The organism is Pseudomonas sp. IPO3749 (assembly GCF_013386605.1).
Lineage (GTDB): Bacteria > Pseudomonadota > Gammaproteobacteria > Pseudomonadales > Pseudomonadaceae > Aquipseudomonas > Aquipseudomonas azotoformans_A.
The window spans coordinates 1-55,385 of the sequence record NZ_JACARN010000043.1 but is presented as its reverse complement, the minus strand read 5'-3'; the positions used below and the strand labels follow the sequence as shown (position 1 = coordinate 55,385).

Below are 55,385 nucleotides of genomic sequence, written 5' to 3'. Positions count from 1 at the left end.
GCCAGGCGCAGGTTCAGCGAGTTGAGCCACTGGGCCAATTGCTGGCGATTAGCCAATGCTGCGACAGCATCTGGAGCTGGGAGCAGCAGTGTCCATTGCCCGGCCCGCCCCAGTACCGGCAAACCGGCCGAGAGTTGACGCAATCGACGGCTGATACCGTCATGTTGGCGGGCCAACTGCACCTCCACAGAAGCCGCATCACCCTGGGCAAACAGCAACTCACTGCCTTCCAGTTGCAGTTGAACCACCTGCCAATGCTCAGCTAAAGGCATGCCCAACTGCGTGGCCCGGTGCAACAAAAGATCCAGGGATTGGTAATCGCCGGTCAGCAAGCGCTCCAGTACATCATGCCGCGAGCGTCCCAACTGCTCGGACTGGATCAGCGCCGAGCCAATGGCCTGTGTCACCAGCACCATTTTCAACGAATAGGGCTGTTCGATCAGCGGCATGCCGGCGGTTTCGGCGGCGTCGAGCAAACGCTGGGGAATCGCCTGGATATACGCGGGCCCCGTCAGAATCACCAGTCCGGCCACCTGACGTTCGCAGGCTTCCTCCAGCAGTTGCAGCAGGTTGGTTTCGTCGCGTGGGTGATTGATCCCGGTGACGAACACCAACTCACCCCCCAACACCCACTCGGCGATCCCGCTGTTTTCCGCCACATACGGCCAACGCACGCGATTATCCAGGCCAGCGGCGCCGGCACGCAGGCGCATGGACTCCAGGCCCGGCAAGGCCAGCACATCGGCGAGGGTCAGGCTCATGCCTGGGCGTCAGCCAAGGGCGCACGCACGCGAAGTACGGCGGTGAGCACGATGTAGGTCAACGACGCGGCCACGATACCTACCAACGGTGCGACCCAAGGTGAGTTGAACGCCAGCACCGTGCCCACCCCATAGGCCACCAACCCTGGCCAGTTGAACGCCGGCAGGCGCGCATCCGCCAGGCGCGGGTAGTGGCCGCGATAGCGATAGAAGAAGTCCGCCATGATCACCCCGCCAATCGGTGGAATCACCGTGCCCAGCAGAATCAAATACGGCACCAGCATGTCGTACATGCCGAGCAACGCCAGCAGCGTGCCGATCACCGCGCCGGCCAGGGTCACGGTCTTGCGCCGCTTGGTGCGCAGCAGGTTGCAGCCGGCCACCGCGAAGTTGTAGATGGTGTTGTCCTGGGTGCTCCAGATATTAAGCAGCAACATGGCCATTGCGGCCATGGCAAAACCTTGCAGCAGCAACACTTCGACCACGTCCGGTTGCTGATAGACGATGGCACCGTAGGCGCCGATCAGCACCATCAAGCCGTTGCCGATAAAAAAACCGATCAGGCTGGCCAGCACCGCCACCTTGGCCGAGCGCGAAAAACGCGTCCAGTTGGTGGCCTGGGTCGCACCGCTGACAAAGGTGCCAAACACCAGGGTGATCGCCGTGGACAAGTCCAGTTCGCCAGTCGGCACCACCGCCAGGAGCCCATCCAGCCCGCCGACTTTGACCGTGGCCACCCACATCGACAGAAACAGCAGGATACCCATCGCCGGCACCGCGATGTAGGACAGGATCTCCAGCCCGCGATAGCCAATGTAGGCCGTGGCGCAGAACACCAGGCCGAACAGCACCATCAACGCAAGGACGCTGCCCTGGCCCAACTCGAAATACTTGCCCAGCACCACGGCGGCCGTGGCGGTGCCCCAGGCGTACCAGCCGATCTGGGTGAAACCGAGGATCAAGTCACTGAGCTTGCTGCCCATTTCGCCAAAGCAGAAGCGCCCCATCAACACCGAATTCAGCCCGCTCTTGAAGGCAATGTAACCCAGGCCTGCGGCGTAGATACCCAGCAGCAGGTTACCCAAGGCTACGACGCCAAGCATGTCGGTGAAGCTGAACGCCACACCCAGTTTGCCGCCGGCAAACATGGTCGCGGTAAAAAAGGTAAAGCCCAGCAGCACCATGGCGGTAGACGCCAGGCCTTTGCGCGCATGCATCGGGACTTCGCTGAGGGGGTAATCGTTGCCCGGTTCTTGCTGCGTCATGTGCTTGCTCCCTGAATGAGTGACGCAGGCCTATTGCACCGCGCGTGCCAAACCGGCGGCAGTGATGTGCGCACGGCGGGCGCTGTGCACCGTGCACATTATTTATAGCCAAACAGGGGAGAAACGCTGGACGGAGTGTTCGCCGTGCCCAGTCGGGCACGAAAGCGGTGCAGCAGTGATACAAATTGGATCAGTCGAACAGCGTCTGTGTGGTCTCGCCACGATGGAAGGCGAATGCGGCTTCCAGGTCACTTTCGATGGTGCGCCCGCGGGACAGTGGTGGCAGCTCATCCAGGCGGAAAAAGCCCACCTCGGTGGTCTCGAACCCCGCCATCGGCGCCGACTGGTCTACGGGTTCACAGAGGAAGTACAGCTTGTAGAAATCGCGCACGTCCGGCCGATACAAGCCCTTGGCCTTGTGCGTCACGCTGTACAGGGCCCGCGCGGTCACCGTCAGCCCGGCTTCTTCGCGAATCTCCTTGACGATGTTTTCCGCCGCCGACAAGCCGATATCAGCGTAACCACCCGGCAGCGCCCAGCAGCCGTCGGTCAACTCCCGAACCAACAGAATCCGATCGCCTTGGATGACCGCACCGCGCACATCGATCATTGGCGTCGAGTAGCGTTTGGCGAAGTCCGTAACCAACCCGGTGATGCGCTCCAAGGGCACATTGCCCAATTGCGCGAGCATGGTGTGGGCAATCTCGGCAATTTCTTCCAAGCGCTCGCGCTCGAAATCATCGGTGCAAAAGTGCAGCCCCGTGGACGCCAGCGCCTGCAAGCGTTTGGCCTGGGCCAGCCAAGTGTTTTCCATGGGTTACTCCGCGAGTTGTTTGAGCATGTACACCCGGCGCAGGCCGTGTTCTTCGGCCCGGTGGGTCTCGACATAGCCTCGACGGGTGTACAGCGTAATGTTCTCGGTAATGGCTTCGTTGGTGTACAGCCGAATGGCCATGAAGCCGGCATCGAGCGCCTGGTGCTCGGCAAAGTCCATCAGCAATCGCCCAAAGCCCAGCCCTTGGGCTTCTGGGGCGACCGCCAGGTTATCCAGCAACAGCGCGTTGCCATCATCCAGCAGGATAATAAAACCCTGAACGCTCCCAGCATTTTCCAGCACATGTACGCCACCGGCCTGCACCCACTGGCGGTAATCCTCCAGCATCGGGCCGGGCTTGCGGCCGATCCGTTCGATGTACGGCGAGTAGGCGGCCTGGGCGATAGCCTCAATGGCAGCAACATCATCAGCAGTGGCGGGGCGCATCATTGCAGTGGGCTCCTTGCGGGCAGGAAGCCACGACTGTAAGGGAGGCAGGTACAAAAAAACCACCGCGCAGGGTGGTTTTTTCACATCGCACGTTTACTCGCCGCGATAGATGCAACCGCTGGTGCAGGTTTCGTGGATACGAATCGCACTGAGCTCAGGCAGCAGGGGCTTCAACTCGTTCCAGATCCACTTGGCCAGCACTTCGCTGGTGGGGTTTTCCAGGCCTGGGATGTCATTGAGGTAGTTGTGGTCGAGGCGTTCATAGAGCGGCTTGAAAATCGCCTTGATCTCCGAGAAGTCGCGAATCCAGCCGGTATGGGGATCCAGGTCGCCGCTCAGGTGGATCGCCACCTTGAACGAATGCCCATGCAGGCGCCCGCATTTGTGGCCTTCCGGTACGTGGGGCAGGCGGTGGGCGGACTCGAAGGTAAATTCTTTGAAGATTTCCACAGTGTTTTCAGCTCGGTCAGGTATCTGGCAGGCGGCGAGTTTAACAGCTTGAGCCCTTGCCGCGCATACCGTCCCTCTGTAGGCATCGGCTTGCTGGCGAATTATAGGTTGCATGTGGCCAGCGGCTACAGGGCCAGTAGCCGCTCGCCCAATCGGCCGTTATCCGCCAGTTGCAGAAACTCATCGCCCAGCCGCTGGCTCTCGCTCATCGCGGTCTGCCAGTACTTGTTACGGCTTGGGTCGTCGCCCATGAAGCGCTTGAAGTCGCTGCGGTCCGGGAGTTTGCCGTGGGGCAGGCGGGCGAGGTAGTCCTTGGAAGGCGCCAGCAGCAATACATCCTGCAAACCCTGTGGGCTGCTGCGCCGCCATGGCAGGCCCTTGTCGAACCAGCCGGGGATGACCCGGTCCGTGAAGTGCGGGTACAGCACGATGTCGTCGCCGTGGTAGGGCAGGTCGAGGTGATAGTCCAATAGGCCGCCGTCGCGGTAGGTGCCGGCGCCTGCACCCGGCAGGTCGCGCACGCCTTGCATCACCATGGGGATGGAGCCCGAGGCCAGCAGGGCCTGGCGCAGGTTGCCCAGTTCCAGGGGCAGGAAGCGCGATGGAAAATCCTTTAGGGGATGCACCGGTGGCGCCTGTCGTGGGTCATGGATGATCAGCCGTTCAAAGTGCCGCGACAGCCGCGCGCGGCCGCGCAGGTTATCGGCGATCACCGACGACAGGCCGAGTCCCAGGCGCCCACGGTGGTCATCAGCGAGCAGGCCGTGGCTCTTGACCACCATGATGTTCAGGCGATAGCTAGGGTTGTCCAGCACCCGCGCATCGCGACCGGCCAGCAGGTCGTCGAGCATGCGCTGGCAGCTCTGGCTGACCTCGGCCATGGTCACGCCCTTGGCAAAGCTTTGTTCGTTGTACAGGCGACCGAGGTCCAGCAGGCCTTGCACCGGGTCGGGCAGGCATGCGCTGGCAAACCGCCAGGAGCCGATGGACGCGCCGACCAGCGCCCGTTCCCGTGGCGCGCGGGGTAGCCATTCACCGAACAGCGCCAGGTCCAGGCCCTGGATACCCAATGCCTTGGGGCCGCCGGCCGCGCCGGGCAGGATGCCGACGTCGGCCGGCGTGAGGCCTTGCTCGCGAATGCGGGCAAAGGCGCGTTTGCCGGCCTTGAGGGTCAGGGCGGGAAACTTGATGTGGATGGCTGTCATTCCGGTCTCTCATGCAACGAGCGGGGCAGTATAGGAAATCTCTCACGGCGATGGGTGAAGAGGCTTGTGGGAAATTGCCATGGTGGCAATTCAGTTTCAGTTAAGTTGCAGACGGTACGGTGGCGGACGTAGGAAAAATCTTGAAACGGAGACTCTCCATGAAGCGCCTCACAGTGCTGGTCGCCGCCGGTATCATCGCTCTCACGGCGACCCAGGCCCGAGCCGTGGACCCCGACAAGCCACTGAAAGTGCCTGCCACTGTTACTATTGTCGCCTTTGATCAATTGGAAGCCACGGCCTTGGCCCTGCATCCAGGCTCGACGCTGCTGGATACCGACCTGGACGAAGAGTACGGCAAGTACCTTTACCAAGTTGAACTGGAAGACACCAACGGCATCGAGTGGGAGATTGAATTGGACGCGCTCACTGGGCAGGTTCTCAAGAATCATCAGGAAACGTAATGAAGGTAAATTTAAACACCGGCAGTCGAGTGGCGTTGGTGCTCCTGGTTTTTTGCTCAAGTCTGGCTGCCCGCAATCTTGATCAGGACGAGGCCTTGGCACTGCGCCAGCAGGGGATCATCTTGCCGTTGGAGCAGTTGCTGGAGCAGGCCATGGGGCGTCACCCTGGCTCGCGTCTGCTGGAGGCCGAGCTTGAAAAAAAGCACGGTAAATATGCCTATGAAGTGGAACTGGTCACCGCCGACGGCGTGGTGCGCGAGATCAAGCTGGACGCATCCACGGGTGTGCTGATCAAAGACGAGGAAGACTGATGCGCCTGCTTTTGGTGGAAGACAACGTTCCCCTGGCCGATGAACTGCTGGCCGGGCTGCAACGCCAGGGTTATGCCGTCGATTGGCTCGCCGATGGTCGCGACGCCGCGTACCAGGGGCGTAGCGAACCCTATGACCTGATCATTCTTGACCTGGGCCTGCCGGGTTTGCCTGGGCTTGAGGTACTGGCGCAATGGCGTGCCGCCGCGCTGGCCATCCCGGTGCTGGTCCTCACGGCTCGCGATTCCTGGGCCGAGCGCATCGAAGGGCTTAAGGCTGGCGCCGATGATTACCTGAGTAAACCCTTTCACCCCGAGGAACTGCACCTGCGCATCCAGGCGCTGTTGCGCCGCTCCCACGGTCATGCGAATCAACCGACCCTGCAGGCCGCCGGCCTGCATCTGGATGAAGGCCGTCAGTGCGTGCTGCGCGATGGCGCGGAGATCCAACTGACCGCCGCCGAATTCCGCCTGCTGCGTTATTTCATGTTGCACCCCGAACAGATCCTGTCGAAAAGCCACCTGGCCGAGCATCTGTATGACGGCGAAACCGAGCGCGACTCCAATGTGCTGGAAGTCCACGTCAACCACCTGCGTCGCAAGCTGGGCCGCAGTGTGATCGAGACCCGGCGCGGCCAGGGTTACCGGTTTGGCGCCAGCGGCGCATGAGGTCAATCCAGCGGCGCCTGAGCCTGGGCCTGGTCAGCGTGATGGTGGTCGTCGGCGTAGCGCTGGCGCAAACCAGCCTGTGGTTGTTCGAAACAGGGTTGCAGCGCTATCTGGAAGCCGGCTTGCGCAACGACAGCGAGAGCTTGTTGGTGGCGTTGGTACGTGGCCCTGAAGGTTTGCAATTGCACGAGAAACGCCTGTCGCCGGCCTATCAACGGCCGTTTTCGGGGCACTATTTCCGTATCGATTTTGCCGATAAGCACTGGCGCTCCCGCTCGTTGTGGGACCAGGACCTGCCGCATCTTCCCGAGGCGGGACTCAAGGGCAACCTGCAACTGGGGCCGGAAGGCCAGCAACTGTTGGTGTTGCGCGAGGATTACAAACGCTTCGGCCAGTCAATCTCCATCAGCGTGGCGCAGGACTACACGCCGGTGCGGGAAAGCTTTCGCCTGATGCGTCAGATCGGTCTGGTGTTGGGGTTGGCGGCGTTGCTGCTGGTGCTGATCCTGCAACGGATCACCGTGCGCCGCGCCTTGCGCCCGCTGGAAACCGCGCGTAACCAGATCGCCCAGCTGCAACAGGGCCAGCGCTCACAGCTCGACACCCAGGTGCCACTGGAACTGGAGCCGCTGGTGGCGCAGATCAACCACCTGCTGGCTCACACCGAAGACAGCCTCAAGCGTTCACGCAATGCCCTGGGCAACCTCGGCCACGCCCTCAAGACCCCGCTGGCGGTGCTGTTGAGCGCCGCTTCGAGCGACGCGCTGAAGGATCATCCCGAGCTGGGCAAGCTGTTGCGCGATCACCTTGAGCAGGTGCAGCACCGCCTCAACCGCGAGCTCAACCGTGCGCGCCTGGCCGGGGAAACCCTGCCGGGCGCGCTGTTCGACTGCGAAAAAGAACTGCCCGGCCTACTCGCTACCCTCAACATGATCCACGGCGAACACCTGGAACTGAGCTCCCACGCCGCGCCCGGCTTGCAGCTGCCCTGGGACCGAGAAGACCTGTTGGAGTTGCTTGGCAATCTATTGGATAACGCCTGCAAATGGGCAGATGCCGAGGTACGCTTGACCGTTACCGAGGCCGAGCACAGCTACTTGTTGGCGGTAGAAGATGATGGCCCCGGCATTCCGGAAACCCAGCGTGACCAGGTGTTCAGCCGTGGCACGCGCCTGGATGAACAGATCCATGGTCATGGCCTGGGGTTGGGGATCGTGCGGGATATCGTCGAGGTGTGGGGCGGGGTGCTGCAGTTGCAGGAAAGCGAGTTGGGCGGGCTCAAAGTGCTGATCGAATTGCCGAAGCGCCAGGGATAAGCCTGTCGCTTCGACAAGCGGCTGATCACACCCTGAACTGATCCATCAACCCCTGCTGCTGATTCGCCAGGCTGTTCAACGCCTGGCTCACCCTTGCCGATTCATTCGCCTGCTCCGACAGCGACTCGGTCACATCGCGAATGGTTGCCACGTTGCTGTTAATCTCCTCGGCCACGGCGCTTTGTTCTTCGGCGGCGCTGGCGATCTGCAGGTTCATGTCACTGATCACTGTCACCGCATCGCCAATCTGGCGCAGCGCCGTCACGGCTTGCCCCACCTGTTCGACACTGCCCTGGGCCTGGCGATAGCTGTTGCCCATGGAACCGACCACCTCTTCGGTGCCGCTTTGCAGGTGTTCGATGACCAGGCGGGTTTCTTCTACTGACTCCTGGGTTCGCCGTGCCAGGTTGCGCACTTCGTCGGCCACCACCGCAAAGCCACGGCCGGCCTCACCGGCGCGGGCGGCTTCGATGGCGGCATTGAGGGCCAGCAGGTTGGTCTGCTCGGCAATGCCGCGAATCACTTCGAGCACCGAACCGATTTTTTCGCTGTTGGCGGCCAGGCCTTCGACCTGGGTCATGGCCGTGCTCATGTCGGCCGCCAACTCGCCGATATTGCGCGTAGTGCGGTCGATCACCTTCAGGCCATCACGGGTGGCCTGGTCGGCGTCGCGGGCGGCTTGTGCGGCCTGGGCAGCGCTGCGCGCCACATCCTGGGCAGTGGCGCTCATTTCATGGGACGCGGTGGCCACCTGGTCGACCTGGCGATATTGCTGCTCCATGCCGGCGCTGGTTTCAGTGGCAATCGCAGCGGATTGATCGGCTGTGCCACGGGCGTCCTGCACCGAGCGTTTCACCTCGGCAATGATCGGTTGCAGTTTGTCGAGGAAGCGGTTGAACCAGCCAGCCAGTTGGCCCAGCTCGTCCTGCTTGTCGTAGGCCAGGCGTCGGGTCAGGTCGCCTTCGCCGCTGGCGATGTCTTCGAGCATGTGGGCCACGCCGAGGATCGGGCGGGTCACGCTGCGGGCCATCAACCACACCAGGATCAAGCCGACCACCGCAGCCAGCAGGCCAAGGCCCAGTTCCAGCAGGGTGCCACTGGTGTTATCGGCGTCCATCTGAGCCTTCAGCGCTTCAGCCGGGCCGACCAGGACTTTCTCCGGCACATCCAGCAACACGCCCCACGGCTTGCCGTCCGGGATTGGCGCAAACGGTGCCAGTACCTTCAGTTGGTGGTCGGTGCGCAGGCTACGGATTTGCGTGCTGCTGGCCAGGGCGCTGATCAATTGCGTGCCGTTGGCTGTATCAACTTGGTCCAGGCGCTGGCTGAGCTTGCTCGCGTCCGGGCTGTAGCCGGCGAGCAAACCGGTGGGGCTGAGGATGCTGACCTGGGTCTGGCCGTCGTACAGCTTCTGGCTGGCCTGTTGGCTCACGGCCTGCAGGCTGTTGAGGTTGATGTCCACTGACAGCGAGGCGATGACTTTGCCGTTGACCATCAACGGGAAGACGATGCTGGTCATCAGCACATTTTGCCCGTTGATCCTATAGAAATACGGTTCGATCACGCACGGCTTGAGCGTGCTGCGTGGGCAGGTGAACCAGGCGTTGGCCTTTTCACCGCTGGGGCCGACGCGGGTGTCGGACATGTCGCTTTCCGGCAACGCCATCGACTCCAGCTTGCCGGGTGTCGGCTGCGACCAGTACAAGGCGAAGCGACCTTTGTCGTTACTGCCCAGCTCGGCCTGGCCGGCGAACAGCTCATCCTTGCCGTCCAGGGCATTGGCTTCGAACACCAGGGACAGGCCGAGCAAATCCGGGTTGGCCTGCAACGCGGCCTTGACCTGGCGGGTCAGGTCTTCGCGGGTGTCGAAGGCATCGAGAAAGCGCTTCTCGGCCTGCTCACGCAAGAACAGCACCTGGCGGGAAAAACCGTGACCGTATTGATAGGCGTCCATGAACTGGCGGCGAATGCCCAATGCCTGCACTTCGCCTTGGGCCTCGATGCGCGCCTGGGCGGCTTCATCCAGCATCTGCATGCTGGACGCCTTGACCTGCTGCGAACTCTGCTCCATGCGATACAACGACAGACCCACCAGCAGGGTCACGATTCCCAGCAGGCAGAGGCCGGCGAGCAGGGTGATTTTCCATTGAATGGAGAGCTGTCTAAGCGACATAGGTACATCCTTACCTGAAAACACATAGAGGCTCTATATCGGCGGTTTTGGAGTTTTCTTTATTCAAACAATCAATTTAAACCTGCTTTTGTGGAGAGGGCGTTTCTGTGGTGAGCGAGCTTGCTCGCGCTGGAGTGCGTAGCGCTCCCGCCCTTTTTGGGGCCGCTGCGCAGCCCAGCGCGAGCAAGCTCGCTCACCACAGAAAGCTGCTCACTACAAAGGTCCGTTTTTTGACATGTGAACCTGCGTCCGGCAAAGTGCGCGCCCTCTAATAAGACCTCCTTCAAGCCTGCACGCTGGCTGCCACCCCATGGCCGCCTGGGCGCGGGCATGCCTGTTTTTTTGTTTTTCTGCTTGAGGTAACCATGATTAACGCAGTCATTGCCGCGGTCGGCACCATGCTGGTGCTCAGTTTGTCCCGCGTGCATGTGGTCATCGCCATCATCGTAGGCGCCCTGGTGGGTGGCTTGACCGGTGGCCTGGGCATCGACGCCACGCTCAAAGCCTTCAACGGCGGCTTGGGCGGTGGTGCAACCGTGGCATTGTCCTACGCCTTGCTCGGCGCTTTCGCCGTGGCGATTGCCAAATCCGGCCTGGCCCATGCCTTGGCTGACAAGGCGCTGCTGCTGGTGGACCGTCAGGAAGCCAGCGGCGGCAATCACGTCAAATGGCTGTTGATCGGCCTGTTGTGGGTGGTGGCGATTGCCTCGCAGAACATCCTGCCGATCCATATCGCGTTCATTCCGTTGCTGGTGCCGCCGCTGCTGTACGTACTGACCAAGCTGCAACTGGACCGCCGTCTGATCGCCTGCGTGATGACCTTCGGCCTGATCACGCCCTACATGTTCCTGCCGGTGGGCTTTGGCAATATCTTCCTCAACCAGATCCTGCTGGCCAACGTGGCCAAGAGCGGCGTGGACATCAGCCAGGTCAACGTCACCCACGCCATGAGCCTGCCGGCGCTGGGCATGGTGGTGGGCCTGCTGGTGGCAGTGTTTATCAGCTACCGCAAGAAACGTGTGTACGACCTGGAGAAAATCGAGCGCGTCGAGCAAGTGGCGGTGCACTACAACCCACTGACCCTGCTGGTGGCCGGCCTGGCGATTGCCTCGGCGTTCATCATTCAGCTGTGGCTGGACTCGATGATCATCGGCGCCCTGGCCGGCTTCCTGATCTTCTCGGTGTCGGGCATCGTGCGCTGGCGCGACACCGACGACCTGTTCACCGAAGGCATGAAGATGATGGCGATGATCGGCTTCATCATGATCGCCTCGTCAGGCTTTGCCGAAGTGCTCAAGGCCACGGGCGACGTGCGCTCGCTGGTGGAAACCTCGGCGGCGTTCATCGGCCATAACCGTGGCGTGGGCGCGTTGTTGATGTTGCTGGTGGGCCTGTTGGTGACCATGGGCATCGGTTCGTCGTTCTCCACCGTGCCGATCCTGGCCGCGATCTTTGTGCCGCTGTGCGTGCAACTGGGCTTCAGCCCGGTGGCCATCGTGTGCATCGTCGGCACGGCCGGTGCGCTGGGTGATGCCGGTTCGCCCGCTTCGGACTCCACCCTCGGCCCGACCTCCGGGTTGAATGTCGACGGTCAGCATCACCATATATGGGACACGGTGGTGCCGACGTTCCTGCATTACAACATTCCGTTGCTGGCCTTTGGCTGGCTGGCGGCGATGACCCTCTGATCTACAGGTTCAGCGTAACCGGCCGATAACCTCTCCAGTCGCCACTAATAAGAGAGAGAAAAGCCATGCGTCTGAGCCTCAAGGCCAAAGTACTGTCCCTCGCCGTAGTGCCGGTGTTGCTGTTCGCCGTGGTCATCAGCCTGACCACCGTGTGGATCCTGCAGGGGCAGGCGCGCAACGAGGTGGATGAAACCCGCCAGCGCCTGCTCAATGACGCCAAGGCCACGCTGCAAAGTTATGTCGAAGTGGCCATGACCACCATCAAGCCGCTCTACGACGCGGCCGCACCCGGCGACACCGCCGCGCGTGGCCAGGTGGTCAAGCTCTTGTCGAACACCAGTTACGGCAAGGACGGCTACTTCTTCGGCTACGACTCCGAGACCATCCGCCTGTTCAAGGGCAACAGCCCCGACGGCGTGGGCAAGAGCTTCAAGGACAACCGCGACCCCAATGGCGTGTACGTCAATCGCGACCTGGTCAAGGTCGGCAAGGACGGCACCCACTACCTGCAATACAGCTCGACCCAGCCGGGCCAGACCGAACTGGTGCCCAAGCTTGGCTACACCGAATACCTGCCGAAATGGGACATGGTCATTGGCACGTCGGTGAACCTGGACGGCATTGAAGCCCAGGTGGCGGTGGTCGAAGCCAAGGTGCAGAAACGCATGGAGGGCGTGCTGCTGAGCATTCTCGGCGTGGCGGTAGTGGTGCTGTTGGTGATCGCGGCCGTGGGCATGCTGCTGGCCAATACCATCCTGCGTCCGCTGCACTTGATGAAAGCCAACCTCGACGACATCGCCGCCGGCGAAGGTGACTTGACCCGCCGCCTGGCCATCACCAGTCAGGACGAGCTGGGCGACTTGGCAGGCGCGTTCAACCGGTTTGTCGACAAGATCCACGGGCTGGTGCGCCAGATCACCGAGATGACCAGCCAACTCACCGGGCTGGTCAGCCAGGTCTCCGACCAGGCCCAGCGTTCCGAACAAGCCATGGAACGCCAGCGCCACGAGACCGATCAGGTCGCCACCGCGATCAATGAGATGTCATCGGCTGCGCAAGAAGTGGCGCGCAGTGCCCAGGGTGCCTCGGTCGCGGCCCAACAGACCGACGCCGAAGGGCAGGCCGCCAAGCGTGTGGTGGACGGCAGCATTGCGCAGATCCATGCGCTGGTAAACGACATCCGTAACAGCGGTGTGTCCCTCGACAGCCTGCAGCAGGACGTGTCCTCCATCGTCAGTGTGCTCAGCGTGATCCGTTCTATCGCCGAGCAGACCAACCTGCTGGCGCTCAACGCCGCCATCGAAGCGGCGCGGGCAGGGGAGGCCGGGCGTGGTTTTGCGGTCGTCGCCGATGAAGTGCGCGCCCTGGCCAGTCGCACCCAGACCAGCACCCAGGAAATCCAGGGCATGATCGATCGCCTGCAAAAAGGCACCGAGGCGGCGGTGGAGGCCATGCGCCGTTCCAGCGATGCCGGCGACGGCACCTCGGCCCAGGCCAACGAAGCCGGGGCGTCTCTGGACACCATGGCCCAGTTGATCGGCACCATCAATTCGATGAACGCCCAGATTGCCAGCGCCGCCGAGGAGCAGACCGCCGTGGCCGAAGAGATCAACCGCAGCGTGCATCAGATTGCCGTGGCGGTGGACAGCGTGGCCGATGAGACCCAACTGGGCGCCCAGACCTCTCGCAGCCTGGCGGATCTGGGCCAGCGCCTGGGGCAGTTGGTCGGCCAGTTCCGCATCTGATCTTTCATAGGTAAAACGTATGTTTGCCTAACGTTAATACGAATATACCGATCACCGCCCCTCAGTGAGACTTGAGCCCCAACCACAACAGGGGCTCATCTTATGTCACTTGTCGACCCGCTTCAGCGCCTGGCTGAACTCGATACCAACACGGTTTCCGACGCACTGGATTTCCTGCAACTGACGGGCGCGGTGGTCGGCATCCGGCCGCTGTGGGACTGTCCCAAAGTGGTCGGCCGGGCCAGCACGGTCAAACTGGCCCCCAAGACCGATGACGCGCCCACGGCGCACCTGATTTCCCCGGTGATCGACGCGATTACCACCGATGACCGCGTGCTGGTGATTGCCGGCGGGATCGATGGCATTTCCTGCTGGGGCGACATCATCGCCAACGCCGCCGTCGCCAAACATATCCGGGGTTCGGTGATCGACGGTTTCAGCCGTGACATCGACGGCAGCGCGTCCATTGGTTATCCGGTGTACGGCCGTGGCGTGACCATGATCAGCGCGCGTAACCGTGTGGTGCAGGTGGACTCCGGCGTCACCCTCAACGTAGGCGGTGTTGACGTCGCGCAAGATGACTTCGTGATCGCCGACCGCTGCGGCACGGTGTTTATCCCGGCTGCGGTGATCGAGCAAGTGCTCGACCTGGGCGAGCGCATCGCCGCCCGTGAAGCCGGCATGGTCGACGCCGTGCGCAGCGGCCGCTCGGTCGCCGACGTGATGCACGACAGCCAATTCGAAGCCATCCGCGTGGAGTCTGCCCGATGAACGATCAACAGTTGGTCGCCCTGTTCGAAGGGCTGGACACCCCTGGCGTCTCGGATGCCATGGACAAGCTGGGCATCCCCGGCCAATGCCTGGGCATTGCGCCGCTGGATAACTACCGTGGCACCGTCGTGGGCCCGGCATTTACCGTGCAATACGTGCCGGCCAACACGCCACCGGGCTCGGTGGGCGACTTTATCGAAGACGTGCTGCCAGGGGATGTGGTGGTCATCGCCAACGCCGGGCGCACCGATTGCACGGTGTGGGGCGACATCATGACCCAGTACGCCGGCGCGCGCGGGATAGCCGCCACGGTGATCGACGGCGTGTGCCGTGACGTCAGCAAAGCCCTGGGCGATGGCTATCCGTTGTTCACCCGCGGCCGCTACATGCGCACCGGCAAGGACCGCGTCGAAGTGCTGTCGGTGAACCAGCCGGTGGCAATCAGCGAAACCCGCGTGTGCGCCCGGGACATCGTAGTTGCCGACGCCAATGGCGTACTGGTGGTGCCCCGCGCCCGTGCCGCTGAGGTGGCGCAGGTGGCACGGCAGATCGAAACGGTGGAATCGCAGATCCGCGCGCAGATCGAGGCGGGCAAGACGCTGAAGCAGGCCCGTGAATCCCTGGGTTATCACACCTTGCAGAGGAAGGGCTCATGAATACCCTGAACAAGCGCCTGGCCCAGGCGCAACCGTCCGCCACCTACCGCATCATCGACCGCGTCGCCGCGCGCCGGGCCGAAGGCGAAACCATTATCTCGTTGTGCGCTGGCGAGCCAGACTTCGATACGCCGGAGCACATTCGCCGGGCCGGCATCGAAGCGATCCGCAATGGCCTTACGCGCTACACCCAGGTCGCTGGCGTGCGGGCCCTGCGCGAAGCGGTGGCGGAGAAGTTCCGTCGCGAAAACGGCCTGGAGGTGACCTGGCAAGACACCCTTGTCAGCAACGGCGGCAAGCATGTGATCTACAACGCACTCGCCGCCACCCTCAACGAAGGCGACGAAGTGATCGTGCCCGCGCCATACTGGGTCAGCTACCCGGAGATGGTCGAGCTGTGTGGCGGCACGTCGAGGATTGTGCCGTGCAGCGCCGAGGACGGCTTCAAACTGACCCCGGCCGCGCTCGACCAGGCGATCAACCCCAGCACCCGCTGGCTGATCCTCAACTCCCCGTCCAACCCGACGGGCGCCGTCTACAGTCGCCCGCAATTGCAGGCGCTGGCCGACGTGTTGCTCAAGCATCCCCATGTGATGGTGCTGGCGGATGATATCTACGAGCATCTGCTGTTCGACGGCCAGGCCTTCCACACCTTGGCCCAGGTAGAGCCGCGTTTGGCGCCTCGGGTGCTGACCATGAACGGCGTCTCCAAGGCCTACGCCATGACCGGCTGGCGCATCGGCTTCGCCACCGGCCCGCGCTGGCTGCTGGAGGCCATGGAAAAACTCCAGGGCCAGCAGACCTCGGGGGCCAGCGCGATTTCCCAGCATGCCGCCATTGCTGCCTTGAACGGGCCACAGGACTTTATCCGCCAATCACGGGCGGTCTTCCAGAGGCGCCGCGACCTGGTCGTGTCCTTGCTCAACGCCACGCCTGGCTTGGCATGCATCAGCCCGAGCGGCGCGTTCTACGCCTTTGCTTCTTGCGCTGGCCTACTGGGACGCACCTCGGCCGCTGGCAGGTTGCTTGAGACTGACGAGGACGTCGCCCACGCCTTGCTCGACGAAGCCAACGTGGCCGTGGTGCACGGTAGCGCCTTCGGCCTGGCGCCGTACCTGCGCATCGCCTATGCCCTGGATGACGATTCGTTGCGCCAGGCCTGCGCGGCGATCCACCGGTTCTGCGCGGCGACGCGTTAGAGGTCGCGCATCAGCAAGCCAAAGCGCAGGTCCATCTGCGCCGGGAGCGGCACATACACGGTGTGCCCATCCCCCGGCGCGACGTCGATGGCTTCGCCTTTGGCGTTGTGCAAGGTGGCCAGGTCGAAGTGGAAGTTGCCGGCAGGGGTCATCAATTCCAGGTGATTGCCCACGGCAAAACGGTTTTTCACCTTGACCTCGGCCAGCTCGCCCCGGCGTTCGCCGGTCAGCTCGCCGACGAACTGCTGGCGCTCTGACACGGAGCTGCCGCTCTGGTAGTTCTGGTATTCATCGTGCACATGGCGGCGCAGGAAACCTTCGGTGTAGCCGCGTTGGGCCAGGGATTCAAGGTCGGTCATCAGGGTGCGGTCGAAGGCGCGACCGGCCACCGCATCATCGATGGCCTGGCGATACACCTGGGTGGTGCGCGCGCAGTAGAAGTGCGACTTGGTGCGGCCTTCGATCTTCAGCGAATGCACGCCCATCTGGGTCAAGCGCTCCACGTGCTGCACGGCGCGCAGGTCCTTGGCGTTCATGATGTAGGTGCCGTGTTCGTCCTCGAAGGCGGGCATCTGTTCATCGGGGCGGTTGGCTTCCTGTAGCAGGAACACCTGATCGGTGGGCGCGCCAATGCCCAGGGTCGTCTGATATTGCTGGACGATATCCCCCGTGGCGTTTTCCACCGCCGGGGTGGCCTGGTACTTCCAGCGACAGGCATTGGTGCAGGTGCCCTGGTTGGCGTCGCGCTTGTTCATGTAGCCCGAGAGCAGGCAACGCCCGGAATAGGCCATGCACAAGGCACCGTGCACAAACACTTCCAGCTCCATGGCCGGCACCTGCTGGCGGATCTCGTCGATCTCTTCCAGCGACAATTCCCGCGACAGGATCACCCGACAGATCCCTTGCTGTTGCCAGAACTCCACGCTGGCCCAGTTCACCGTGTTGGCTTGCACCGACAGATGGATCGGCATCTGGGGGAAATGCCGGCGCACCAGCATGATCAGCCCAGGGTCGGACATGATCAGCGCGTCCGGGCCCATGGCGATCACCGGTGCCAGATCCTTGAGGAAGGTCTTCAACTTGGCGTTGTGCGGCGCGATGTTCACCACTACATAAAAGCGCTTGCCCAGGGCGTGGGCTTCCTGGATGCCAAGGGCCAGGTTGGCGTGGTCGAATTCGTTGTTGCGCACCCGCAGGCTGTAGCGCGGCTGGCCGGCGTAGACCGCATCGGCGCCGTAGGCAAAGGCGTAGCGCATGTTTTTCAGGGTGCCGGCGGGGGCGAGCAGTTCGGGAGCGAGGATGGGGGGCATGGGCACGGGTCGCAAAAGGTCGCGAAGGTAGCCGAGCGGCGAGGGCGGTTTATTGATCCAGGTCGTCCTTTGGGCTTTTTGTATCGCTGTGTATCGGCAGGGGCTGTGGATACGTATCGATTTATCCGCGCGGTTTTCCGACACAGGCGCGATACCTCAGGGGCTTTTAATTGATTCCAACGAGGCACACCGCCTCCAACCCTGAGAACCTGGAGTCAACCACCATGAACACCAAAGCCATCTACGCCGCCTGCCTGTTTGCCGCCCTGAACATCTGCACCTTGTCGGCCCGCGCCGAAGCCGCCGTTACCGCTCAGACCTACAACTACGGCACGCACCTGGACATCAAGCAAGTGGTATCGATGAGCCAGGACTCCAAGTCCACCTGCGGCGTGGTGAATGCGCGCATGACCTACCTGGACTCCCACGACAAGACCCAGGTGCTCGATTACCTCAAGTTCGGCGACGGTTGCGTCGGCGATAACTGAGTCCCGCTGTCCCCTCCCATTGTTTGCCACAGGAAGACTGCCATGAACCACCTGACCCGCTTTTTGACCGCCACCGCCTTTGCCCTTGCCGGCACGGCCATGCACGCCAACGCCGCCGTGGAGAAAAGCAGCTGCGCCGCCAGCACCTGCTTCCAACTGACGCCGGTGCAACATGCCGCCGGCCATGACCTGCTGGTAGAGGACGGCAGCCGCCGCACACCGCTCGGCCAGGCGCTGGACCACCAGACGGCGTGACACCGTCTCCCCACTCGATAAGGTAAACACCATGCTACTCATCGCATTCCTGGGCGGCATCCTGACCGTCCTCAGCCCCTGTATCCTGCCGGTGGTGCCGTTTCTGTTCGCCGGCGTCGACCGCACCCGCCGTTCGATCCTGTTGACCCTCGGCGGCATGGTCCTGACCTTCGCGCTGATTTCCAGCCTGGCCGTGGTCAGCACCGAATGGGTGATACAGGCCAATAACACCGGCCGCCATGTGGCACTGATCGTGATGGGTCTGTTTGCGCTGTCGCTGATCTCGGCGCGGGTCGGTGGCTGGCTGGCGCGGCCCTTCGTGTTGTTGGGCAACCGTATCGATCCTGACAGCCGCACGCTGTCCGGTCCGCTGAAGTCGTTGATGATCGGCGTCGCCACAGGCCTGCTGTGGGCGCCGTGCGCGGGGCCGATCCTGGGAGTGATCCTGACCAGCGCGATGCTGCAAGGCGCCAATGCGCAGACCAGCCTGTTGCTGGTGGCCTACGGCCTGGGCAGCGCCTTGTCCCTGGGCGCGCTGATTTTTGCCGGGCGTGGCCTGGTCAATCGACTCAAGGCGTCCATTCCGGTGACTGGCTGGCTGCGCCGTGGGGCTGGGGTGGCGGTGCTGGCGGCGGCGGTGGTGATTTCCACCGGAGCGGACAAGACCCTGCTGGCAGGCACTTCGTCCGAAGGGGTCAGCAGCCTGGAAAAAGGCGTGCTGGAAAACGTGCCCAAGGTGGTGGATTACGTGGTGAGCAAGGTCAAGGCCGACCCGGCCCAGGACAATGCCCAAGGCGCCATGCCGTCGCTGGCCGGCGCGGTCGAGTGGCTCAACTCACCGGAACTCACCCGCGAGTCCTTGAAAGGCAAAGTGGTGCTGGTGGATTTCTGGACCTATGACTGCATCAACTGCCAGCACACGCTGCCGTATGTGAAGCAATGGGCGAAGAAATACGAGAAGGACGGCTTGGTGGTGATCGGCGTCCACACCCCGGAATACGGTTACGAGCGCATCATCGGCAACGTCAAGGACCAGGTGCGCAAGCTGGGTATCACCTACCCGGTGGCCATCGACAACAACTACGCGATCTGGCGCAACTTCGACAACCAGTACTGGCCCGCCCATTACCTGGTCGACGCCAAGGGGCAAGTGCGTTACACCCATTTTGGCGAAGGTCGTTATGAGGCGCAGGAGCAGATGATCCAGACGCTGTTGAACGAGGCGAAGGCCCCTCAGTGACTCAATGCAGCGGCTTTGCCAGCAAAGCCGCCATCTTGACCAGGTCCGGCAACGAGCGGGCCTTCATTTTGCGCATTGCCTTGCCCCGATGGGCCTTGACCGTGATCTCGCTGATCGCCAGGTCGCTGGCAATGACTTTGTTCATATGCCCCGCGACGACCCTTGTCATCACCTCCTGCTCCCGTGGCGTCAGGGTGGCGTAGGCCGCCCGCAGGACACGCAATTGATCCTGTTGGTCCAGCAGGGTGCGGCTCTTTTCGAGGGCACCGGCAATCGCGGTCAACAGCACATCATCATTGAACGGCTTGGTCAGGAACTCTACCGCCCCCGCCTTCATGGCGCGCACCGTCAAAGGGATATCGCCGTAGCCGGTGATGAAAATGATCGGTGTGTCCGGGCGTTCGTTGGCGATGGCGGCTTGCAGGTCCAGGCCGTTGAGGTCGGGCAGGTTGATGTCCAGCACCAGGCAGGTGGGCACGTCTGTACGCGGCTGGCTCAGAAACGCCTGGGCCGATTCGAACAGCCGGGGCTGCCACTGGGCGAACCGGATCAGCAGCTCCAGGGATTCGCGCACGGAAACATCGTCATCGACAACGAATACGATCGGCTGGGTGTCGGTCATCGGCGCGGCTCTGCGTGCATGGGCACTGGGGTGAGTCGAATACATCATGATAGCTCCTTCAAGATAGCTCCCTGCCGGAGCGGTTCAGTCGACTGGAAAGGCCGCGCTCAGCGCTTTGAGCAATTGCGCTTCGCTGAACGGCTTCATCAGGCAGTCCACCACGCCGGTGCGCATCAGTTTCAGCCGGTCGCCGGTATCGCCATGGGCAGTGATAAAAATCACCGGAATGGCATGGCCGCGCAGTTGGAGGGTGGCGTGCATTTCCGGGCCGGACATACCTGGCATCGCCACATCGAGGATCAGGCAGCGCGTGCCCGCCACATGGGGCGATGCCAGGAACGCTGGCGCCGAGGAAAACGCTTCGACCGCAAAACCGAACTCCCGGAGCAGGTCCGGCAGGGATTCGCGCACCGATTCGTCATCATCGACAACCGCAATAAGAACAGGCTGTTCCATCAGATTCCCTCCTTGGTCGAGTCGGCATCCTGGTCGGTCATGCTCGGCAGGGCAAATTGGAAAGTGGCTCCGGGGCCGTCATGGGCGGTGGCCCACAACACGCCATCGTGGCGCTCGATAATGGAGCGACTGATGGACAGCCCAATGCCCATGCCGGTGGTCTTGGTGGTGTAGAACGCCTGGAACAGGCGCTCGGCATCCTGCGGGTCGAAACCATTGCCGTTGTCCTTCACGGCAAGGTAGACGCCCTGGTGTTCGTCCAGCCCGGTGGTGACATGCAGGTGCCGCGAACCACCCGTCATGGTGTTCATCGCCTCGGTGGCATTGAGGATCAGGTTGAGGATCACTTGTTGCAGCTGCACGCGGTCGGCCTTGACGGTGGGCAGGGCATCGGCAAATGCCGGGATCAGCTTCACGTCATTGCGTTGCAACTCGCCCAGCAGCATGGCGATGACCTCCTGTGCCGCCTCGTTCAAATCGACTGGTTCGAGGGTGATGCATTTCTTCGAAAAGAGCGCGCGCAGGCGATTGATCACCTCGGCGGCGCGGTTGCCATCGCGAATGGTACGCCGTGCGGTCTCCAGGGCACCGCTGACATTCGGCGGGTCGGCGCCCAACATGCGCAGGCAGGTGCTGGCATTGGTGATGATGCCGGCCAGCGGCTGATTGACTTCGTGGGCAATCGAGGCGGTGACGGTGCTCAGGCTCGCCACACGTGCCAGGTGCGCCAGCTCCGAGCGCGCCTTGCTCAGGGTTTCTTCGGATAACCGGCGTTCGATGGCGATGCTCGCCGCGAGCATTTCGGCGCGCTTGCGGTCTTCGATATCGGTGTTCTCGCCGTACCAGCGCAGCACCACGCCCCACGCATCGCGTTGCGGTACCGCGCGCACCAGGAACCAGCGGTAGTCGCCGTCGAAGCGGCGCAACCGCGCCTCGTACTCTCCGGCTTCGCCCGACTGCAGCAGGGCGCCCCAATAGTGGGCCAGTTGCTCGGCGTCGTCGGGGTGGACCGAGCGCGCCCAACCATCGCCGCGCGCTTCGTCCAGGCTCATGCCGGTGTAGTCGCACCAGCGCTGGTTGACGAAGCCGACACTGCCGTCGGGCGCCGCGCTCCAGACAAACCCTGGAATAGCGTTGATGATGTTGCTGAGGCGGTCTTCCGAGGCGCTGACTTCGGCCAGTGCATGGGCGATCAAGGCTTTGTCGCGCTTTTGCTCGTTGATGTCCACGCTGATCACCCACCAGCGCAGGATCCGGCCCTGGCTGTCGCGCATCGGCTTGCCGTCACTGACAAACCAGCGGTAGGCACCGTCCGCCTGGCGCAGGCGCAGTTCCTTGCGATAGGGCTCGCCACTGCGTACCGCCTCGCGCCAGGCGTTGAGCGTGGTCTGCAGGTCGTCCGGATGCACGGCCGCCTGCCAACCGCAGCCGATGGCTGCGCTGGCACTGCGTCCGGTGTAGGCGCACCAGCCTTGGTTGACGTAGTCGACGCTGCCGTCCGCCAGGGCGGTGAAGGCCACCCCAGGCAGTGCATCGACGACGCGATCGAATTCATTCGACATACCGGTTCTCTAGTGACAGGCGCCGTGCGCAGAGAATGCCCTGTGGGCGGCAGTTCGCCCATCATACTTAGGTGTCGCATGCCCACGCTGGCGGGCAGGCAAACGATACCATCGTGTTATCGATGGCGGGCACGGGTTCTGTTTTGATTGAGCCGCGCATCCCGAGTGCGCTTTCCTCAATTTCCCGGAGCTCTGCCATGACCGCCAAACAAGTACTCTACACCGCCAAAGTCCACACCACCGGTGCCCGCGATGGAGGCACCTCGCGAAGCGACGATGGGCGCCTGGACATTCTCCATTCCCCACCGGGCTCCAAAGGCACCGGCACCAACCCCGAGCAATTGTTTGCGTCCGGCTGGTCGGCCTGTTTCAACGGCGCCCTGGGTTTGGCGGCGCGCAAATTGAAGGTCGAGCTGCCGGCTGATGTGGCCATCGATGCTGAAGTCGACCTGTGCATGGAGGGCGATGCTTACTTCCTGCGGGCACGCTTGAACGTCAGCCTGCCAGGCTTGGAGCGGAATGTGGCGCTGGCGCTGATTGAAGGTGCCCACCAGACATGCCCGTACTCCAAGGCGGTGCGTGGCAACATCGATGTGGTGCTCAACCTGGTGTGAAGGTAAGCCACTGTATCCAGCGCGGCTGACGTTACACAGCCATTCAAACCCGCCGCTTTGCCGACATGTCGCAGATACACGCGCTGCACAGCATGGCGGCAGGTTTGGCGTCATCCGACGCTGACGGATGTTGAAGGCTGTGAACACGATGAAAGCGGTGATGATCAACGCATTTGGCGGCCCCGAAGTCTTGGCCGTGCAAGAGGTTTCACTGGCCCGGCCGGGGCCTGGGCAGGCACTGGTCCAGGTCATGGCCGCCGGGGTGAATTTCATGGATACCGGCGCGCGCCGAGGCCTCGGCGCCGCCAGCTCGTTGCCGCTGACGCTGGGCGCAGAAGGCGCAGGCGTGGTGCTGGCCGTCGGGCCGCAGGTGACTGAGGTAGCACCCGGTGATCGGGTGGCCTGGTATTACGTGCCTGGCAGCTATGCGCAACAGGTCATCGCCCCGGTCAGCCAATTGGTGCCGTTGCCCGATGACATCGGCTTCGAAACCGCCGCCGGCCTGATGATGCAAGGCCTTACCGCGAGCAACCTGGTGTTTGACGTGCATGCCATCCAGAAGGGCGACGTGGCGTTTATCCACGCTGCGGCGGGGGGCGTGGGGCTGATGCTGACGCAGATGGTCAAGCTGCTCGGCGGCCAGGCGATTGGCCGGGTTTCCCATGCCGACAAGGTTGACAGCGTATTGGCGGCCGGCGCCGATTACGTGGTGATCGGGCACGCCGGGCATATCGCCGGCCAGGTCGAACGCCTGGTGGGCAAGCACGCGGTAAATGTGGTGTATGACGGCACCGGAAATGAAGGTTTCAGCGAGTCACTCAATCTGCTGGATTACTTCGGCACCTTGGCCCTGTTCGGCCCGTTCATGGACCCGATTGCGCCGATCGATATCTTTTCCATCCCGCGCAGCGTCAAGCTGACCTACCCGGTGGTGATGCACCATGTGCGCAACCGCGAGACCTTGCTGGCCCGCGCGCAGCAGTTGTTCACCTGGGTGAGCACTGGAAGGCTCAAGGTGAACATCGGCCAGCATTATTCATTGGCGCAGGCGCACCAGGCGCATCGGGATATCGAGTCACGCCGCAGCACCGGCAAGCTGATTATCCTGCCTCACGCCTAGGCTGGCGGCGGCGCCAGATCAGCAGGGCAGCCAGCAATTGGCTGCTCGCATAGAAGGTAAACAGATCCTGGGGACGCCATTGGGCGTCGAGCAGTACACCGGCGAATGTGGGCGACACAATTGCCCCCAGCCTTCCCGTGGCCAGCACCAGGCCCACGCCGCGCGTACGTTCGGCGCTGTCGAACGCCTGGGGCGCGAGCACAAACAGCGCGGCAATGGCGGCATAGAGCAACAGGCCGGCCGTGAACCCCGTGGCAATCGCCAGCAGCGGTACGCGCGTGGCCGTCACCATCAGCAGCATCAGCACGGCATTGAGCAGCAGGCACATGCACAGCAACCGGTTGCAGCCCCAGCGATTTGCACCCAAGCCCAACAGCAGCGCACCGAACATGCCACCAACCGTGAGCAACATGCCGCCGGTGATGCCGTGGCGTGCGGAAAAACCGCTATGGGTCAGCAGCATGGGGGTCCAGCTCATTACAAAATAAAACCCGAACATCAGCAAAAAGCATACGCAGGCCAAGGCGCAGGTCGATGCCCAGCGTCCATGGCTGAATAGGCCGCGATAACCTTGGCCTGGCCGCTCGGCCGCCAGCGCCACCTGCGACGCGGATTCGCGCAACCACAGCACGCCGGCCACGCCGACCAACAGCGTCAGGCCGCCCCCTGCCAGGAACACATAACGCCAACCGAGCCCGTCATTCAGCAGATGGGCCAGCACCCCACCCAAGGTGGCGCCCAGCGCAAAGGCCACCGATTGCAAGGCAATTGCCAGGCTGCGACGGGTGGACGGTGCATGGTCGTGGGTCAGGACATTGGCGCCCACCAACACCGCGCCTACGCCGATTCCCGTGAGCAAGCGCAGGCACAGCAACGTGCAATAACTCTGGCTCCAGAAACACAGCACCATGGTCACGCCGCTGAGCATCAGGCTCGCCAGCAACACCCGGCGGCGTCCATGCCGGTTGGCCATCGGCGCAGCCCCCAGCGAGCCGCAGGCCATGCCTACCAGGCTGGCGCTGAGCAGCAGGCCGATTTGCGCCGCGCTCAATGACCACTGCGCCGCGACGCGGCTGGCGGTGAATGCCATGGCCATGGCGTCCAGGCCATCGATCACATTGAACAGCAAGCACAGCCCCACCACGGTCCACGCAGCGCGCCGTGTCGCAATGCCCGGTGTTGCCGCACTGATTGCCTGCCCACTCATTGGCGTTGGGTCCTTTGTTTATCGAGGGTGGATGGCAGCATCGGGCGCCTCTGCTGGCAAGTCATACAAAGGTATCGACCGACACCTACGTGCAATCGTGCGTGGCAAACGCCGATGGTCTGATCGGTCTTGCACGGGCCACCAGGGCGCAGTGCCACGACAGGAGATTCATCATGCTTGCAGCTTCGTCCCATTACCTGCGGCTTCGCTGCCGGGCCTCGTTGCTTGGCCTGGCGCTGCTCGCCGGCAGCCAGGCCGCGTGGGCGGCCACCGACGCCATCCGTCCTTACCGCATTCACGTTGATGAAGCCCAACTGACCGACCTGCATAAACGCATCGCCGCCACCCGCTGGCCCGACCAGGAAACCGTCAACGACACCTCCCAGGGCGTGCAATTGGCGCAGGTACAGGCACTGGTCAAGTACTGGGGCAATGGCTACGACTGGCGCAAGGCCGAGGCCAAGCTCAATGCGCTGCCTGAGTTCATGACCACCATCGACGGGGTCGACATCCAATTCATTCATGTGCGCTCGCGCAATCCGAACGCGCTGCCGTTGATTCTTACCCACGGGTGGCCGGGTTCTCAATTTGAATTCCTCAAGACCATCGGCCCGCTGACCGACCCGGTCGCCTATGGGGGCCGGGTCGAAGATTCTTTCGACGTGGTGATTCCGTCGATCCCCGGCCATGGGTTTTCCGGCAAGCCCACCGAGCTAGGCTGGGGCCCGGACCGGGTCGCCAAGGCCTGGGATGTGCTGATGAAACGCCTGGGCTACAGCCATTACGTGTCCCAGGGCGGCGACCATGGCTCGGTGATCTCCGACGCGCTGGGCCGCCTGGCGCCCCCCGGTTTGCTCGGCATTCACCTGAATATGCCGGCCACCGTGCCGCCTGAACTGGTCAAACCGATCAACAGTGGCGAACCGGCGCCCGCTAACCTCACCGAACCTGAGCGCACAGCCTACAACGCGTTGAGTACTTTCTTTGGGCGCAACGCGGCGTATGGCGCGATGATGGTCACTCGCCCACAAACCATCGGCTATCTGCTGGCCGACTCGCCGGCCGGTACGGCCGCCTGGATGTACGAGAAATTCGCCGCCTGGACCGACAGTGATGGCAAGCCCGAGCGTGTGCTCAGTCGTGATGAAATGCTCGACGACATCAGCCTGTATTGGCTGACCAACAGCGGTGCGGCGTCTTCGCGTTTCTATTGGGAGAACAACAACAATAACTTCAGCGCTGCGGCGCAGAAGACCGACACCATCAAGGTTCCGGTCGGCATTACCGTGTTCCCCCGCGAGATTTACCAGGCGCCGAAATCCTGGGCCCAGCGCGCTTATCCCTCGCTGTCCTACTACAGCCAGGTCAGCAAAGGCGGGCATTTTGCCGCCTGGGAACAGCCGCAACTGTTCAGCGAGGAACTGCGCGAAGCCTTTCGCCCATTGCGCCCTTCGGCCAAGCCCTGAGGCTTCTTCAGGCGTGTTGAGCATCGTCCAGGCGCGTCTGTAACAGGCGCAGGTCCTGGGTGTCGAAGCCTTCCGAAAACTGCTCGCGGTGTTGGCCCAGCAAACGCTGGGCCTCACTGCCGCGACCTTGCGCCTGCCACAGCGCGGCCAGGTCGATGGCACTGCGCAACGCCCAACTGCGTGAGCCTTGCTGCTGACTCAGGCTCAAGGATTCTTCCAGCAGTGTCTCAGGCCGTTGGTTGTCGCCGGGCACTTGTGCCTTATGAATGCTGGCCTGGAGACGCAGCAGTTCCGGCAGGGGGAAGGTATCGCCACTGTGTCGGCAGTGTTCGATGGTCGCCTTCACTTGTGCCAGGGCCTTTTCAAATTGCCCCTCCAGCATCAAGCCCTCGGCCAGGGCGATCTCGAAGGAGGTGGTCAGCAATTCGTAGCGCATGCCGTGCAGGCGCGCCAGGGTTTCCTCAAGGACGGCGACGGCATTGCCGGGCTGGCCTGCGCGGATCGCGACCGCCGCGCCAAAGCCCATGGCTGCGGCGATATAGGGGCCGAAGGCGTTGGCCTCGGCAATGGACTTGAAGGTGTGCAGGCGCTCGGCAGCGGTGTGCAGGTCACCGGTCCAGATGTAAATCTGCAGGGTCCAGACTAGCGCAATGCAATGAGTGGTTGCATGGTCCAGCGCGGCGGCTTCGGTTTCGACCTGCTGGGCGCCTTGCCTGGCCTGGTCGGGAAAGCCCATCAGCCACAGGGTGCGCGCCAGGGCCAGGCCGGTGCGGTTGCGATGGTCGAAGCCATAGTGAATGGTCAGGCTGCGCTGCGACGGCACGCTGTTGCGCAGGGAGTTTTCCAACGCGTGGCGCGCCAACGCCTGGTCCCCCAGCAAGTGATAACAGATGCCCGCAAGGGAGGCGGCCACCGCGATGGCTTCCGGCTTGCCGATCACTGCGCCGATCTCCACGGCGCGTTCGGCCCAGGCCAGGGATGCCTTAAAGTCACCAATGCGTTCGTAGAAAATCTGTAAACGCCCCAAAAGGCGCAGTTGCGAGCGGTGCTCGCCAAGGCTCACGGCAATGTCCAGGGCGCGTAGCAGGGCTTTTTCTGCGGCGGCGCTATTGCCCTTGGTGAACATCAGCACCAGGCCCAGGGCGGCCTGCAGTTCCATTTCGGTGGGCGTGCCGAAGTAGCCGAGTTCCAGCAATTCGGTGGCGCGGGTGCACCAGGTGCGGCACTCCACCAACAGGGAAAAATGCAGGAACAGTTGCGCACTCGCTGCCGCCAGCGGCAGAGCCAGGCCGGGATCGCCCTGGGGGCCGAAGCTCCACTCCAGCGCGCTGCGGATATTGCCCAACTGGCAGCCCAGCCGCGTGGCGCTGGCGAAGATGGCGTGAGGGGTGTCGCCCAGGTGCTTGAGCTGCTCCATATGGTAGGCCGCGTGCCTGAAGGCCAGGGCGTGCACCTCGGATGGGCCCCGCACTTGGAGTTTTTCCCGTGCATAGGCGCGGGTCATTTCCAGTAAGCGGTAAGAGGTCGTGGCGTTGCTGCGGTTCACGGTGACCAGGCCCTTGGCGGCTAGCTCATCCAGGGTGGCGGCCACGCTGACGGGGTCGATCCAGTCGTCGGCGGCAATGTGCGAGGCCGCCTCCAGGGCAAACGGACCGACAAACGCCGCCAGCCGCTCGAACACCAGGCGTTCATTGGCCGAGAGCAGGTCGTAACTCCAGTCCAGCATTGCGCGCAGCGTCTGATGCCGTGGCAGCGCGGTCCTGCGGCCGGCCCATCCCAGGGAAAAGCGCTCGCCGAGCAGGGCGTGAGTGGCGTGTACGCCATGCACCGCCACACGCACCGCCGCCAATTCGATGGGCAGCGCCATGCCTTCCAGGCGTTGGCACATGTCGGCAATCAGACGTGCATCGCCGGGTGCCAGGGCCAGTGCGGCATTGCTGGCGTACACGCGCTCGACAAACAGTTGCACGGCGGGAAATCCCAGCAGTTGTTCAACGCTCAAGTCCTGCAACTGGCTGGGAAAGGCCAGCGGGTCGAGCCGATACACGTGCTCGCCACGTGCCCGCAGCGGTTCGCGACTGGTGGCGAGGAGGGCCACGCCCGGGGCCGTATCCTGGATCTGCTCAACGATTGCGCAGACCGCATCGATCAGGTGTTCGCAGTTGTCGATGATCAGCAGCAACCGTTGCGCCCGCAGGTGGGCGAGTAACACCTGCATCGGTTCTTCGGCCTGCACCGCAATACCCAGTGCGCTGGCGAGGGCGATGGGCACCAAGCCCGCATCCTCGACCTGGGCCAGGTCGACGAAGTGCACGGCGTCTTCCTCTGCGTGGCAGTGGCCGGTTTCCACGGCCAGGCTGGTCTTGCCCACGCCGCCTGGGCCGACGATGGTGAACAGCTTGGGCTGTCGCAGCCGCTCCATCACCAGCGCCACATCGGCGTGGCGCCCGATCAGGCTGGGGCGCGGCGGCAGGCGGCCGACGCCATTGGCCACTCGAGGGCGGCTGTGCGCGGCAGGCAATGGTCGGGCAGTGCGCTCCATCGGCGCGACGAACGCGTAGCCAACGCCGACTTGGGTGTTGATATAGCGCGCACCGTCTTCGCCATCGCCCAGAATGCGACGCAGCCCGGTCATGTGAAAACGCAGGCTGCCTTCTTCGACGATGATGTCGGGCCACACCAGGCTGATCAGTTCACGCTTGGACACCACGCGTCCTGGACGTTCGAGTAGGGCGATCAGCAGGTCGAGGGCACGACCGCCGATATCCAGTGCCGCGCCATCTTTCGTGAGCAAGCGTTTGCCCGGAACCACGCGAAAAGGGCCGAAGGCAAAATCCAGGCTCGCGGCCTCATGCAGGTCGTCAGGGGCGGACTCCACGGTTATCACGCTCTCGAAAAGGGGAGGGTGTATTCAAGGGTGTTGGAACCCTGTCTCGGTCTGAGCATGATAGGAGATCCCAGTGTTGGTTCAAGTCCGTACAACCTCGGCCGCATGGGGCGCGGGGGCGTTGGTTTGGGCCGGTTTGAGCATCGGCGTCAGGCACAGCATGAAGACCAGCACGGCAAACAGCATGGCGTAGGCCAGGCTGTAGTTGCCGCTGTGGTCGCGCAGTGCACCGAAACACAGCGGGCCCAAGGCGGCCACCAGGTAGCCGATAAACAGCATGAATACCGTCCAGGCACCGGCTTGTGCAGGGCTGCTGGCATTGTCCAGTGGCAGCGTCATGCCCACGGTGAACGCCATGCCCAGGCCGATCGCCACCAGCAACACGTACAGCGTAGGCCAGGCCGTCGGCGCAAACGCCATGCCGGCGGTGCCCACCAGCGCGATCAATGTGCAGACGGCCAGCAGGCCGCGACGGTCATGGGCCTTGCCGGGGATCAGGCCGGCGCCGACGCTGGCAACCGCGAACACCGCGGTGAACAGCCCCAACAAGGTGCCGGCGGACAGGTGGGTGACGGCGGTTTCCGTGGAGGACGGGGCCAGCCAGGCGAACAGGGCATAGACCACAAACTGGCTGGCACCGAAGTACAGCGCCACCAGCCAAGCCTGGGGATTGCGCCACGGCAGCCGGATCGACCGGGCCGGTGCTGGCGCCAGCCGGGGCGCGCCGGCCGCGAAACGTCGGGCCATCCACACCCAGCTGATCACCGCCGTGACGCTCAACAGGCTCCATACACCGGCGCCTACCCGCCAGCTGTGGGCAAGTTCGGTGATGGGCGCGGTGAACAGTGCAGAAAGGGTGGCCCCGACACTCAAGCCTGCGGCATAAATACCCATGAAAAACGCCGGACGGTGGGCAAAGTGGGTTTTGATCCAGCCCCCCATCAACGCGCCGGCGATGGCGATGCCTACACTGATCACAAAGGTGTTCAGCAGCAGCAGCGCGGCATTCGGCGAGACCGCCCGCAACAGGCACGCGGCGCCGATCAGCACCAGGGCCGCAATCATGCAGCGGTCTGACCCAAAGCGTCGGCTCAAGCCTGGCGCAAGCAGGGCGAGCACACCCATGCACACGTCCGGGATCGACGTCAGCAGCGCCGCCTGGGTAAAGCTCAACCCATACTGGTCCTGAATCAACAGCAGGATCGGCCCGATGGATACGATGGCGGGGCGCAGGGCGATGGACAGCACCAACAGGCCGAGGACGGCTGCCAGGCTGTGCTTGTCGGTGGAGGTCATGTCGACGGGCTCTTCGGGTCGTGGAAGTCGAACCGATCGTAGCAATGTGCAAGAATCGACAAATGCCAGCTTATATCGACAAAGTGACAAAGCGATGAGCCCACCATGAAACAAGATGCCCGCACCGTCGGTAAGCCTGCCGAGCTGAACGGACGCAGTGAGGACTACCTGGATTACCAGGACGTGCCCCGTGTGCTCATGGCTCTGGTGCGCAACCAGGCGGCCGGCGCCTACAACGCGCCGCACACCCACCGCCACGGCCAGTTGTTGTATGCGGTCAGTGGGGTGATGCGCGCCGTTGCCCAGGGCAGCCTGTGGTTCTTGCCGCCCAAACGGGCACTGTGGATTCCCGCCGAAGAAGAACACGATCAACTGATGCTGACGCCGGTGCAGATGCGCTCAATCTATATCCAGGCCGACGCGGCCGCCGGTTTCGGTGACCGGTGCCGTATCGTCGATGTTTCGCTGCTGTTGCGCGAGCTGATTCTGGTGCTGGCCAATGAGCCGATCGAGTACGAACTGGAAGGTCGCAATAGCCACGTGGTGGCGCTGATCCTCAGCGAACTGGCCGCCGCGCGCACCTTGCCGTTGCAGATCCCGTGGCCGCTCGACCGCCGACTGCTGATGGTGTGCCGCGCGATTCTTGATACACCTGGGCAAACCCATACGGTGGCGTATTGGGCCGACCAGGTCGGCGCCAGTTCACGCACGCTGATCCGCCTGTTTCTCAAGGAAACCGGCCTGACCTACCGCCAGTGGGTGCAGCAGGTGCGCCTGGCCTGTGCCCTGGAACGGCTGGAGAATGGCGAGCCCATCGGCCGGATCGCCCAGGACCTGGGCTATGTGAGCGCCAGTGCTTTCAGTGCGATGTTTCGCCGGGCGATCGGCGTTTCACCGCGCGACTTTCTGGTCCGCGACTGACGGCATGGGCGACTGGCAGCGCGGCAGCAGCAACTGCGCGCACAACCCGCCGCCCTCGCGGTTGTACAGGGTCAAGCCGCCTTGCAGGGTGTGCGCCAGTTGCTGTGCGATGGCCAGGCCCAGCCCGGTGCCGCCGGTGGTGCGGTTGCGTGAGCTTTCGACGCGATAGAACGGCTTGACCACGTCGGGCAGTTGCGCCTCGGGAATGCCGGGGCCACGGTCAAGGATCTGGATCGACAGATGCGCGTCGGCGTGGTACTCGACGTTGACCGTGACGTCGCTGCCGAACTTCAACGCGTTGTCCACCAGGTTCACCAGCACCCGGCGCAGTGCGTGGGGGCGGGTGTCGATCACGGTCCCGGTAGGGGCGGTGAGCACCACCTGTTTGCCGACGTCCTGATAGTCGAACACCAGGCTGTCGAGAAACGAATGCAGGTCGACCCGGCGACTGGCCTCGACGGTGCCGTCCATGCTGCGTGCATAGGCCACGCCTTCCTGGACCAGGTGCTGCATTTCACTGAGGTCATTCCAGAGTTTTTCCCGCTCCACCGACTCCTCCATGAACTCGGCACGCAGTTTCATGCGCGTGATCGGGGTTTGCAGGTCGTGGGAAATAGCCGCGAGCAGTTGCATGCGTTCCTTGATGTGGGTGGCGATGCGCTCCTGCAGGGTATTGAAGGCCACGGCCGCGTAGGCCACCTCGGTGGGGCCGTTCTCATCCAGGCGCGCGCCGCCGCCGTTGGGGTCCAGGCGGTCGACCGCATTGGCCAGGCGCGTCAGCGGCTCAATCGCGGTGCGCACGGCCAGGAGGGTGCAGCCGAGCAGCAGCAACAGCTGCACCCCCAGTAACAGCGGCAGCCAGGGCGACAGCGGTGAGACTTGTGGGCGCACATCAATGGTCAGCGGCGTGCCATCGCGCAGGCGCAAGTGCGCCTGATAATGCGGGCGTTTGTCGGGGATGGTATTGAAGGTCAGGCTGTAGTCCTGGCCCAGGGTGGCCTCCATCGAATGCACCGAGGCAGGCGCGGTGGCCATGTCCATCGGCTGGCCAGGCTGGCCTTCATCCAGTTGGTAGCGATAGGTGGCATGTTCGAAGCGCGGCAGCCAGGCTTGCCGCTCTTCGGCGGGCAGGCGTTCGAGCATGGCCACTGAGGTGCTGATGTCTTGTTCGAAATTACCCAGCATCAGCGACATGGCGCTTTGGTAACGCTCATAAAACTGCAGCCCGAACGAAAGCCCGTGGGCGATTACCAGGCTGGTCAGAAAGATCAGCGTCAGGCGCGAGGTCAGGGAGCGCGGCCAGCGCAGCCGTTTCACGAGGCTTCTCCAAGGATTTCCACCGGGTAGGTGAACACATAGCCTTCACTGCGCACCGTCTTGACGTAGGCCGGGTCGCGCGCGTCATCCAGCAGGCGCTGGCGCAGGCGGCTGACCAGCAAGTCGATGGAGCGGTCGAACAGGTCGGCATCGCGGCCCTGGGTGAGGTTGAGCAATTGATCGCGGCTCAGCACACGCTGGGGGTGGTCGACAAAGACCCGCAACAGGCGGTATTCGCCGCCGCTCAGGTTGACGATAGTGCCCTGGGCGTCCATCAGGTGACGCGCGGTAGTGTCCAGCCGCCATTTGCCGAAGGCCAGCAGACGGCTGGCCTCGCTGACGATCAGGTTGGGCGGCAGCGAGCGGGTGCGGCGCAATACGGCGTTGATGCGCGCCAGCAGCTCGCGGGCGGCGAAGGGTTTGACCAGGTAATCATCGGCGCCCATTTCCAGGCCGATGATGCGGTCGGTTTCGTCATTGCGTGCCGTCAGCATCAGGATCGGCGTGGCTTTGTGTTTGCCTGCGCGCAACTCACGGCACAGCACCAACCCATCGTCGCCCGGCATCATGATGTCGAGCACGATCAGGTCCACCGCCGTGGCATCGAGCAGGGCGCGCATTTGCCGACCGTCCGAGGCCACCGTGGTGCGCAAGCCGTTTTTCTTCAGGTAATTGCCGACGAGTTCGCGGATCTCACGATCGTCGTCGACAATCATAATGTGATCGATATGGTCCATCTGGCTCACCCTAAGAGTTCGATGGCGCGGGCAACACCCGCGCCATAGGCAGGATCGGCTTGCGTGCAGTGCTGGATATGGCGCGCTTTGGCCTGGGGGCAGGCGCCCTGGATCGAACGCGCGGTGTTGTCGAACAAGGCCTGTTGCTGGGCGGCGTTCATCAGGCGGAACAGGGCGCCGGGTTGGGAAAAATAGTCCGTGTCTTCGCGATGGTTCCAGTGCGCAGCGCTGCCTTGCAGGGCCAGCGGTGGCTCGCGAAAGTCGGGTTGCTCCACCCATTGCGCGTGGCTGTTGGGTTCGTAGCCGAGGGTGCTGCCGGCATTGCCGTCGGTGCGCATCTGCCCGTCGCGGTGGTAGCTGTTGACCGGGCAACGCGGGGCGTTCACCGGGATCTGATGGTGGTTCACGCCGACGCGGTAGCGCTGCGCGTCGCCATAGGCGAACAGGCGTGCCTGCAGCATCTTATCCGGCGAAAAGCTGATGCCCGGCACCACGTTGGCGGGGTTGAAAGCGGCTTGTTCGACATCGGCGAAGTAGTTGTCGGGGTTGCGATTGAGCTCCAGCACGCCCACTTCGATCAGCGGGTAGTCCTGATGCGGCCAGACTTTGGTCAGGTCGAACGGGTTGATCGCGTAGGTGCCGGCATCCACCTCCGGCATGATTTGCACGTGGAGCGTCCATTGCGGGAAGCGGCCTTCTTCGATGCTGGTGTACAGGTCGCGCTGGGCGCTTTCACGGTCGCCGCCGACCACTTGGCTGGCCTGCTCGTCGGTGAGGTTGTGGATGCCTTGCGCGGTTTTCCAGGTGAATTTCACCCAGAAGCGCTCGTTGGCCGGGCTGATAAAGCTGAAGGTGTGGCTGCCAAAACCATGCATGTGCCGATAGGACTGCGGCAACCCTCGGTCGCTCATCACAATCGTGACCTGGTGCAGGGCTTCGGGCAGCAGGGTCCAGAAATCCCAGTTGTTGCGTGCGCTGCGCATGTGGGTGCGCGGGTCACGTTTGACGGCGTGGTTGAGGTCGGGAAATTTCAACGGGTCGCGCAGGAAAAACACCGGGGTGTTGTTGCCCACCAGGTCCCAGTTGCCTTGCTCGGTGTAGAACTTGATGGCGAAACCACGGATGTCCCGCTCGGCATCGGCGGCGCCACGCTCGCCGGCCACGGTGGAAAAACGCACGAAGACATCCGTGGTCTTGCCGACGTGGGAAAACAGGTCGGCCTTGGTGAAGCGGGTGATGTCCTGGGTGACGGTAAACCGGCCGAACGCGCCAGAGCCCTTGGCGTGCATGCGGCGCTCGGGGATGACTTCACGGTCGAAGTGCGCCAGTTTTTCCAGCAGCCAGACATCCTGCAACAACACGGGGCCGCGGGGGCCGGCGGTTTGCGAATGGTTGTTGTCGACCACGGGTGCGCCGGCGGCTGTCGTCAGTTTTTTCATGCTCAAGTCCCCTTGTTTCTGATTGTTGTGTCAGGGAGCATCAAACCAGACCCCTCAGGGCACCGCGATTGCACGTAGGTATCGAGTCACTGAACCTCAGTTCAGGGTGAAGTTGACGTCGATGTTGCGGCGTGTGGCTTTGGAGTAGGGGCAGTTCTGGTGGGCCGCTTCAATCAATTGCCGGGCTACCTCGGGTTCTATCTCGGGCAACGAAACGCTGAGGTGCGCCTGCAAGAAAAAACCCTGTGCGCCGTGCAGCAGGTCGACCTGGGCCTCAATCGCCGCCGTGGCCGGAAACAGGATTTTCCGGGCATTGCAGGCATGACGCAGTGCGGCCAGGAACGACGCCGACCAGCACACCGCAAACAGTTGCTCGGGGTTGGTGCCGCTCCCCGGAGCGCCGGGCGGGGAGAGCTTGATATCCAGCCGGTCGTCCTCGCTACGCCCTGCGCCCTCTCGACCGCCTGTGGTAGAGGTGTGGCCGGAATACAGAATTTTTTCGATGCTCAGCATGGGCATGTCCTGGGAAAAACCGACGGCAGCGGAAGAGTCAAATTGCCCACTGGATAGATGGCGAATTCAGCAGAGGGGGGACGCTGGTGGAGGGCAGATATCCCAGCAGCGTCGTGCGGGCGATCTCCAGCAACCAGGCTCGGAACGGTGTGGCAGCGTCGTAGCCTGCGGCATTTTCCAGCACGGCCAGGAAGGCTTCACGTACCAGGGATTGGATGTTGTCATGGCGGATGCGCCCGGCCTGTGCCTGGCCCTCATAAAAAGCCACCAACAACGGTGTGACGTTGCCCGAGAGTCGCCGCACGGCGCCTCGGTCACCATTGAGCACATGCACCATCAATGTGCACAGCCTCTCATTGCCGAGACGGCCCACCTTGCACAGGCAATTGCCGCGATACCCTTCGGTCATGGTTGCATCCCTCTTGAATGCTGACGGTGGTGAGATTCAAGAGTGATGCCTGGCCGCGTTGGCCACCAGTTAGGCGGTGTTAGCAGTTGTTAGTCGAGGCGTTGACCGGGCCGAGCGGTGTTGATTCATGGCTGAATGCCTCCAGCTCGCGCACCAGGCTTTCGGCCGCCAGCCTGACCAACTCACCGCCTTTTTCCGGTGTTGCCTGGCCCGGGTCCGAGCCCATGCGGCCGTCCGGGAAGCGTGCGCGGAAGTCATGGGCCTCGCGAATCGGCCCGGAATTGGCGATTTGCGGCGAATAGGCCGCCGACTTGATCGCGTCCGGGTAGGCCCATTGAGTCACCGCAATCTCCGACGGCGTGGCGTGGATCCCGTGGCCGGTGGGGAATTGTCGGTTAGCCAGTGCGCCAACGCCTTCCAGGTCCCACCAGTTGCTCAGTTTCAAGGCGAACCCGGCGGGTTGCCTGGCGAAACTGGCGCGGGCATACAGTTGCGAAAAGGCCGCTTCGATCGAGGCAATGTTGCCGCCATGGCCATTGAGAAAGAGGATTTTCTCGAAACCGTGCGCAACCAGGGAAAGCACCCAGTCCTCGATGGCCGCGATAAACGTCGATGGGCGCAGCGTGATGGTACCGGCAAACCCCAGGTGATGCTGGGCCATGCCGATATTGAACGTGGGGGCGATTAGAATATCCGCCGTTTCCTGCGCCTGGTGGGCAATGATCTGCGGACACATCCAATCGGTGCCCAGCAGGCCAATGGGCCCGTGCTGCTCGTTGGAGCCGATGGGAATCACGATGGTGCGGCTGCGTTCAAGAAATTGCTCGATTTCAGCCCAGGTGGACATGTGTAAAAGCATGATGGCCTCTCTGTTCGACAGAGCCCCGGTGGGAGCGTGATGGAGTGTCGCAAGTGCACGCCAATCTCATCACGGGGCAGGGGCAGCGGACATTGCACGATGGTGTCGATCCACGCGCTGTGGGCGGGTCTATGCTTGTTCAATAACCGAGGGCACTCCCAGGTTTCGCTGCGGACTAAGCAACAGGGCCTACAAGGGACCTCTGCTTTTCTGACATGGACCGGACATGAATCAAACCAACCTGCAATTCAAGACCTTGCTGTTGTTGCTCGGCCTGGTGACCATCGCGTTTATCTGGATACTGCTGCCGTTCTACGGCGCGGTGTTCTGGGCGGTGATCCTCGGCATCATCTTTGCCCCGATGCAGCGGCGCCTGCAGCAGCGCTTTGGCTGGAACCGCAACCTCACTTCCCTGGCCACCTTGAGTGCCTGCCTGATCATCGCGATCCTGCCGGTGATCATCACCAGTGCCTTGTTGGTGCAGGAAGGTGCGACGCTCTACAAGAACATCGAAAGCGGCAAGCTGGATGTGGCGGGATATATCGAGCAGTTCAAGAATGTGTTGCCGCCGTACTTCCAGCACCTGCTGGACCGCTTCGGCATGGGCAACCTGGAAGGCTTGCGCGAGAAGATCGTCAAGAGCGCGATGCAGGGCAGCCAGTTTTTTGCCACCCAGGCGTTCAGCTTCGGCCAGGGCACGTTTGATTTCCTGGTGAGCTTTTTCATCATGCTGTACCTGTTGTATTTCCTGCTGCGCGACGGCCCGGAGCTGGTGCGCAAGGTACGCACGGCGGTGCCGTTGGCCGAGCCGCAGAAGCGCCGGTTACAGCTCAAGTTCAATCGTGTGGTGCGGGCCACGGTCAAGGGCAATGTGCTGGTGGCCGTGACACAGGGTGCGCTCGGCGGGCTTATCTTTTGGTTCCTGGATATTCCCAGTGCATTGCTCTGGGCGGTACTGATGGCGTTTCTGTCGCTGTTGCCGGCGGTGGGCGCGGGGATTGTGTGGGGGCCGGTGGCTGCCTACTTCCTGTTGAGCGGCGCCATCTGGCAAGGCGTGGTGCTGGCGTTGTTTGGGGTATTCGTGATTGGCCTGGTGGATAACGTGCTGCGGCCGATCCTGGTGGGCAAGGACACCAAGATGCCGGATTACCTGATCCTGATCTCGACCCTGGGCGGCTTGTCGGTGTTTGGCTTGAACGGCTTTGTGATCGGGCCGTTGGTGGCGGCTTTGTTCATGTCCAGCTGGGCGTTGTTTGTGGAGAGCAAGCCGCGAGTCAAGTTGCCATTACCGTGAACCTCAGGCGTGGAGCCTGAAATTCGAGGCGTGTTGCAGTTGTTTTTCGGCGTCGGACAGGGATGTCAGCGGGCCGCTGATGGTTTCGCCATCACGTACCAGGTACCAGCAGGCAAGCAGACCCAGCTTGCGCAGAGGGGCGGGAACGGCGCTGCCGATGACGGACATGATTTGAACAGTGTGCATAAGGACCTCCAATCGCTATGGTGGTCACTCTACGGGGTGGGGTGATGCAGGAAAAATCACCTGTCTCGATAGTCGACATCGACGCGAGGCGTCAGTCCACCACTTGATCGAGCATGTGCACCACTTCCTGCTCACTGAGCAAACCCTTGCGCACCAGATTTTCCGCCAGCAGCGCGAGGAATTTGGCGCTGCGATGGCCTTCCAGGTGCTTGAGTTCGGTGAGGGCGCTGTAGACCTTGCTGGACGTACAAAGGCCAGCGGTGCGGTGCGGGTTTTGCGTGGGCATGGTCAGTCGTCCTTGTTGTTATTGGGTGGACAGGATCGATAGTGGAAGTATGTCGTGACACAAACATGACAGCGCAAGGCCGGTTCGGGCAAGTAGACATTGGTGTCGATGATGTGCGATTGCGCGCCGGGCATTGTCCTCAGAGCGACCTTGACGGCCTGAATCCGGACTTTGCAGGCAAAAAAAGGCCCCGCAACGCTGCGAGGCCTGTTTTTTCAGACGATCCGATTACCAGCCGCGACCGTAGTAGCCGTGGGGAGGGCCGTAGTAACCGCGTGGTGGACCGTAATAGCCACGCGGCGGGCCGTAATACACCGGCGCCGGGCGGTAATACACCTGCTGCTGCACATACACCGGTGGTGGCGGTGCGTAGTAGACCGGTGGCGGCGCGGCATACACCGGCTGTGGTTGCACATACACCGGCTGCTGCACGTAGACCTCACGCGGCTGGCTGGCAACCACGGAGCCCACGACGGCTGCGCCGACTAAAGCACCCAATACGGCCGGGCCACCCCAACCACCACCGTGGGCGGAGGCTTGGCCTGCCATCGCGAGTGCGCCAACCAGCAAGGCGATCTTGGGGATTGTACGAATCATGGTCATTCCTCGGTTAGCCCCAGCGCTTGTGGTCTGCAATCAATAGACTCAAGTAATGTCGCGGGGATACTTTTAAGACAACGTATTTCTGAAAAACAGCACAGCCGCTAGGTAAAGGTTGTGTAAGGTCTGTACCCAATTGCTTACTCAAAGGAGTTATCCATGCAGATGCACCCCAACAAGGACACCCAACTGTGCATGTCTCTGTCGGCGCGCCCCGGGAATTTCGGCCTGCGGTTTCATAACCACCTGTACGAGCAGTTGGGTCTGAACTTCTACTATAAGGCCTTCAGCAGCCAGGATTTGCCCGGTGCGATCGGTGGTATCCGCGCGCTGGGCGTCCGTGGTTGCGGGGTTTCCATGCCGTTCAAGGAAGCCGCCATTGCCTTAGTGGACGAACTCGACGATTCGGTTCAAGCCATCGACTCGCTGAACACCATCGTCAACACCGACGGGCACCTCAAGGCCTACAACACCGACTACATCGCCATCGAACAACTGCTGAAAAAGCACGCGGTCCCGCAGGACTCGACCTTCGCCCTGCGCGGCAGCGGCGGCATGGCCAAGGCCGTAGCCAGTGCCTTGCGCGATGGCGGCTACGCCAATGGCGTGATCGTGGCGCGCAACGAAACCGCAGGCCGGGCATTGGCGCAAAACCTGGGGTATGAGTGGTTGGCCGAACTGGGTGACCTGCGCCCGCAAATGCTGATCAACGTCACTCCCATCGGCATGACCGGCGGCGCTGAAGCGGACGCACTGGCGTTTGATGCAGAGGCGGTGGACTCTGCCGAGACTGTATTCGATGTGGTAGCGATCCCCGCCGAAACACCGCTGATCGTGCGTGGCCGTGCCAAGGGCAAGCGGGTGATTACTGGACTGGAAGTGATCGCCATCCAGGCCCTGGAGCAGTTCGTGCTCTACACCGGAGTGCGTCCGACCCCGGAGCAGTTTGAGAAAGCCGTGGCCTTTGCCCGTGCCTGACGCCTCATCCCATCGCATCCCCGACCCAGTACCCAAGTAGCATAGGTCTCCCCCCTGGCGCTTCGTAAACTGGTGCTTCAGAGGGGGAGCCAACGATGCACAACAGTGAAGGCGTAGTCAGTGCCATGTCCCAGGCCTCGGATGCCGGGCAGGCCGCCGAAGAGCTGGCCCGGCAGCTGTTGCATCCGTACCTGGGTTTCGTGCTGTTTTTTTGCTCGGCCTCCTATGACTTGCAGGCCTTGGGCCAGGCGCTGCAACAATGCTTTGGCAACGTGCGCGTGGTGGGTTGTACCAGCGCCGGCGAGATCACCGCTCACGGTTATGGGCGCAATTGCATCACGGCCGTGGGCTTCAACCACGCGCACTTTTCAATCGCCACCGAACTCATCGACCAGGTAGAACACTTCAGCCTGATCAACGCCCAGGACATGGTCGAGCGCCTGGTCGGCGGCTGCCGCAGCAATACCTTGGCACCGATCAAGGGCAATACCTTTGCATTGACCTTGCTCGATGGCCTTTCCAGCCGTGAAGAAATGGTGCTGGCCGCCCTCAGTGCCGCCCTGGGCGATATCCCGCACTTCGGCGGCTCGGCCGGTGACGACAACTTCCTCACCCACACCCACGTGTACTTCAACGGTGTTTTCCACAGCGGTGCGGCGGTGGTGGTGCTGGTCAATACCTGGCTGGATTTCGAGGTGTTCACCACCCACCACATCCTGCCGCGCACGGAAAAACTGGTGGTCACCGGCGCCGACAGCCCGTCACGTCGCGTCTTCGAGCTCAACGCCGAGCCAGCCGCCGAAGAGTACGCACGGCATATCGGCGTGGCCGTGGCCGACCTCGATCACCGCGTCTTCGCCGCCCACCCGCTGGCGGTGCGCATTCACGACCAGTATTACGTGCGCTCGATCCAGCAGGTGCACGCCGACCTCAGCCTGAGTTTCTACTGCGCGGTGGAAAACGGCATCGTGCTCACCGTCATGCAGCCTGGCCCGATCCTGCCCAACCTGAAAGGCCTGTTCGACGGCCTGCAAGCGCGCCTTGGCGACCTGTTGCTGACCATCGGCTGCGATTGCTTCCTGCGCCGCCTGGAGCTGGAAGACACCGGCCAGCTGGAACCGATCGGTGCTTATTTGCGCGACCAACGGGTGATGGGCTTCAACACCTACGGAGAACAGTTCAATGGCATGCACATCAACCAGACCTTCACCGGGGTCGCCATTGCCCGAGGCCGGCGTTGACCTGTCCGCTCAAGTGACCCGGCTGCAACAGGACAACCACAAGCTGATGCGGATCAACGCGGCGCTGATCGAGCGCATCGAGTCCGGCATGACCCAGGGCAATAACCCCTACACCATCTTCCAGCATTCAGTGGTGCTGGCCGAGCAAGTGCGCGAACGCACCGACGCGTTGAACCAGGCGATGGCCGAACTCAAGGCCAGCAACCACCTGCTGATCAACGCCCGGCTGCGAGCTGAGGCTTTGTGCCAGCAGCAGGTGGCGGCGCAAAGGGAGGCCGAGCAGGCCAACCTGTCGAAGACCAAGTTCCTGGCCGCCGTCAGCCATGACCTGCTGCAACCGCTGAATGCGGCGCGGCTGTTCACCAGTGCCTTGCTGGAGCGCCCGAGCGAAACCCTGGTGCGTAATGTGAGTAACTCCCTGGAAGACGTGGAAAACCTGTTGGGCACCCTGGTGGATATTTCCAAGCTGGACGCTGGGGTGATCAAGGCGGATATCGCGCCGTTCGCCTTGAGTGAACTGCTCGACAACCTGGCCGCCGAATACACCGAATTGGCCCGCAGCGAGGGGCTTGAACTGCACTTCATCGGCTGCTCGGCGCTGGTGCGCAGCGACATCCAGCTGCTGGCGCGGATCCTGCGCAACCTGCTGAGCAACGCGCTTCGCTATACCTACAAGGGCCGTGTGGTGCTGGGCTGTCGGCGCCAGCAGCAGCGCCTGTTGATCCAGGTGTGGGACAGCGGCATGGGCATTGCCGAAGACCGGTTGGAGGAAATTTTCCAGGAGTTCAAGCGCGGCGATGTGCAGCGTCCGGATCAGGATCGCGGGCTGGGGTTGGGCCTGGCCATCGTGGAAAAGATCGCCGGCATCCTCGGCCACCGGATCAGCGTCAAATCCTGGCCGGGCCAGGGCTCGATGTTTTCGGTAGAAGTGCCGTTGAGCGCCACCGCGCCCAAGTCATTGCCGGCGCCGTGCATGAGCGAGCCGATGCTCGAACGCCTGCAAGGCGCGCGGGTGTGGGTGCTGGATAACGACGCGGCAATCTGCGCCGGCATGCGCACCTTGCTCGAAGGCTGGGGCTGCCGGGTGATCACCGCGCTGTCGGAACAGGACCTGGCGCGCCAGGTAGACAACTACCATGCCGAGGCGGACCTGCTGATTGCCGATTACCACCTCGACGACGACCAGAACGGCGTGGATGCCGTGGCGCGGATCAACGCCCGCCGCGGCCGTGCGATTCCGGCGATGATGATCACGGCGAACTACAGCAACGAGTTAAAGCAGCAGATTCGTGAGTTGGGGCATACGTTGATGCACAAACCGGTGCGGCCGATGAAGCTCAAGACCGCCATGTGTCACCTGCTCAGTCGACCCTGAGGGTTCAGCGACGCAGGTACGAGCCGAAATCAATATCCCCGGCACTGAGTATCGCCTGTACCCGATTATGCACATTCAACTTGCGCAGAATCGCTGACACATGGGCCTTCACCGTGGTCTCGGCAATCTCCAGGGTGTAGGCGATCTGTTTGTTCGACTCGCCCTTGGTCATGCGTTCCAGCACCAGCAACTGCTTGCGCGTGAGGGCCTGCAGCAGCTCCGGGGCAAACCCCGGGCTGTCGTGCATGCGCCGTTGCCCGGTATTTTTCTGGGTGCGGATGATGTCCGGCGGCAGGTACACGTTGCCGTTGAGAATCTGCTGGATGGCTTCGGTCATTTGCAGGCGCGGTGATGACTTGGTGATGAAACCCACGGCACCGTAGGTGATGGCTTGCAGCACGATCTGCTTGTCCTGCTCGGCCGAGACGATCACCACCGGGATGGTCGGCGCCTCGTTGCGCAGGTTGATCAGGCCGTTGAGGCCGTGCATGCCGGGCATGTTCAGGTCCAGCAGGATCAGGTCGAGGTCGTCGTGTTCCTGGGTCAGGGCGAGGGCGCTGTCCAGGTCGGCGGTTTCCATCACGTCGCTGCCGGGGAAACCGTCGCTGATGACGTTATGAATCGCCTCGCGAAACAGCGGGTGATCGTCGGCAATCAAAATTTTGTACATGGCCGTTCACCTTCTTGTTGTGGTTTTTTATTCAAAGGGTTCGGGTGTCGCAGCCATCACTGGCAGTTTTGCCGCTTCCCATGCGTCCAAGCCGTCGCGGTACCAATACACAGAGGTATAGCCCAGGCTGGCGGCTCGTTTTACCGCGTTCCAACTCAGCCAGCAATCGGAGCGGCAGTAGAACACCAGCGGGCGTGCCAGTTGGCCGCCGGTGAATTTATACAGGTGGCGCACGAAGTAGCCCTGCCATTCGGGCGTGAGGTCGCCGTCGCCGGTATTGGCCAGCCAGTGGCTGCCGGGCAGGTTGGCGTGGGGCTGGTCTTCGATGAAGCGGCCTTGCAGCCACGGGCGGCGGTACACGTCGATGAGTACCGGTGCGGGCGTCTGGTTAAGCAGTGTCTGCAGGGTTGGCGTGTCGACAATGGTTACGCCGGCCAGATGATCGGGCGTAGGGCTGCGATACAGGCGGGTGCGGTAGCCCTCGGCGGAAAACAATGGGGTGTCGGCCTGTACGTGGCTGATGAACAGGCACAACAGTGCCGCAAGGGGCAGTCGAGCGGGCAGCATGGCGGGTCCAATCCTTATCGTTATGCGCCCATTACACGCGAGTCCCGCTGCCTTGGGAATGCGACGATAGACAGCAAAACCAGTACCAAAGTAGTAGGTCGCCGCAGGCCCTCGGGTTCTAGCATGCACAGCAAGCACTGGCATTGGAGGCCGCTATGAACATCCTGTTGGTCGACGATCACGCCGTGGTCCGCCTGGGCTATGCCGGGCTGTTGCGCAGCGGCCTGCCGGGTGTGTACGTGCGCGAAGCGGCCAGCGGCGAAGAGGCCCTGGCGCGGGTGCATGAGGCAGTGCCTAACCTGGTGATCATCGGCTTTGGCCTGCCCGGTATCAGCGGCCTGGAAACCACCCGCCGCCTGCGTCAGCGCCTGCCGCAATTACGTGTGCTGTTTTTCAGCCAGCATGCCGAGCTGCCCCTGGTGCGCCAGGCTCTGGAGGCGGGCGCGTCGGGTTATCTCACCAAGCGCGCTTCGCCTGCGGTGATGCTTGAAGCCGTAGAGCGCATCCTCGATGGCCACACCTATATCGAACAGGACCTGGCCACCCAGTTGGCCTATCACCCCACCGATCGCCGTCTGCACAGCATGACCCAACGCGAGTTGGAGATTTTCCTGATGCTCGCCAAGGGCACCCCGGCCCGTTCGATTGCGGCCCAGCTGAGTATCAGCACCAAGACCGTGTCCAACCACCTGACCTTGCTCAAGAGCAAGTTGCAGGTGAGTTCCCATGCCGAACTGGTGCACCTGGGCATCGACATGGGGGTGGTGCGGGTCGCCGGTTAACGGTCCCAGGTGGTGGGGCAGTCCTTGCAGCCCTCCATATTCGCGTCTTGAAAGTTGGCATAGTGCTGGCGGCTGCCACTCAGGGTGGCTTTTTCCAGGTTGCTTTCACCGAACTTGGCTTCTTGTAGGTTGGCGTCGCTGAGGTCGGCGCCTTGCAGGTCAGCCTTGCTCAGCCAGGTCATTTCCAGGTCGGCCGCGCGCAGGTTGGCCTTGTGCATTTTTGCCCCCGACAACCGCGCAAATTGCAGGTAGGCGGCGCTCAGGTTGGCGTTTTCAAATTGCGCGCCCTGGGCAAACATCCCCCAGCCTTGCACGGCCATCAATGTGGCGCCGGTAAAGTCGGCCAGGCGCAGGTTGGCTTGTTGCAGGCTGGCGCGGGTCAGGTTGGCGCCTTGCAATTGGGCTTTTTCCAGGTTGGCAAGGTCCAGGTTGGCGTGGCGCAAGTCGGCATCGCGCAGATCGGCACCGGCCAGGTTCATGCCGCTCAGGTTCTGGTTGCGCAGGTTGGCGCCCCTGAGATTGGCGCCGGGGCATTGGCTGTGCTCGGCAAGCGTGCAACCGTTGATGATCAGGGCGGCGTCGTCGCCGTCGTCGGCGTGGGCGAAGGGTAGGGACAGTAGAAGTAACAACGGCAGATATCTCATCACAAAACCTCGAAGGTGGCGGGGTACCTGTGGCGAGGGAGCTTGCTCCCGCTCGGCTGCGCAGCAGTCGTAAACCTGGCTGCGCAGTGCCACAGGAGGAATGCCGGGGCCGCTTCGCAGCCCAGCGGGAGCAAGCTCCCTCGCCACAAAAGGCGGCCCCCGCATATTCCATGGGTTATTTCTGGGCAGTTTTCTGATCCCAACTCGGAATCTTGAACACCCAGAACGACCCACCCTGTGCCACCGGCTTGGTCAGCTCGGCCATGTCGCCACCCCACAGCGGTACTGCGCCGCCGTAGCCAACGGTGACGCCGATGTACTGCTCGCCATCCTGTTCCCAGGTGATCGGCGGCGAGACGATGCCGCTGCCGGTCTGGAACTTCCACAGTTCCTTGCCGGTTTTCGCGTCGAAGGCCTTGAAGAAACCGTCGCCGGTACCGGTAAACACCAGGTTGCCCTTGGTTGCCAGCACGCCGGCCCACAGTGGCAGGTGTTCCTTGTGCTCCCACACCACCTTGCCGGTGGTCGGGTTCATCGCCCGCAAGGTGCCGACGTGATCGTCATACATGCGCTTGATGCGGAAACCCATGCCCAGGTACGCCGAGCCCTTCTTGTAGTTGACCTCTTCGGTCCAGTATTCCTCTTTCCACTGGTTGCCCGGAATGTAGAACAGACCGGTGTCCTGGCTGTAGGCCATGGGGTTCCAGTTCTTGCCACCCAGGAACGGCGGCGAGACTTCCACCGGCTTGCCCTTGGTTTCACCCGGCAGCGGCTTGGCCGGACGCTGGCCTTCGTTTTCCACAGGGCGGCCGGTCTTCAGGTCAATGTGGCTGGCCCAGGTGATGTTGTCGACGAAGGGGAAGGCGTTCTGCAGCTTGCCGTTGTTGCGGTCGACCACATAGAAGAAGCCGTTGCGGTCGGCGTGGCCGGTGGCCTTGATGACCTTGCCGTCCTTGTCCTTGTAGTCGAACAGCACCAGTTCGTTGTTGCCGGAGAAGTCCCAGGCATCGTTCGGGGTGTGTTGGTAGAACCATTTCACTTCGCCGGTACTGGGGTCGACGCCGACCTGGCCCGAGGTGTAGAGGCTGTCGAAGTCGTGGGGGTTGCCGTCCTTTGACGTGCGCGCCCAGGTATTCCACGGGCCGGGGTTGCCGGCACCGACGATGATGGTGTTGGTCTCGGCATCGAAGCTCGCGCTCTGCCAAGGGGCGCCACCGCCGTGGCTCCACGCTTCGACCTTGCCGGTTTCGGTGGTCGGGTCATCTGGCCACGACGGCGCCTTCACATCGCCGGTCGGCGTGCTGTCCTTGCCGTTCAAGCGGCCCATGTGGCCTTCCACGAACGGGCGCATCCAGACTTCCTCACCGGTGTCCGGGTCGCGTGCATACAGCTGGCCGACCACGCCGAATTCATCGCCGGAGCTGCCGTGGATCAGCAGCACCTTGCCGCTGACCTTGTCTTTGATCAGCACCGGCGCGCCGGTCATGGTGTAGCCGGCGGCGTGGTCGCCGAATTTCTTGTTCCACACCACTTTGCCGGTGTTTTTGTCGAGGGCGATCAGGCGCGCGTCGAGGGTGCCGAAGTAGATCTTGTCGCCGAAGATCGCCGCGCCGCGGTTGACCACGTCACAGCACGGGCGAATGTTGTCGGGCAGGCGGTGGTTGTAGGTCCACAGGCGTTTGCCGGTCTTCGCATCGAGGGCGAACACGCGGGAATAGGAGCCGGTGACGTAGACCACACCGTCGCTGACGATGGCCTGGGATTCCTGGCCGCGTTGTTTCTCGTCGCCGAACGAATAGGACCAGGCCGGCGTGAGTTTGAACACGTTCTTGTCGTTGACCTGGGCCAGGGGGCTCCAGCGCTGGGCGTTGGTGCCCATGCCGTATTGCAGCACGTCCTTGGTGGTCAGGTGATCGTTGGCGATGTCTTCCCAGGTGACATTACGGGTTTGCTTGGCGACGGCAGGTTCGGCGGCTGCAAAGCTCGCAGCACTGAGGCACAGGCTGCCCACCAGCACAAAAGCTTGCACGGCAAGGCTTAGCGGTGAGCGGGCGGGTAGCGATCTTATTGTCATGGTTGCAGTTCCCAGTGGAGGTTTTGGCCTGCACAGGTTGCTGCCTGGCTGGGTTGGCGAATACGGAAAAAGTCCCGGTGTTGCCGGGACAATTTCCCGAACCGCCTCTGATTTAGCAGTGCCCCACAAGGCCTGCTACCAACGGATGAGAACCCGCCCACCAAAGCAGCATACGGGCGCTGCCGGGGGCTTCCTAAGATGGTCGCCATAGCCTCTGCCAAGAGGTTTTGCGTGCACTCCTGAGGGAAAAATAATGACAACAAAACGCAACGCCTTGATCACCGCCTGCCTGCTCGCCGGTGCAATCAATACCGGTTCGGTCTGGGCCCATGGCAACGTGACGCCCACCGCCGTGGAAACCAAAGGCCTCACCCCGATCAAGGACGCCGGCGTGCCGCTGGACGCCGATGGCTGGGCCGCCACCAACCCGTATCGCACCACCGCCGAGCATGACAAGGCCGTCGAAGTCGGCGCCTCGGCGTACAACCAGAACTGCGCGGCGTGCCATGGCCTGGAAGCCAAATCCGGTGGCATCGCCCCCGACCTGCGCATGCTCGACGCCGGTGACGCCGGGGATGAGTGGTTCGTGGAACGTGTACGCCACGGCGCCGTGCGCGATGGCCGGGTGTACATGCCGAAAATGGCCGATTACCTGAGCCAGGAAGCCCTGTGGGCGGTGCGTACCTACCTCGACAGCGTGCACGTCGAGGAGTAAGCCGTGGGCCTGCGCGGGTGGTGGGTATGCTGTTTGCCGATGCTGGCCTGGGGCGCGCCTGTCGACCCGGTGCCCTCGGTGATGTGGGCCTACTATCACCAGCGTTTTCTCGACAACGCGCCGTTCGTGTTCGACGAGCGGGTGAAGGTCCTGGCGCCGCCGTTCGCCGAGGACGCACGCCAGGTGCCGTTGGAAATCGACGCCCGAGCCTTCAAGGGTGACGTGGTCAAGATCCTCGCCTGGGCCGAGCTGAATCCGCTGCCGCAGATCGTCGATTTCCAGCCCATGGAAGGCGTGCTGCCGTGGCTGTCGATACGGATTCGCATCGAACAGGCCACGCCGTTACGCGCGGCGGTGCTGACCCGTGATGGCTTGTGGCATGTTGGCTCGACCCTGATTGATGCCAGCGGCGGCGGTTGCACGGCGCCCAGCGTGGTGCGCACCCAATCCGGTTGGGAAGACCACCTCGGCGAGGTGCTCGGCGGGCGTTACCCGCGCGCCGAATTCAGCCGCGTGAAGCTGCAAGTCGCCCATCCGATGGATAACGGCATGGTCAGCGGCATTCCCGAATTCTTCATCAACCAGGCCGAACTGCACGGTGCGAATAACCAACTGTTGGCGCGGCTGGCGCTGTTCCCTGCGGTCAGCGAAAACCCCAACCTGGCCTTCGACATCGAAGGCTCCGGGCCCACACGCCTGACCCTGCGCGACACCAGCGGCAGCCAGTTCGAGGCGGCCATCCCATGACCCAGCGCTGGATTCTGCTGTGGCTGCTGCTGTTCAGCCTGCCGGTGCTGGCCGAGTTGGACTACGGCCTCAAGCCGCGTTTGATTGCCGACAACACCTGGCTTTTGGAAGGCAGCACCGACAACTTTGCCAAGGACAACGGCGGCAATATCGTCAACGTCGGGTTCATCGTCACCGAACCTGGCGTGGTGGTGATCGACACCGGGCCGTCCAAACGCTACGGCGAAGCCCTGCGCCAGGCCATCGCCCGTGTCACCGACAAACCGGTGATCCAGGTGCTGCTGACTCACCATCACCCCGACCACGCCTTGGGCAACCAAGCCTTCAAGGACGTGCCGATCGGCGCCCTGGCCGGCACCTCCGAGCTATTGCATGAGCAAGGCGACAGCCTGGCCGAGAACCTGTACCGCATGGTCGGTGACTGGATGCGCGGCACCGAAGTGGTGTTGCCCAACCAGACCCTGCAATCTGGCGTGAAAAGCTTCGGCAGCCACGACCTGCAACTGCTGCAGCTGCGCGGCCATACCGGTGCCGACCTGGCGATCTTCGACCAGAAGACCGGCGTGCTGTTTGCCGGTGACCTGGTGTTCTACCAGCGTGCGCTCACCACGCCTCATTCACCGGGGCTGTCGATCTGGTTGGCGGATCTTGCCACCCTGCAAGGCTTGCCCTGGACCCTTATTGTGCCCGGCCACGGCCCTGTCGCGAGCGACGCCAAACCCTTGGAGCAGATGCGCGACTACCTCGCCTGGCTCGACCAGTTGCTGCGTGACGGTGCGGCCCAGGGCAGCGACATGCCCGAGCTGATCCGCAGCCCGATCCCCAAGCGATTCGCCGCGATCAGCCTTAGCCGCTATGAACTGATCCGCAGCGTGACCCACCTGTACCCCCACTACGAACGCACCCAGATGCAGCCCATCCACACCCAACAATAAGCAGAGGCCTCACCATGATCTACGCCCAACCTGGCACCCCCGGCGCCATCGTCAGCTTCAAGCCGCGCTACGGCAATTACATCGGCGGTGAGTTTGTCGCGCCGATCAAGGGTGAGTACTTCACCAATACTTCACCGGTGACGGGCGAAGTGATTGCCGAGTTCCCGCGCTCCAGCGCCGCTGATGTCGACAAGGCCCTTGATGCCGCCCATGCCGCCGCCGATGCCTGGGGCAAGACCTCGGCCCAGGACCGCGCCCTGGTGCTGCTGAAAATCGCCGACCGCATCGAGCAAAACCTCGAAGTGCTGGCCGTGGCCGAGACCTGGGACAATGGCAAGGCCGTGCGCGAAACCCTCAACGCCGACGTGCCCTTGGCCGCCGACCATTTCCGCTACTTCGCCGGGTGCATCCGCGCCCAGGAAGGCGGCGCCGCCGAGATCAATGAACACACCGCGGCTTATCACTTCCATGAACCCTTGGGCGTGGTCGGGCAGATCATCCCGTGGAATTTTCCGTTGCTGATGGCCGCCTGGAAACTCGCCCCCGCCTTGGCGGCCGGTAATTGCATCGTGCTTAAACCGGCCGAGCAGACGCCGTTGTCGATCATGGTCTTCGCCGAGCTGATCGGCGACCTGCTGCCACCGGGCGTGCTCAATATCGTGCAGGGCTTTGGCCGCGAAGCCGGGGAAGCGCTGGCTACCAGCAAGCGCATCGCCAAGATCGCCTTCACCGGCTCCACCCCGGTAGGCGCGCACATCATGCATGCGGCCGCCGAGAACATCATTCCGTCCACCGTGGAGCTGGGCGGCAAGTCGCCGAATATCTTCTTCGAAGACATCATGCAGGCCGAGCCACAATTTATCGAAAAAGCCGCTGAAGGCCTGGTGCTGGCGTTCTTCAATCAGGGCGAAGTGTGCACCTGCCCGTCGCGGGCGCTGGTACAGGAGTCGATCTACGAAGCGTTCATGGCCGAGGTGATGAAGAAGATCGTCAAGATCAAGCGCGGCAACCCGCTCGACACCGAGACCATGGTCGGTGCCCAGGCCTCCGAGCAGCAATACGACAAAATCCTTTCCTACCTGAAGATCGCCCAGGAAGAGGGCGCGGTGCTGTTGACCGGCGGCGCGGCCGAGCGCTTGGAGGGCGACCTGTCCAGCGGTTATTACATCCAGCCGACCCTGCTCAAGGGCCACAACAAGATGCGCGTGTTCCAGGAGGAAATCTTCGGGCCGGTGGTGGGCGTCACCACCTTCAAGGACGAAGCCGAAGCCTTGGCGATTGCCAACGATAGCGAGTTCGGCCTGGGCGCCGGCCTGTGGACCCGTGACATCAACCGCGCGTACCGCATGGGCCGGGCGATCAAGGCCGGGCGCGTGTGGACCAACTGTTATCACCTGTACCCGGCGCATGCGGCATTTGGTGGGTACAAGAAATCCGGGGTAGGGCGTGAGAACCACAAGATGATGCTCGACCATTACCAACAGACCAAGAACCTGCTGGTGAGCTACGACATCAATCCGCTGGGCTTCTTCTGATTCAACGCGGTCAAAACTGTGGGAGCGGGCTTGCTCGCGAAAGCGGTGGATCAGTCAACCTATATGTGGCTGACACACCCTATTCGCGAGCAAGCCCGCTCCCACATTTTGACTTCTGTACATTCGCGACTAATGCAGTGTCTTCGCTACTTCGAAAGTAGTATTCGCCCTCTCAACCTCACATGCATTAATGCCTATACCGGAACCCTCCGGCACAACAAGAGGACTGCCCCCATGTGGACCAAACCTGCGTTTACCGACCTGCGTATCGGCTTCGAAGTCACCATGTACTTCGCTAGCCGCTGATCGCGGGAGCTGCTGGAAGGATGCCTCTTTGGTCTGATTGCATTCGTAGACGGATCGGTTAGTGTGGAGCGCATTCTTCCAAAATAATAAAAACAGGCTTTCCAATGAGCCAGACCCTGAGCCAACTGCGTAAATTCGTCTCGCCTGAAATCATCTTTGGTGCCGGCTGCCGGCACAACGTCGGCAACTACGCCAAGACCTTCGGTGCGCGCAAAGTGCTGGTGGTCAGCGACCCCGGCGTGATCGCCGCCGGTTGGGTGGCCGATGTGGAGGCCAGCCTGCAAGCCCTCGGCATCGACTACTGCCTGTACAGCGCCGTTTCACCCAACCCCCGTGTCGAAGAGGTAATGACCGGCGCCGAGGTGTACCGCGAAAACCATTGCGACGTGATCGTCGCCATCGGCGGCGGCAGCCCCATGGACTGCGGCAAGGCCATTGGCATTGTGGTGGCCCACGGACGCAGCATTCTTGAGTTCGAGGGCGTCGACACCCTTCGCGTCCCCAGCCCGCCGCTGATCCTGATCCCCACCACCGCCGGTACCTCGGCGGATGTCTCGCAGTTCGTGATCATATCCAACCAGCAGGAACGCATGAAGTTCTCCATCGTCAGCAAGGCGGTGGTGCCGGACGTGTCGCTGATCGACCCGGAAACCACCGCCAGCATGGACCCGTTCCTGTCTGCCTGCACTGGCATCGACGCGCTGGTGCATGCCATCGAGGCGTTCGTTTCCACCGGCCATGGCCCGCTCACCGACCCCCATGCGCTGGAAGCGATGCGCCTGATCAATGGCAACCTGGTGCAGATGATCGCCAACCCCACGGACATTGCCCTGCGCGAAAAAATCATGCTCGGCAGCATGCAGGCGGGGCTGGCGTTTTCCAATGCGATCCTCGGCGCGGTGCACGCCATGTCCCACAGCCTCGGTGGTTTTCTCGATCTGCCCCACGGCCTGTGCAACGCGGTGCTGGTCGAGCATGTGGTGGCGTTCAACTACAGCTCGGCGCCGGAGCGCTTCAAGGTGATTGCCGAGACCTTTGGCATCGACTGTCGCGGCCTCAATCACCGGCAGATCTGCGGGCGACTGGTGGAGCACCTGATCGCGCTGAAGCACGCCATCGGCTTCCACGAAACCCTCGGCCTGCATGGGGTGCGCGTGGCGGATATTCCGTTCCTGTCCCAGCATGCGATGGGCGATCCGTGCATCCTCACCAACCCGAGGGAGTCGAGCCAGCGTGATGTCGAGGTCGTCTATGGCGAAGCTCTCTGACGACCAGCAGCGCGCGCTCGCGGGGCTGCTGGGGCTCAGCGACCAGTCGGCCCGCAAGAGCCATTACCCGGAACTCACCGCGCGGTTGGATGAGCTGGAGGCCGAGCGCAAGCGCTATATCCGTCTCAACGACGAACTGGAGCAACGCGTGGCAGCGCGCACCGATGAGCTGCTGGAGGCCAACCACAACCTGCAACAGCAGATCGCCCAGCGCGAACAGATCGAACAGGACCTGCGCGACGCCCGCGACGCCGCCCAGGCCGCCAACCGCAGCAAGGACAAATACTTGGCCGCCGCCAGCCATGACCTGCTGCAACCGCTGAATGCCGCACGGCTGTTGATCGCCACGTTGCGTGAACGGCAGTTGCCCAGTGTCGAGCAGGTGCTGGTGGAGCGCACGCACCAGGCGCTGGAAGGCGCCGAGGATTTGCTCACCGACTTGCTGGATATCTCGCGGCTCGACCAGGCGGCAGTCAAACCGGATGTGGCGCTGTATCGCCTCGACGAACTGTTCGCGCCGCTCGTCTCGGAATTCCAGTCAGTGGCCCAGGCGACCGGGCTGAACCTGCGGGTGCACACCGGGCGTTATGCGATCAGCACCGACCTGCGGCTGCTGACGCGGATCCTGCGCAATTTCCTCAGCAATGCCTGCCGTTATACCGACGATGGCTGCATCCTGTTGGGTGCCCGTAGGCGCGGCGATCGTTTGCGCCTGGAAGTATGGGACACCGGGCGTGGGATTGCGGCGGACCGGCTGCAGGCAATCTTCCTGGAGTTCAACCAGCTTGATGTCGGCCGCGCCTCCGACCGCAAAGGCGTGGGACTGGGGTTGGCGATTGTCGAGCGGATCGCCGAGATCCTGGGGTATCCCATCGCTGTGCGTTCCTGGCCGGGGCGGGGCTCGATGTTCAGCATCGAAGTGCCGTTGAGTGATGAGATGCCGTTGCCGATCAGCCAATTGCCGGTGCAACCGACCACCGGCAATCCGCTGCCGGGGCGGCGTTTGCTGGTGATCGACAACGAGGTGAGCATCCTCGAAAGCATGCGTGCGCTGCTCGGGCAATGGGGCTGTGAAGTGGTCACCGCCACCGACCAGGCCGGTGCTTTGCTGGCCTTGCAGGGCAGGGCGCCGGAGTTGATTTTGGCGGATTACCACTTGGACCATGGGGTGGTGGGTTGTGCGGTGGTCAAGCAGTTGCGCGAGCATTTTGCCTGCAACATCCCGGCGGTCATTATCACGGCTGATCGCACTGACCAATGCCGCCGTGCGTTGCGCCGCCTGGACGCACCGTTGCTGAACAAACCGGTCAAACCCGGCAAGTTGCGGGCGGTGTTGAGTCAGTTATTGGCCTAGGTCAACAGGTCCCAGATGGTTTTGCCCCATGCTCAAGACTTGATCTAGAGCCTTGGAGCACCCGATGAGCGCGGCATCCTACAAATTACCCCTGGGCCTGGTGATCGCCGTGCTGGTGATGGCCGGCGTGCTGCTGTTGCCGCTGCCCGCCGACTTGCCGGTGGCCGGGCATCGCATGCTGGCGATCCTCGCGTTTGCCGTGGTGGTCTGGATCACCGAAGCGGTGTCCTATGAAGCCAGCGCGATCATGATCACCTCGCTCATGGCCTTTCTGCTCGGCACGGCGCCGTCGCTGCAAGACTCCACTCATTTGATTGGCACCAGCCCGGCCATCAGCATGGCGCTGACCGGCTTCTCCAACCCGGCGCTGGCGCTGGTGGCGGGGGCATTGTTTATCGCCGCCGCCATGACCCACACCGGCCTGGACCGGCGCATCGCCCTGGTCACCCTGAGCCGCGTCGGCACCAGCACCCGACGCATCCTGCTGGGGGCGATTGCGGTGACTATTTTGCTCAGCCTGGTGGTGCCCAGCGCCACGGCGCGCAGTGCTTGCGTGGTGCCGATCATGATGGGCGTGATCGCTGCGTTCGGCGTGGACAAACGCTCGAACATCGCCGCCGGCATCATGATCGTGGTGGCCCAGGGCACCAGCATCTGGAATGTCGGCATCCAGACCGCCGCCGCGCAGAACCTGCTGACCGTTGGCTTCATGGACAAGATGCTTGGCCAGCGCGTGTCGTGGATCGACTGGCTGATCGCGGGGGCGCCGTGGGCGTTGATCATGTCGGCGGTGTTGCTGTTCCTCGTGCTTAAATTGCTGCCGCCGGAGACCGACAGCATTCCCGGTGGCAAAGAAGCGGTGGCGCAATCGCTGGTAGATATCGGGCCGATGACCGGGCCGCAGAAGCGCCTGTTGACGGTGTCGGTGATGTTGCTGCTGGCCTGGGCCACGGAAGGGCGCTTGCACAGTTTTGACACCACCTCGACCACGTACGCGGGGTTGGTGTTGTTGTTGCTGCCGGGTATCGGCGTGATGACCTGGAAGGATGTGCAGTCGCGGATTCCGTGGGGCACGGTGATTGTGTTCGGGGTGGGCATCAGCCTGGGCACGGCGCTGTTGACCACCCAGGCGGGGCAGTGGTTGGGGGCTGCGGTGGTGGCGCACACGGGGTTGGAT

General features: G+C 62.7%; 54 protein-coding genes and 4 pseudogenes (1 of these 58 running past the window's edge). 30 read left to right on the top strand and 28 right to left on the bottom strand.

Features of this window, described 5'->3' with window-relative positions; translation table 11 throughout:
- From HX812_RS18100 to HX812_RS18075, 6 genes are all read right to left on the bottom strand, one after another.
- Nucleotides 1–761, bottom strand: the 5' portion of a protein-coding gene (locus HX812_RS18100; protein ID WP_038844955.1) for a PucR family transcriptional regulator ligand-binding domain-containing protein. 445 nt of this gene lie to the left of the window's left edge; the window shows 761 of its 1,206 coding nt (coding positions 1–761); it begins with the start codon at nt 759–761; its stop codon lies beyond the left edge, outside the window.
- Nucleotides 758–2,026 carry a cytosine permease gene (gene codB / locus HX812_RS18095; protein WP_038844954.1) on the bottom strand — a complete coding sequence of 423 codons (1,269 nt, stop codon included), beginning with the start codon at nt 2,024–2,026 and terminating at the stop codon, nt 758–760. Before codB ends, HX812_RS18100 begins: the two co-directional genes overlap by 4 nt.
- Nucleotides 2,027–2,216: 190 nt before the next feature.
- Entirely contained in the window at nt 2,217–2,840 is a 624-nt protein-coding gene (locus HX812_RS18090; protein ID WP_038844953.1) for an NUDIX hydrolase, read from the bottom strand.
- 3 nt (nt 2,841–2,843) lie between these two features.
- On the bottom strand, nt 2,844–3,290 hold the full coding sequence (locus HX812_RS18085; protein WP_038844951.1) for an N-acetyltransferase: 447 nt from the start codon (nt 3,288–3,290) through the stop codon (nt 2,844–2,846).
- Between the two features lie 93 nt (nt 3,291–3,383).
- Nucleotides 3,384–3,740 (bottom strand): 6-carboxytetrahydropterin synthase QueD, encoded by a 357-nt coding sequence (gene queD / locus HX812_RS18080; protein WP_003190259.1) that lies wholly within the window; start codon nt 3,738–3,740, stop codon nt 3,384–3,386.
- A 125-nt stretch (nt 3,741–3,865) separates the two neighbouring features.
- The gene (locus HX812_RS18075; protein ID WP_038844948.1) at nt 3,866–4,945 is read right to left on the bottom strand and encodes a patatin-like phospholipase family protein; all 1,080 of its coding nucleotides are present in this window, start codon (nt 4,943–4,945) and stop codon (nt 3,866–3,868) included.
- A gap of 158 nt (nt 4,946–5,103) precedes the next feature.
- Between HX812_RS18075 and HX812_RS18070 the strand changes: the two genes are divergently transcribed.
- The 4 genes from HX812_RS18070 to HX812_RS18055 are packed head-to-tail and all read left to right on the top strand — an operon-like array spanning nt 5,104 to nt 7,701.
- Nucleotides 5,104–5,406: a PepSY domain-containing protein gene (locus HX812_RS18070; RefSeq protein WP_038844946.1), complete on the top strand. Its 303-nt coding sequence runs from the start codon at nt 5,104–5,106 to the stop codon at nt 5,404–5,406.
- The gene (locus tag HX812_RS18065; protein ID WP_038844944.1) at nt 5,406–5,717 is read left to right on the top strand and encodes a PepSY domain-containing protein; all 312 of its coding nucleotides are present in this window, start codon (nt 5,406–5,408) and stop codon (nt 5,715–5,717) included. The genes HX812_RS18070 and HX812_RS18065 overlap by 1 nt, the downstream gene beginning before the upstream one ends.
- Nucleotides 5,717–6,385, top strand: a complete 669-nt coding sequence (locus HX812_RS18060) for a response regulator transcription factor (RefSeq protein ID WP_038844943.1) — start codon at nt 5,717–5,719, stop codon at nt 6,383–6,385. Before HX812_RS18065 ends, HX812_RS18060 begins: the two co-directional genes overlap by 1 nt.
- Nucleotides 6,382–7,701 carry a sensor histidine kinase gene (locus HX812_RS18055; protein ID WP_038844941.1) on the top strand — a complete coding sequence of 440 codons (1,320 nt, stop codon included), beginning with the start codon at nt 6,382–6,384 and terminating at the stop codon, nt 7,699–7,701. The genes HX812_RS18060 and HX812_RS18055 overlap by 4 nt, the downstream gene beginning before the upstream one ends.
- 25 nt (nt 7,702–7,726) lie before the next feature.
- Here HX812_RS18055 and HX812_RS32440 read toward each other — a convergent pair.
- Nucleotides 7,727–8,308: pseudogene (locus HX812_RS32440) on the bottom strand (methyl-accepting chemotaxis protein); the annotation flags it as partial.
- 276 nt (nt 8,309–8,584) lie between these two features.
- Nucleotides 8,585–9,655, bottom strand: a pseudogene (locus tag HX812_RS32435) (HAMP domain-containing protein); the annotation flags it as partial.
- A gap of 587 nt (nt 9,656–10,242) precedes the next feature.
- Here HX812_RS32435 and HX812_RS18045 point away from each other — a divergent pair.
- The 6 genes and pseudogenes from HX812_RS18045 (at nt 10,243) to HX812_RS18025 (ending at nt 15,933) form a co-directional block, all read left to right on the top strand.
- Nucleotides 10,243–11,562 carry a Na+/H+ antiporter family protein gene (locus HX812_RS18045; protein ID WP_161630234.1) on the top strand — a complete coding sequence of 440 codons (1,320 nt, stop codon included), beginning with the start codon at nt 10,243–10,245 and terminating at the stop codon, nt 11,560–11,562.
- Nucleotides 11,563–11,627: 65 nt separating this feature from the next.
- Nucleotides 11,628–12,449: pseudogene (locus HX812_RS32430) on the top strand (cache domain-containing protein); the annotation flags it as partial.
- A 36-nt stretch (nt 12,450–12,485) separates the two neighbouring features.
- Nucleotides 12,486–13,307, top strand: a complete 822-nt coding sequence (locus HX812_RS32425) for a methyl-accepting chemotaxis protein (protein WP_371318422.1) — start codon at nt 12,486–12,488, stop codon at nt 13,305–13,307.
- Nucleotides 13,308–13,409: 102 nt separating this feature from the next.
- Nucleotides 13,410–14,078, top strand: coding sequence for an RraA family protein (locus HX812_RS18035; RefSeq protein WP_038845131.1), 669 nt, complete (start codon nt 13,410–13,412; stop codon nt 14,076–14,078).
- Complete coding sequence (locus HX812_RS18030; RefSeq protein WP_038845129.1) at nt 14,075–14,734, top strand: RraA family protein; 660 nt, start codon at nt 14,075–14,077, stop codon at nt 14,732–14,734. The genes HX812_RS18035 and HX812_RS18030 overlap by 4 nt, the downstream gene beginning before the upstream one ends.
- On the top strand, nt 14,731–15,933 hold the full coding sequence (locus HX812_RS18025; RefSeq protein WP_038845126.1) for a pyridoxal phosphate-dependent aminotransferase: 1,203 nt from the start codon (nt 14,731–14,733) through the stop codon (nt 15,931–15,933). Before HX812_RS18030 ends, HX812_RS18025 begins: the two co-directional genes overlap by 4 nt.
- Here the strand turns inward: HX812_RS18025 and yegQ are convergent.
- Nucleotides 15,930–17,243, bottom strand: a complete 1,314-nt coding sequence (gene yegQ, locus HX812_RS18020) for a tRNA 5-hydroxyuridine modification protein YegQ (protein WP_038845124.1) — start codon at nt 17,241–17,243, stop codon at nt 15,930–15,932. The genes HX812_RS18025 and yegQ overlap by 4 nt on opposite strands.
- A 224-nt stretch (nt 17,244–17,467) precedes the next feature.
- Here yegQ and HX812_RS18015 point away from each other — a divergent pair, with 224 nt between their 5' ends.
- From HX812_RS18015 to HX812_RS18005, 3 genes are read left to right on the top strand one after another with little or no spacing between them, the layout of a single operon-like run.
- Nucleotides 17,468–17,731, top strand: a complete 264-nt coding sequence (locus HX812_RS18015) for a DUF2790 domain-containing protein (protein ID WP_038845122.1) — start codon at nt 17,468–17,470, stop codon at nt 17,729–17,731.
- Nucleotides 17,732–17,773: 42 nt separating this feature from the next.
- On the top strand, nt 17,774–17,986 hold the full coding sequence (locus tag HX812_RS18010; protein WP_038845120.1) for a hypothetical protein: 213 nt from the start codon (nt 17,774–17,776) through the stop codon (nt 17,984–17,986).
- A 31-nt stretch (nt 17,987–18,017) separates the two neighbouring features.
- Nucleotides 18,018–19,226 carry a cytochrome c biogenesis protein DipZ gene (locus HX812_RS18005; RefSeq protein ID WP_038845118.1) on the top strand — a complete coding sequence of 403 codons (1,209 nt, stop codon included), beginning with the start codon at nt 18,018–18,020 and terminating at the stop codon, nt 19,224–19,226.
- Between the two features lies 1 nt (nt 19,227).
- On the opposite strand, the gene HX812_RS18000 is transcribed toward HX812_RS18005, so the two are convergent.
- Genes HX812_RS18000 through HX812_RS17990 form a run of 3 tightly spaced genes read right to left on the bottom strand, consistent with a single transcriptional unit; the run spans nt 19,228 to nt 21,866 of the window.
- Nucleotides 19,228–19,893 carry a response regulator transcription factor gene (locus HX812_RS18000; protein WP_080642377.1) on the bottom strand — a complete coding sequence of 222 codons (666 nt, stop codon included), beginning with the start codon at nt 19,891–19,893 and terminating at the stop codon, nt 19,228–19,230.
- Nucleotides 19,894–19,932: 39 nt separating this feature from the next.
- Nucleotides 19,933–20,304 carry a response regulator transcription factor gene (locus HX812_RS17995; protein ID WP_038845116.1) on the bottom strand — a complete coding sequence of 124 codons (372 nt, stop codon included), beginning with the start codon at nt 20,302–20,304 and terminating at the stop codon, nt 19,933–19,935.
- Nucleotides 20,304–21,866: a PAS domain-containing sensor histidine kinase gene (locus tag HX812_RS17990; RefSeq protein ID WP_038845114.1), complete on the bottom strand. Its 1,563-nt coding sequence runs from the start codon at nt 21,864–21,866 to the stop codon at nt 20,304–20,306. The genes HX812_RS17995 and HX812_RS17990 overlap by 1 nt, the downstream gene beginning before the upstream one ends.
- A 197-nt stretch (nt 21,867–22,063) precedes the next feature.
- On the opposite strand from HX812_RS17990, the gene HX812_RS17985 reads away from it, so the two are divergent.
- Nucleotides 22,064–22,480, top strand: coding sequence for an organic hydroperoxide resistance protein (locus HX812_RS17985; protein WP_038845112.1), 417 nt, complete (start codon nt 22,064–22,066; stop codon nt 22,478–22,480).
- Between the two features lie 148 nt (nt 22,481–22,628).
- Nucleotides 22,629–23,600 carry a quinone oxidoreductase gene (locus HX812_RS17980; RefSeq protein ID WP_038845139.1) on the top strand — a complete coding sequence of 324 codons (972 nt, stop codon included), beginning with the start codon at nt 22,629–22,631 and terminating at the stop codon, nt 23,598–23,600.
- On the opposite strand, the gene HX812_RS17975 is transcribed toward HX812_RS17980, so the two are convergent.
- Nucleotides 23,581–24,807, bottom strand: coding sequence for an MFS transporter (locus tag HX812_RS17975; RefSeq protein ID WP_050572410.1), 1,227 nt, complete (start codon nt 24,805–24,807; stop codon nt 23,581–23,583). The two genes, HX812_RS17980 and HX812_RS17975, sit on opposite strands and share 20 nt — an antisense overlap.
- 173 nt (nt 24,808–24,980) lie before the next feature.
- Between HX812_RS17975 and HX812_RS17970 the strand changes: the two genes are divergently transcribed.
- Nucleotides 24,981–26,273 carry an epoxide hydrolase family protein gene (locus HX812_RS17970; RefSeq protein WP_038845110.1) on the top strand — a complete coding sequence of 431 codons (1,293 nt, stop codon included), beginning with the start codon at nt 24,981–24,983 and terminating at the stop codon, nt 26,271–26,273.
- A 7-nt stretch (nt 26,274–26,280) separates the two neighbouring features.
- Here HX812_RS17970 and HX812_RS17965 read toward each other — a convergent pair whose 3' ends face one another.
- Together HX812_RS17965 and HX812_RS17960 are read right to left on the bottom strand one after the other, a co-directional pair.
- Complete coding sequence (locus tag HX812_RS17965) at nt 26,281–29,151, bottom strand: winged helix-turn-helix domain-containing protein (protein WP_038845108.1); 2,871 nt, start codon at nt 29,149–29,151, stop codon at nt 26,281–26,283.
- A 90-nt stretch (nt 29,152–29,241) separates the two neighbouring features.
- Complete coding sequence (locus tag HX812_RS17960; protein WP_038845106.1) at nt 29,242–30,456, bottom strand: CynX/NimT family MFS transporter; 1,215 nt, start codon at nt 30,454–30,456, stop codon at nt 29,242–29,244.
- A 105-nt stretch (nt 30,457–30,561) separates the two neighbouring features.
- Here HX812_RS17960 and HX812_RS17955 point away from each other — a divergent pair, with 105 nt between their 5' ends.
- A complete protein-coding gene (locus HX812_RS17955) occupies nt 30,562–31,377 on the top strand; it encodes a helix-turn-helix transcriptional regulator (protein WP_038845104.1) in 816 nt (271 codons plus the stop codon).
- On the opposite strand, the gene HX812_RS17950 is transcribed toward HX812_RS17955, so the two are convergent.
- From HX812_RS17950 to HX812_RS17925, 6 genes are all read right to left on the bottom strand, one after another.
- Nucleotides 31,348–32,694, bottom strand: a complete 1,347-nt coding sequence (locus HX812_RS17950) for a HAMP domain-containing sensor histidine kinase (RefSeq protein ID WP_038845102.1) — start codon at nt 32,692–32,694, stop codon at nt 31,348–31,350. The two genes, HX812_RS17955 and HX812_RS17950, sit on opposite strands and share 30 nt — an antisense overlap.
- A complete protein-coding gene (locus tag HX812_RS17945) occupies nt 32,691–33,431 on the bottom strand; it encodes a response regulator (RefSeq protein WP_038845136.1) in 741 nt (246 codons plus the stop codon). Before HX812_RS17945 ends, HX812_RS17950 begins: the two co-directional genes overlap by 4 nt.
- 5 nt (nt 33,432–33,436) lie before the next feature.
- Entirely contained in the window at nt 33,437–34,870 is a 1,434-nt protein-coding gene (locus tag HX812_RS17940; RefSeq protein ID WP_038845100.1) for a catalase, read from the bottom strand.
- A gap of 96 nt (nt 34,871–34,966) precedes the next feature.
- Nucleotides 34,967–35,383, bottom strand: a complete 417-nt coding sequence (locus HX812_RS17935) for an organic hydroperoxide resistance protein (protein WP_038845098.1) — start codon at nt 35,381–35,383, stop codon at nt 34,967–34,969.
- 37 nt (nt 35,384–35,420) lie between these two features.
- Nucleotides 35,421–35,792, bottom strand: coding sequence for an RNA polymerase subunit sigma-24 (locus tag HX812_RS17930; RefSeq protein ID WP_038845096.1), 372 nt, complete (start codon nt 35,790–35,792; stop codon nt 35,421–35,423).
- Nucleotides 35,793–35,871: 79 nt separating this feature from the next.
- Nucleotides 35,872–36,651 (bottom strand): creatininase family protein, encoded by a 780-nt coding sequence (locus HX812_RS17925; RefSeq protein WP_038845094.1) that lies wholly within the window; start codon nt 36,649–36,651, stop codon nt 35,872–35,874.
- Between the two features lie 226 nt (nt 36,652–36,877).
- On the opposite strand from HX812_RS17925, the gene HX812_RS17920 reads away from it, so the two are divergent.
- Complete coding sequence (locus HX812_RS17920) at nt 36,878–37,945, top strand: AI-2E family transporter (protein WP_010211353.1); 1,068 nt, start codon at nt 36,878–36,880, stop codon at nt 37,943–37,945.
- 3 nt (nt 37,946–37,948) lie between these two features.
- Here the strand turns inward: HX812_RS17920 and HX812_RS17915 are convergent, their stop codons facing one another.
- The 3 genes from HX812_RS17915 to HX812_RS17905 form a co-directional block, all read right to left on the bottom strand.
- Nucleotides 37,949–38,131: a hypothetical protein gene (locus HX812_RS17915; protein WP_033899763.1), complete on the bottom strand. Its 183-nt coding sequence runs from the start codon at nt 38,129–38,131 to the stop codon at nt 37,949–37,951.
- A gap of 91 nt (nt 38,132–38,222) precedes the next feature.
- Complete coding sequence (locus HX812_RS17910; RefSeq protein WP_033899765.1) at nt 38,223–38,417, bottom strand: hypothetical protein; 195 nt, start codon at nt 38,415–38,417, stop codon at nt 38,223–38,225.
- A gap of 228 nt (nt 38,418–38,645) precedes the next feature.
- Entirely contained in the window at nt 38,646–39,020 is a 375-nt protein-coding gene (locus HX812_RS17905; protein ID WP_016980060.1) for a hypothetical protein, read from the bottom strand.
- Nucleotides 39,021–39,176: 156 nt separating this feature from the next.
- On the opposite strand from HX812_RS17905, the gene HX812_RS17900 reads away from it, so the two are divergent.
- The 3 genes and pseudogenes from HX812_RS17900 to HX812_RS17890 all read left to right on the top strand — a co-directional run.
- The gene (locus HX812_RS17900) at nt 39,177–39,995 is read left to right on the top strand and encodes a shikimate 5-dehydrogenase (RefSeq protein ID WP_038845092.1); all 819 of its coding nucleotides are present in this window, start codon (nt 39,177–39,179) and stop codon (nt 39,993–39,995) included.
- Nucleotides 39,996–40,090: 95 nt separating this feature from the next.
- Nucleotides 40,091–41,236 carry a nitric oxide-sensing protein NosP gene (nosP, locus tag HX812_RS17895; protein WP_038845090.1) on the top strand — a complete coding sequence of 382 codons (1,146 nt, stop codon included), beginning with the start codon at nt 40,091–40,093 and terminating at the stop codon, nt 41,234–41,236.
- 136 nt (nt 41,237–41,372) lie between these two features.
- Nucleotides 41,373–42,611: pseudogene (locus HX812_RS17890) on the top strand (hybrid sensor histidine kinase/response regulator); the annotation flags it as partial.
- Nucleotides 42,612–42,615: 4 nt separating this feature from the next.
- Here HX812_RS17890 and HX812_RS17885 read toward each other — a convergent pair.
- Together HX812_RS17885 and HX812_RS17880 are read right to left on the bottom strand one after the other, a co-directional pair.
- Nucleotides 42,616–43,281, bottom strand: a complete 666-nt coding sequence (locus HX812_RS17885; protein WP_038845087.1) for a response regulator transcription factor — start codon at nt 43,279–43,281, stop codon at nt 42,616–42,618.
- Between the two features lie 27 nt (nt 43,282–43,308).
- Nucleotides 43,309–43,848: a PQQ-dependent catabolism-associated CXXCW motif protein gene (locus HX812_RS17880; protein ID WP_038845085.1), complete on the bottom strand. Its 540-nt coding sequence runs from the start codon at nt 43,846–43,848 to the stop codon at nt 43,309–43,311.
- A 155-nt stretch (nt 43,849–44,003) separates the two neighbouring features.
- Between HX812_RS17880 and HX812_RS17875 the strand changes: the two genes are divergently transcribed.
- Nucleotides 44,004–44,630, top strand: a complete 627-nt coding sequence (locus HX812_RS17875; RefSeq protein ID WP_038845083.1) for a response regulator transcription factor — start codon at nt 44,004–44,006, stop codon at nt 44,628–44,630.
- On the opposite strand, the gene HX812_RS17870 is transcribed toward HX812_RS17875, so the two are convergent.
- Entirely contained in the window at nt 44,627–45,274 is a 648-nt protein-coding gene (locus HX812_RS17870; RefSeq protein WP_038845081.1) for a pentapeptide repeat-containing protein, read from the bottom strand. The two genes, HX812_RS17875 and HX812_RS17870, sit on opposite strands and share 4 nt — an antisense overlap.
- Before the next feature lie 175 nt (nt 45,275–45,449).
- A complete protein-coding gene (exaA, locus tag HX812_RS17865) occupies nt 45,450–47,348 on the bottom strand; it encodes a quinoprotein ethanol dehydrogenase (RefSeq protein ID WP_080642433.1) in 1,899 nt (632 codons plus the stop codon).
- A 253-nt stretch (nt 47,349–47,601) separates the two neighbouring features.
- On the opposite strand from exaA, the gene pedF reads away from it, so the two are divergent.
- The 8 genes from pedF to HX812_RS17825 all read left to right on the top strand — a co-directional run.
- A complete protein-coding gene (gene pedF, locus HX812_RS17860) occupies nt 47,602–48,063 on the top strand; it encodes a cytochrome c-550 PedF (protein ID WP_038849856.1) in 462 nt (153 codons plus the stop codon).
- Nucleotides 48,064–48,102: 39 nt separating this feature from the next.
- On the top strand, nt 48,103–48,810 hold the full coding sequence (locus HX812_RS17855) for a quinoprotein dehydrogenase-associated SoxYZ-like carrier (RefSeq protein ID WP_050572486.1): 708 nt from the start codon (nt 48,103–48,105) through the stop codon (nt 48,808–48,810).
- Entirely contained in the window at nt 48,807–49,745 is a 939-nt protein-coding gene (locus HX812_RS17850; protein WP_038849860.1) for a quinoprotein relay system zinc metallohydrolase 1, read from the top strand. Before HX812_RS17855 ends, HX812_RS17850 begins: the two co-directional genes overlap by 4 nt.
- A 14-nt stretch (nt 49,746–49,759) precedes the next feature.
- Nucleotides 49,760–51,280: an aldehyde dehydrogenase family protein gene (locus HX812_RS17845; protein ID WP_038849862.1), complete on the top strand. Its 1,521-nt coding sequence runs from the start codon at nt 49,760–49,762 to the stop codon at nt 51,278–51,280.
- A gap of 234 nt (nt 51,281–51,514) precedes the next feature.
- Nucleotides 51,515–51,586 carry a pyrroloquinoline quinone precursor peptide PqqA gene (gene pqqA, locus HX812_RS17840; protein WP_010209364.1) on the top strand — a complete coding sequence of 24 codons (72 nt, stop codon included), beginning with the start codon at nt 51,515–51,517 and terminating at the stop codon, nt 51,584–51,586.
- A gap of 104 nt (nt 51,587–51,690) precedes the next feature.
- Nucleotides 51,691–52,854, top strand: coding sequence for an alcohol dehydrogenase-like regulatory protein ErcA (ercA, locus tag HX812_RS17835; RefSeq protein WP_033899789.1), 1,164 nt, complete (start codon nt 51,691–51,693; stop codon nt 52,852–52,854).
- A complete protein-coding gene (locus HX812_RS17830; protein WP_038846808.1) occupies nt 52,838–54,208 on the top strand; it encodes a hybrid sensor histidine kinase/response regulator in 1,371 nt (456 codons plus the stop codon). The genes ercA and HX812_RS17830 overlap by 17 nt, the downstream gene beginning before the upstream one ends.
- 64 nt (nt 54,209–54,272) lie before the next feature.
- Nucleotides 54,273–55,385: SLC13 family permease (locus HX812_RS17825; RefSeq protein ID WP_178949119.1), on the top strand; the 1,113-nt coding region annotated here is incomplete at its 3' end.

Bases quoted from the DNA above. Each gene is read 5' to 3' on its own strand.
- codB (WP_038844954.1), bottom strand. From the start codon at position 2,026: ATGACGCAGCAAGAACCGGGCAACGATTACCCCCTCAGCGAAGTCCCG.
- HX812_RS18090 (WP_038844953.1), bottom strand. From the start codon at position 2,840: ATGGAAAACACTTGGCTGGCCCAGGCCAAACGCTTGCAGGCGCTGGCG.
- HX812_RS18085 (WP_038844951.1), bottom strand. From the start codon at position 3,290: ATGATGCGCCCCGCCACTGCTGATGATGTTGCTGCCATTGAGGCTATC.
- HX812_RS18075 (WP_038844948.1), bottom strand. From the start codon at position 4,945: ATGACAGCCATCCACATCAAGTTTCCCGCCCTGACCCTCAAGGCCGGC.
- HX812_RS18070 (WP_038844946.1), top strand. From the start codon at position 5,104: ATGAAGCGCCTCACAGTGCTGGTCGCCGCCGGTATCATCGCTCTCACG.
- HX812_RS18065 (WP_038844944.1), top strand. From the start codon at position 5,406: ATGAAGGTAAATTTAAACACCGGCAGTCGAGTGGCGTTGGTGCTCCTG.
- HX812_RS18060 (WP_038844943.1), top strand. From the start codon at position 5,717: ATGCGCCTGCTTTTGGTGGAAGACAACGTTCCCCTGGCCGATGAACTG.
- HX812_RS18055 (WP_038844941.1), top strand. From the start codon at position 6,382: ATGAGGTCAATCCAGCGGCGCCTGAGCCTGGGCCTGGTCAGCGTGATG.
- HX812_RS32425 (WP_371318422.1), top strand. From the start codon at position 12,486: ATGACCAGCCAACTCACCGGGCTGGTCAGCCAGGTCTCCGACCAGGCC.
- HX812_RS18035 (WP_038845131.1), top strand. From the start codon at position 13,410: ATGTCACTTGTCGACCCGCTTCAGCGCCTGGCTGAACTCGATACCAAC.
- HX812_RS18030 (WP_038845129.1), top strand. From the start codon at position 14,075: ATGAACGATCAACAGTTGGTCGCCCTGTTCGAAGGGCTGGACACCCCT.
- HX812_RS18025 (WP_038845126.1), top strand. From the start codon at position 14,731: ATGAATACCCTGAACAAGCGCCTGGCCCAGGCGCAACCGTCCGCCACC.
- yegQ (WP_038845124.1), bottom strand. From the start codon at position 17,243: ATGCCCCCCATCCTCGCTCCCGAACTGCTCGCCCCCGCCGGCACCCTG.
- HX812_RS18015 (WP_038845122.1), top strand. From the start codon at position 17,468: ATGAACACCAAAGCCATCTACGCCGCCTGCCTGTTTGCCGCCCTGAAC.
- HX812_RS18010 (WP_038845120.1), top strand. From the start codon at position 17,774: ATGAACCACCTGACCCGCTTTTTGACCGCCACCGCCTTTGCCCTTGCC.
- HX812_RS18005 (WP_038845118.1), top strand. From the start codon at position 18,018: ATGCTACTCATCGCATTCCTGGGCGGCATCCTGACCGTCCTCAGCCCC.
- HX812_RS18000 (WP_080642377.1), bottom strand. From the start codon at position 19,893: ATGTATTCGACTCACCCCAGTGCCCATGCACGCAGAGCCGCGCCGATG.
- HX812_RS17995 (WP_038845116.1), bottom strand. From the start codon at position 20,304: ATGGAACAGCCTGTTCTTATTGCGGTTGTCGATGATGACGAATCGGTG.
- HX812_RS17990 (WP_038845114.1), bottom strand. From the start codon at position 21,866: ATGTCGAATGAATTCGATCGCGTCGTCGATGCACTGCCTGGGGTGGCC.
- HX812_RS17985 (WP_038845112.1), top strand. From the start codon at position 22,064: ATGACCGCCAAACAAGTACTCTACACCGCCAAAGTCCACACCACCGGT.
- HX812_RS17980 (WP_038845139.1), top strand. From the start codon at position 22,629: ATGAAAGCGGTGATGATCAACGCATTTGGCGGCCCCGAAGTCTTGGCC.
- HX812_RS17975 (WP_050572410.1), bottom strand. From the start codon at position 24,807: ATGAGTGGGCAGGCAATCAGTGCGGCAACACCGGGCATTGCGACACGG.
- HX812_RS17970 (WP_038845110.1), top strand. From the start codon at position 24,981: ATGCTTGCAGCTTCGTCCCATTACCTGCGGCTTCGCTGCCGGGCCTCG.
- HX812_RS17960 (WP_038845106.1), bottom strand. From the start codon at position 30,456: ATGACCTCCACCGACAAGCACAGCCTGGCAGCCGTCCTCGGCCTGTTG.
- HX812_RS17955 (WP_038845104.1), top strand. From the start codon at position 30,562: ATGAAACAAGATGCCCGCACCGTCGGTAAGCCTGCCGAGCTGAACGGA.
- HX812_RS17945 (WP_038845136.1), bottom strand. From the start codon at position 33,431: ATGGACCATATCGATCACATTATGATTGTCGACGACGATCGTGAGATC.
- HX812_RS17940 (WP_038845100.1), bottom strand. From the start codon at position 34,870: ATGAAAAAACTGACGACAGCCGCCGGCGCACCCGTGGTCGACAACAAC.
- HX812_RS17935 (WP_038845098.1), bottom strand. From the start codon at position 35,383: ATGCTGAGCATCGAAAAAATTCTGTATTCCGGCCACACCTCTACCACA.
- HX812_RS17930 (WP_038845096.1), bottom strand. From the start codon at position 35,792: ATGACCGAAGGGTATCGCGGCAATTGCCTGTGCAAGGTGGGCCGTCTC.
- HX812_RS17925 (WP_038845094.1), bottom strand. From the start codon at position 36,651: ATGCTTTTACACATGTCCACCTGGGCTGAAATCGAGCAATTTCTTGAA.
- HX812_RS17920 (WP_010211353.1), top strand. From the start codon at position 36,878: ATGAATCAAACCAACCTGCAATTCAAGACCTTGCTGTTGTTGCTCGGC.
- HX812_RS17915 (WP_033899763.1), bottom strand. From the start codon at position 38,131: ATGCACACTGTTCAAATCATGTCCGTCATCGGCAGCGCCGTTCCCGCC.
- HX812_RS17910 (WP_033899765.1), bottom strand. From the start codon at position 38,417: ATGCCCACGCAAAACCCGCACCGCACCGCTGGCCTTTGTACGTCCAGC.
- HX812_RS17905 (WP_016980060.1), bottom strand. From the start codon at position 39,020: ATGACCATGATTCGTACAATCCCCAAGATCGCCTTGCTGGTTGGCGCA.
- HX812_RS17900 (WP_038845092.1), top strand. From the start codon at position 39,177: ATGCAGATGCACCCCAACAAGGACACCCAACTGTGCATGTCTCTGTCG.
- nosP (WP_038845090.1), top strand. From the start codon at position 40,091: ATGCACAACAGTGAAGGCGTAGTCAGTGCCATGTCCCAGGCCTCGGAT.
- HX812_RS17885 (WP_038845087.1), bottom strand. From the start codon at position 43,281: ATGTACAAAATTTTGATTGCCGACGATCACCCGCTGTTTCGCGAGGCG.
- HX812_RS17880 (WP_038845085.1), bottom strand. From the start codon at position 43,848: ATGCTGCCCGCTCGACTGCCCCTTGCGGCACTGTTGTGCCTGTTCATC.
- HX812_RS17875 (WP_038845083.1), top strand. From the start codon at position 44,004: ATGAACATCCTGTTGGTCGACGATCACGCCGTGGTCCGCCTGGGCTAT.
- HX812_RS17870 (WP_038845081.1), bottom strand. From the start codon at position 45,274: ATGAGATATCTGCCGTTGTTACTTCTACTGTCCCTACCCTTCGCCCAC.
- exaA (WP_080642433.1), bottom strand. From the start codon at position 47,348: ATGACAATAAGATCGCTACCCGCCCGCTCACCGCTAAGCCTTGCCGTG.
- pedF (WP_038849856.1), top strand. From the start codon at position 47,602: ATGACAACAAAACGCAACGCCTTGATCACCGCCTGCCTGCTCGCCGGT.
- HX812_RS17855 (WP_050572486.1), top strand. From the start codon at position 48,103: ATGCTGGCCTGGGGCGCGCCTGTCGACCCGGTGCCCTCGGTGATGTGG.
- HX812_RS17850 (WP_038849860.1), top strand. From the start codon at position 48,807: ATGACCCAGCGCTGGATTCTGCTGTGGCTGCTGCTGTTCAGCCTGCCG.
- HX812_RS17845 (WP_038849862.1), top strand. From the start codon at position 49,760: ATGATCTACGCCCAACCTGGCACCCCCGGCGCCATCGTCAGCTTCAAG.
- ercA (WP_033899789.1), top strand. From the start codon at position 51,691: ATGAGCCAGACCCTGAGCCAACTGCGTAAATTCGTCTCGCCTGAAATC.
- HX812_RS17830 (WP_038846808.1), top strand. From the start codon at position 52,838: ATGGCGAAGCTCTCTGACGACCAGCAGCGCGCGCTCGCGGGGCTGCTG.